At 41.6% G+C, this 57671-nt stretch carries 55 protein-coding genes and 2 riboswitches; of the genes, 15 read left to right on the top strand and 40 right to left on the bottom strand.

Features of this window, described 5'->3' with window-relative positions; genetic code table 11:
* Positions 1-180 precede the first annotated feature (180 nt).
* On the top strand, positions 181-2085 hold the full coding sequence (locus tag AC25Y5_RS15410; protein ID WP_488141067.1) for a heavy metal translocating P-type ATPase: 1905 nt from the start codon (positions 181-183) through the stop codon (positions 2083-2085).
* 49 nt (positions 2086-2134) lie between these two features.
* On the opposite strand, the gene AC25Y5_RS15405 is transcribed toward AC25Y5_RS15410, so the two are convergent.
* Both AC25Y5_RS15405 and AC25Y5_RS15400 read right to left on the bottom strand, forming a co-directional pair.
* Entirely contained in the window at positions 2135-3136 is a 1002-nt protein-coding gene (locus AC25Y5_RS15405; protein ID WP_488141066.1) for a YihY/virulence factor BrkB family protein, read from the bottom strand.
* Positions 3137-3162: 26 nt separating this feature from the next.
* Positions 3163-3543, bottom strand: a complete 381-nt coding sequence (locus AC25Y5_RS15400; protein ID WP_488141065.1) for a YtxH domain-containing protein — start codon at positions 3541-3543, stop codon at positions 3163-3165.
* A 226-nt stretch (positions 3544-3769) separates the two neighbouring features.
* Between AC25Y5_RS15400 and AC25Y5_RS15395 the strand changes: the two genes are divergently transcribed.
* Together AC25Y5_RS15395 and AC25Y5_RS15390 are read left to right on the top strand one after the other, a co-directional pair.
* On the top strand, positions 3770-5152 hold the full coding sequence (locus tag AC25Y5_RS15395) for an alanine/glycine:cation symporter family protein (RefSeq protein ID WP_488141064.1): 1383 nt from the start codon (positions 3770-3772) through the stop codon (positions 5150-5152).
* Between the two features lie 58 nt (positions 5153-5210).
* On the top strand, positions 5211-5432 hold the full coding sequence (locus AC25Y5_RS15390; RefSeq protein WP_488141063.1) for a DUF1128 domain-containing protein: 222 nt from the start codon (positions 5211-5213) through the stop codon (positions 5430-5432).
* Between the two features lie 51 nt (positions 5433-5483).
* Here AC25Y5_RS15390 and motB read toward each other — a convergent pair whose 3' ends face one another.
* Positions 5484-6242 (bottom strand): flagellar motor protein MotB, encoded by a 759-nt coding sequence (gene motB / locus AC25Y5_RS15385; protein ID WP_488141062.1) that lies wholly within the window; start codon positions 6240-6242, stop codon positions 5484-5486.
* Positions 6226-7044 (bottom strand): flagellar motor stator protein MotA, encoded by an 819-nt coding sequence (motA, locus tag AC25Y5_RS15380; RefSeq protein ID WP_488141061.1) that lies wholly within the window; start codon positions 7042-7044, stop codon positions 6226-6228. Before motA ends, motB begins: the two co-directional genes overlap by 17 nt.
* A 170-nt stretch (positions 7045-7214) precedes the next feature.
* On the opposite strand from motA, the gene AC25Y5_RS15375 reads away from it, so the two are divergent.
* The 3 genes from AC25Y5_RS15375 to AC25Y5_RS15365 all read left to right on the top strand — a co-directional run bounded on the left by AC25Y5_RS15375 (position 7215) and on the right by AC25Y5_RS15365 (position 9352).
* The gene (locus tag AC25Y5_RS15375; RefSeq protein ID WP_488141060.1) at positions 7215-8447 is read left to right on the top strand and encodes an aminopeptidase; all 1233 of its coding nucleotides are present in this window, start codon (positions 7215-7217) and stop codon (positions 8445-8447) included.
* A gap of 108 nt (positions 8448-8555) precedes the next feature.
* A complete protein-coding gene (locus tag AC25Y5_RS15370) occupies positions 8556-8696 on the top strand; it encodes a hypothetical protein (RefSeq protein ID WP_482105741.1) in 141 nt (46 codons plus the stop codon).
* A gap of 80 nt (positions 8697-8776) precedes the next feature.
* Complete coding sequence (locus AC25Y5_RS15365; protein ID WP_488141059.1) at positions 8777-9352, top strand: beta-class carbonic anhydrase; 576 nt, start codon at positions 8777-8779, stop codon at positions 9350-9352.
* A 104-nt stretch (positions 9353-9456) separates the two neighbouring features.
* On the opposite strand, the gene AC25Y5_RS15360 is transcribed toward AC25Y5_RS15365, so the two are convergent.
* Entirely contained in the window at positions 9457-10002 is a 546-nt protein-coding gene (locus AC25Y5_RS15360) for a GNAT family N-acetyltransferase (protein WP_488141058.1), read from the bottom strand.
* Positions 10003-10009: 7 nt separating this feature from the next.
* Positions 10010-11812 carry a M3 family oligoendopeptidase gene (locus AC25Y5_RS15355; protein ID WP_488141057.1) on the bottom strand — a complete coding sequence of 601 codons (1803 nt, stop codon included), beginning with the start codon at positions 11810-11812 and terminating at the stop codon, positions 10010-10012.
* A gap of 161 nt (positions 11813-11973) precedes the next feature.
* Here AC25Y5_RS15355 and AC25Y5_RS15350 point away from each other — a divergent pair, with 161 nt between their 5' ends.
* Positions 11974-12705, top strand: a complete 732-nt coding sequence (locus AC25Y5_RS15350) for a tryptophan-rich sensory protein (RefSeq protein WP_488141056.1) — start codon at positions 11974-11976, stop codon at positions 12703-12705.
* 38 nt (positions 12706-12743) lie between these two features.
* Here AC25Y5_RS15350 and thiT read toward each other — a convergent pair whose 3' ends face one another.
* Positions 12744-13301, bottom strand: coding sequence for an energy-coupled thiamine transporter ThiT (gene thiT, locus AC25Y5_RS15345; RefSeq protein WP_482105736.1), 558 nt, complete (start codon positions 13299-13301; stop codon positions 12744-12746).
* 84 nt (positions 13302-13385) lie between these two features.
* Positions 13386-13488, bottom strand: a riboswitch (TPP riboswitch).
* Between the two features lie 107 nt (positions 13489-13595).
* On the opposite strand from thiT, the gene AC25Y5_RS15340 reads away from it, so the two are divergent.
* From AC25Y5_RS15340 to map, 3 genes are all read left to right on the top strand, one after another.
* Complete coding sequence (locus AC25Y5_RS15340; protein ID WP_482105735.1) at positions 13596-13937, top strand: magnetosome magnetite crystal formation protein family; 342 nt, start codon at positions 13596-13598, stop codon at positions 13935-13937.
* Positions 13938-14001: 64 nt separating this feature from the next.
* Entirely contained in the window at positions 14002-14118 is a 117-nt protein-coding gene (locus AC25Y5_RS15335) for a hypothetical protein (protein WP_482105734.1), read from the top strand.
* A 106-nt stretch (positions 14119-14224) separates the two neighbouring features.
* On the top strand, positions 14225-14971 hold the full coding sequence (gene map / locus AC25Y5_RS15330; RefSeq protein WP_482105733.1) for a type I methionyl aminopeptidase: 747 nt from the start codon (positions 14225-14227) through the stop codon (positions 14969-14971).
* 63 nt (positions 14972-15034) lie between these two features.
* Here the strand turns inward: map and AC25Y5_RS15325 are convergent, their stop codons facing one another.
* The 5 genes from AC25Y5_RS15325 to AC25Y5_RS15305 all read right to left on the bottom strand — a co-directional run bounded on the left by AC25Y5_RS15325 (position 15035) and on the right by AC25Y5_RS15305 (position 20851).
* The gene (locus AC25Y5_RS15325) at positions 15035-16177 is read right to left on the bottom strand and encodes a DEAD/DEAH box helicase (RefSeq protein ID WP_482103011.1); all 1143 of its coding nucleotides are present in this window, start codon (positions 16175-16177) and stop codon (positions 15035-15037) included.
* Between the two features lie 77 nt (positions 16178-16254).
* Positions 16255-17706 (bottom strand): amidase family protein, encoded by a 1452-nt coding sequence (locus AC25Y5_RS15320; RefSeq protein WP_488141055.1) that lies wholly within the window; start codon positions 17704-17706, stop codon positions 16255-16257.
* 196 nt (positions 17707-17902) lie between these two features.
* Positions 17903-19117 carry a carboxylate--amine ligase gene (locus AC25Y5_RS15315; protein WP_488141054.1) on the bottom strand — a complete coding sequence of 405 codons (1215 nt, stop codon included), beginning with the start codon at positions 19115-19117 and terminating at the stop codon, positions 17903-17905.
* Positions 19118-19259: 142 nt separating this feature from the next.
* Positions 19260-20102 carry a glycerophosphodiester phosphodiesterase gene (locus AC25Y5_RS15310; RefSeq protein ID WP_488141053.1) on the bottom strand — a complete coding sequence of 281 codons (843 nt, stop codon included), beginning with the start codon at positions 20100-20102 and terminating at the stop codon, positions 19260-19262.
* A 443-nt stretch (positions 20103-20545) separates the two neighbouring features.
* Positions 20546-20851: an alpha-helical endospore appendage domain-containing protein gene (locus tag AC25Y5_RS15305; protein ID WP_488141052.1), complete on the bottom strand. Its 306-nt coding sequence runs from the start codon at positions 20849-20851 to the stop codon at positions 20546-20548.
* Positions 20852-21030: 179 nt separating this feature from the next.
* On the opposite strand from AC25Y5_RS15305, the gene AC25Y5_RS15300 reads away from it, so the two are divergent.
* The 3 genes from AC25Y5_RS15300 to AC25Y5_RS15290 all read left to right on the top strand — a co-directional run bounded on the left by AC25Y5_RS15300 (position 21031) and on the right by AC25Y5_RS15290 (position 23388).
* Positions 21031-21954 (top strand): S66 peptidase family protein, encoded by a 924-nt coding sequence (locus AC25Y5_RS15300; protein WP_488141088.1) that lies wholly within the window; start codon positions 21031-21033, stop codon positions 21952-21954.
* Positions 21955-22500: 546 nt separating this feature from the next.
* Positions 22501-22647 (top strand): YjcZ family sporulation protein, encoded by a 147-nt coding sequence (locus tag AC25Y5_RS15295; RefSeq protein WP_488141051.1) that lies wholly within the window; start codon positions 22501-22503, stop codon positions 22645-22647.
* Positions 22648-22680: 33 nt separating this feature from the next.
* Complete coding sequence (locus tag AC25Y5_RS15290; protein ID WP_488141050.1) at positions 22681-23388, top strand: class I SAM-dependent methyltransferase; 708 nt, start codon at positions 22681-22683, stop codon at positions 23386-23388.
* 70 nt (positions 23389-23458) lie between these two features.
* On the opposite strand, the gene AC25Y5_RS15285 is transcribed toward AC25Y5_RS15290, so the two are convergent.
* Positions 23459-24091, bottom strand: a complete 633-nt coding sequence (locus AC25Y5_RS15285) for a DUF2268 domain-containing putative Zn-dependent protease (protein ID WP_488141049.1) — start codon at positions 24089-24091, stop codon at positions 23459-23461.
* Positions 24092-24551: 460 nt separating this feature from the next.
* Between AC25Y5_RS15285 and AC25Y5_RS15280 the strand changes: the two genes are divergently transcribed.
* Complete coding sequence (locus AC25Y5_RS15280) at positions 24552-24806, top strand: hypothetical protein (protein WP_488141048.1); 255 nt, start codon at positions 24552-24554, stop codon at positions 24804-24806.
* 87 nt (positions 24807-24893) lie between these two features.
* On the opposite strand, the gene AC25Y5_RS15275 is transcribed toward AC25Y5_RS15280, so the two are convergent.
* The 14 genes from AC25Y5_RS15275 to AC25Y5_RS15210 all read right to left on the bottom strand — a co-directional run bounded on the left by AC25Y5_RS15275 (position 24894) and on the right by AC25Y5_RS15210 (position 41691).
* Positions 24894-25547 carry a M48 family metallopeptidase gene (locus tag AC25Y5_RS15275; RefSeq protein WP_488141047.1) on the bottom strand — a complete coding sequence of 218 codons (654 nt, stop codon included), beginning with the start codon at positions 25545-25547 and terminating at the stop codon, positions 24894-24896.
* A gap of 120 nt (positions 25548-25667) precedes the next feature.
* A complete protein-coding gene (gene rlmD, locus AC25Y5_RS15270) occupies positions 25668-27032 on the bottom strand; it encodes a 23S rRNA (uracil(1939)-C(5))-methyltransferase RlmD (RefSeq protein WP_488141046.1) in 1365 nt (454 codons plus the stop codon).
* A 167-nt stretch (positions 27033-27199) separates the two neighbouring features.
* Entirely contained in the window at positions 27200-28135 is a 936-nt protein-coding gene (locus AC25Y5_RS15265; protein ID WP_488141045.1) for a diacylglycerol kinase, read from the bottom strand.
* 112 nt (positions 28136-28247) lie between these two features.
* Positions 28248-28817 (bottom strand): thioredoxin family protein, encoded by a 570-nt coding sequence (locus AC25Y5_RS15260; protein WP_488141044.1) that lies wholly within the window; start codon positions 28815-28817, stop codon positions 28248-28250.
* 193 nt (positions 28818-29010) lie between these two features.
* The gene (gene gatB / locus AC25Y5_RS15255) at positions 29011-30441 is read right to left on the bottom strand and encodes an Asp-tRNA(Asn)/Glu-tRNA(Gln) amidotransferase subunit GatB (protein ID WP_488141043.1); all 1431 of its coding nucleotides are present in this window, start codon (positions 30439-30441) and stop codon (positions 29011-29013) included.
* Between the two features lie 2 nt (positions 30442-30443).
* The gene (gatA, locus tag AC25Y5_RS15250) at positions 30444-31907 is read right to left on the bottom strand and encodes an Asp-tRNA(Asn)/Glu-tRNA(Gln) amidotransferase subunit GatA (protein ID WP_488141042.1); all 1464 of its coding nucleotides are present in this window, start codon (positions 31905-31907) and stop codon (positions 30444-30446) included.
* A gap of 25 nt (positions 31908-31932) precedes the next feature.
* On the bottom strand, positions 31933-32220 hold the full coding sequence (gene gatC / locus AC25Y5_RS15245; protein WP_482105718.1) for an Asp-tRNA(Asn)/Glu-tRNA(Gln) amidotransferase subunit GatC: 288 nt from the start codon (positions 32218-32220) through the stop codon (positions 31933-31935).
* A 73-nt stretch (positions 32221-32293) separates the two neighbouring features.
* On the bottom strand, positions 32294-33421 hold the full coding sequence (locus AC25Y5_RS15240; protein WP_488141041.1) for a CamS family sex pheromone protein: 1128 nt from the start codon (positions 33419-33421) through the stop codon (positions 32294-32296).
* Between the two features lie 6 nt (positions 33422-33427).
* The gene (gene ligA / locus AC25Y5_RS15235; protein WP_488141040.1) at positions 33428-35440 is read right to left on the bottom strand and encodes an NAD-dependent DNA ligase LigA; all 2013 of its coding nucleotides are present in this window, start codon (positions 35438-35440) and stop codon (positions 33428-33430) included.
* Positions 35441-35462: 22 nt separating this feature from the next.
* The gene (gene pcrA, locus AC25Y5_RS15230) at positions 35463-37691 is read right to left on the bottom strand and encodes a DNA helicase PcrA (protein WP_488141039.1); all 2229 of its coding nucleotides are present in this window, start codon (positions 37689-37691) and stop codon (positions 35463-35465) included.
* A gap of 49 nt (positions 37692-37740) precedes the next feature.
* Positions 37741-38433: a heptaprenylglyceryl phosphate synthase gene (gene pcrB, locus AC25Y5_RS15225; protein WP_482105714.1), complete on the bottom strand. Its 693-nt coding sequence runs from the start codon at positions 38431-38433 to the stop codon at positions 37741-37743.
* Positions 38434-38550: 117 nt separating this feature from the next.
* The gene (locus tag AC25Y5_RS15220) at positions 38551-38880 is read right to left on the bottom strand and encodes a YerC/YecD family TrpR-related protein (protein ID WP_488141038.1); all 330 of its coding nucleotides are present in this window, start codon (positions 38878-38880) and stop codon (positions 38551-38553) included.
* Between the two features lie 27 nt (positions 38881-38907).
* Entirely contained in the window at positions 38908-39963 is a 1056-nt protein-coding gene (locus tag AC25Y5_RS15215; RefSeq protein WP_488141037.1) for a DUF3048 domain-containing protein, read from the bottom strand.
* A 9-nt stretch (positions 39964-39972) separates the two neighbouring features.
* Complete coding sequence (locus AC25Y5_RS15210; RefSeq protein WP_488141036.1) at positions 39973-41691, bottom strand: adenine deaminase C-terminal domain-containing protein; 1719 nt, start codon at positions 41689-41691, stop codon at positions 39973-39975.
* Between the two features lie 160 nt (positions 41692-41851).
* Between AC25Y5_RS15210 and AC25Y5_RS15205 the strand changes: the two genes are divergently transcribed.
* The gene (locus AC25Y5_RS15205) at positions 41852-42544 is read left to right on the top strand and encodes a class I SAM-dependent methyltransferase (protein ID WP_488141035.1); all 693 of its coding nucleotides are present in this window, start codon (positions 41852-41854) and stop codon (positions 42542-42544) included.
* A 192-nt stretch (positions 42545-42736) separates the two neighbouring features.
* Here the strand turns inward: AC25Y5_RS15205 and AC25Y5_RS15200 are convergent, their stop codons facing one another.
* The 13 genes from AC25Y5_RS15200 to AC25Y5_RS15140 form a co-directional block, all read right to left on the bottom strand.
* The gene (locus AC25Y5_RS15200) at positions 42737-44113 is read right to left on the bottom strand and encodes an MFS transporter (RefSeq protein WP_488141034.1); all 1377 of its coding nucleotides are present in this window, start codon (positions 44111-44113) and stop codon (positions 42737-42739) included.
* A 440-nt stretch (positions 44114-44553) separates the two neighbouring features.
* On the bottom strand, positions 44554-45813 hold the full coding sequence (purD, locus tag AC25Y5_RS15195; protein ID WP_488141033.1) for a phosphoribosylamine--glycine ligase: 1260 nt from the start codon (positions 45811-45813) through the stop codon (positions 44554-44556).
* 13 nt (positions 45814-45826) lie between these two features.
* Complete coding sequence (gene purH, locus AC25Y5_RS15190; RefSeq protein ID WP_488141032.1) at positions 45827-47362, bottom strand: bifunctional phosphoribosylaminoimidazolecarboxamide formyltransferase/IMP cyclohydrolase; 1536 nt, start codon at positions 47360-47362, stop codon at positions 45827-45829.
* A gap of 43 nt (positions 47363-47405) precedes the next feature.
* Positions 47406-47978 (bottom strand): phosphoribosylglycinamide formyltransferase, encoded by a 573-nt coding sequence (gene purN / locus AC25Y5_RS15185; protein WP_488141031.1) that lies wholly within the window; start codon positions 47976-47978, stop codon positions 47406-47408.
* The gene (gene purM / locus AC25Y5_RS15180; RefSeq protein WP_488141030.1) at positions 47975-49033 is read right to left on the bottom strand and encodes a phosphoribosylformylglycinamidine cyclo-ligase; all 1059 of its coding nucleotides are present in this window, start codon (positions 49031-49033) and stop codon (positions 47975-47977) included. Before purM ends, purN begins: the two co-directional genes overlap by 4 nt.
* A gap of 13 nt (positions 49034-49046) precedes the next feature.
* Positions 49047-50471 carry an amidophosphoribosyltransferase gene (gene purF / locus AC25Y5_RS15175; protein ID WP_488141029.1) on the bottom strand — a complete coding sequence of 475 codons (1425 nt, stop codon included), beginning with the start codon at positions 50469-50471 and terminating at the stop codon, positions 49047-49049.
* On the bottom strand, positions 50447-52681 hold the full coding sequence (gene purL / locus AC25Y5_RS15170) for a phosphoribosylformylglycinamidine synthase subunit PurL (RefSeq protein ID WP_488141028.1): 2235 nt from the start codon (positions 52679-52681) through the stop codon (positions 50447-50449). Before purL ends, purF begins: the two co-directional genes overlap by 25 nt.
* Positions 52665-53351, bottom strand: a complete 687-nt coding sequence (purQ, locus tag AC25Y5_RS15165) for a phosphoribosylformylglycinamidine synthase subunit PurQ (RefSeq protein ID WP_488141027.1) — start codon at positions 53349-53351, stop codon at positions 52665-52667. Before purQ ends, purL begins: the two co-directional genes overlap by 17 nt.
* Entirely contained in the window at positions 53348-53602 is a 255-nt protein-coding gene (purS, locus tag AC25Y5_RS15160; protein WP_488141026.1) for a phosphoribosylformylglycinamidine synthase subunit PurS, read from the bottom strand. The genes purQ and purS overlap by 4 nt, the downstream gene beginning before the upstream one ends.
* 142 nt (positions 53603-53744) lie before the next feature.
* Positions 53745-54863, bottom strand: coding sequence for a 5-(carboxyamino)imidazole ribonucleotide synthase (purK, locus tag AC25Y5_RS15155; RefSeq protein ID WP_488141025.1), 1119 nt, complete (start codon positions 54861-54863; stop codon positions 53745-53747).
* The gene (gene purE, locus AC25Y5_RS15150; protein ID WP_488141024.1) at positions 54860-55348 is read right to left on the bottom strand and encodes a 5-(carboxyamino)imidazole ribonucleotide mutase; all 489 of its coding nucleotides are present in this window, start codon (positions 55346-55348) and stop codon (positions 54860-54862) included. Before purE ends, purK begins: the two co-directional genes overlap by 4 nt.
* A 364-nt stretch (positions 55349-55712) precedes the next feature.
* A riboswitch (purine riboswitch) is annotated at positions 55713-55812 on the bottom strand.
* 87 nt (positions 55813-55899) lie between these two features.
* Positions 55900-56091 (bottom strand): NETI motif-containing protein, encoded by a 192-nt coding sequence (locus AC25Y5_RS15145; RefSeq protein WP_482105701.1) that lies wholly within the window; start codon positions 56089-56091, stop codon positions 55900-55902.
* Positions 56088-56624, bottom strand: coding sequence for a DUF2179 domain-containing protein (locus tag AC25Y5_RS15140; RefSeq protein WP_482105700.1), 537 nt, complete (start codon positions 56622-56624; stop codon positions 56088-56090). The genes AC25Y5_RS15145 and AC25Y5_RS15140 overlap by 4 nt, the downstream gene beginning before the upstream one ends.
* Between the last annotated feature and the right edge of the window lie 1047 nt (positions 56625-57671).

Raw genomic sequence — 57671 nt, 5'->3', positions numbered from 1 at the left:
GTTGAATCAAAATAGTTTCCCTTACCTCAACATGGTGCTATAATCTTATTAATAATAATTACAATATGATAATGAATGTAATATGATACATAAAGTCGTTCCTAATTCGTAGGGAACGACTTTCATAATTTAATCAGCTATTTGAAATTGAATATCATTCTCAATTAGGAGGTAATTTAGATGGTTGTTCTCGATAATAGACAACTTAACAAATCTAAAGATTGGCTTGTTCATCTTGAATTGGTCGCCGCTATTCTTTCAGGCGTAGTCATAATTGCCGCTTGGTCTAGTGGCAAGTATGGTGTAGAAACGATTACCGTCCCTCTATATATCATTGCTTTTTTGATAGGAGGGTTTGCAAAAGCCAAAGAGGGAATCGAAGAAACAATAAAAAACAGAGAATTGAATGTGGAAATGCTAATGATTTTCGCAGCAATTGGTTCCGCAGTAATTGGCTACTGGGCAGAAGGTGCAATCCTAATTTTCATCTTTGCACTCAGTGGAGCACTTGAAACCTACACTATGAATAAAAGCCACAAGGAAATTTCATCACTAATGGAACTCCAACCTGAAGAGGCATGGCTTATTCAAAAAGGTGGATCTAACATCAAAGTACCTATCGCCTCACTTAAGGTCGGCTCAATTCTTCTTGTAAAACCAGGGGAACGGATTCCCGTCGACGGAATCATCACGCATGGTAGCTCTTCCATCGATATGTCCGCCATTAACGGGGAATCCATTCCTGTTAATAAAAAAGAGGACGACGAACTATTTGCCGGTACTGTCAATTTGAACGGTACCATACAGATGAAAATGATAAAGTCGAGTTCTGAAACTCTTTTCCAAAAAATCATTACACTTGTTCAAAATGCACAAAGCGAGAAATCACCTTCCCAACAATTTATCGAACAGTTCGAAGGTACTTACGTAAAGATTGTATTAATTATGGTTCTAATTATGATGTTCCTACCGCACTATATACTTGGCTGGGATTGGACGACCACGATATACCGAGCGATTGTCTTACTAGTCGTCGCCTCTCCATGTGCGCTTGTTGCCTCAATTATGCCAGCTACGCTTGCAGCTATCTCTAACGGGGCTAGGCTAGGCTTGTTGTTCAAGGGTGGTGTCCATCTCGAACATCTAGGGTCGCTAAAAATGATTGCTTTCGACAAAACAGGTACATTAACGAACGGTAAACCGATTGTTACAGATTTTTTTGTACGAGACGATGCAACTAGAATAGAAACACTCAAGCTCCTTGCAAGCATAGAGTCCCAATCTAATCATCCACTAGCAGTCGCGATTACAAATTTCGCTATTGCTGAAGGAATCACCATAGATAGCAATCTACAAATAGAAGACATACCAGGTCATGGTATTCGTGCATTCATTGGAACACGGGAAATACTAATAGGAAACCCCCGTTTTGTCGGGAAAGATTTGGCGGAAGCATTTCATCAAGGGATTGCGGCAACGCTCGCAGATGAAGGCAAAACAGTTATTTTCATGAAAGACGATAAAGGCATTGTCGCGGCCGCTGCAATGAGAGACACTTTACGATCTGAGGCCATTGAAGCTATCCAACAGTTAAAGCAAGCAGGTATTGTGACAATCATGCTGACTGGGGATAACGAAAAAACAGCTGCGTTTATCGCGAAAGAAGCTGGGCTCGATTCGTATGTCGCAGAATGCTTACCTGAAATGAAAGTTACACATTTAAAACGACTACTCGCCGAACATAAAAATGTTGGAATGGTCGGCGATGGTATTAATGATGCACCAGCACTTGCTACTGCGACTTCAGGCATTGCAATGGGCGGAGGAACCGATGTCGCGCTAGAAACAGCTGATATTGTCCTAATGCAAAATGACTTGAGACGTATTTCCTTTGCTATTAAACTTTCTCGTAAAATGCAACGGATTGTAAAACAGAATATCTTCTTCTCTATTTCCGTCATAGTGGTACTCATCATTTCAAACTTCCTGCAAGCTGTTGACCTGCCACTCGGCGTCATCGGCCATGAAGGCAGTACAATTCTTGTCATATTAAATGGGTTAAGGATGTTAAATCGAATTGAATGAGCTGACTAGCCACTAAAACCCTTTAGATGAATACCAAAAAAGCAATGCGTCACCTCATGACTGCATTGCTTTTTACTTTTGCACGTTTTGCATTAACTCTCTCTGTCATGACGGCATTAAGCTGTCCGCCAAGCATTAGAATAATTGCTGAGATGTAAAGCCACATCATTAAAACAATAATCGCTCCAATACTTCCATATGTACTCGAGTAATTTGCGAAGTTACTAACGTAGTACGAGAATGCAAGTGATGTCAGAATCCAACCGACCGTCGCAAAGAGTGACCCCGGAAGCACGCTTTTAAAGCGAACCTTCAAGTCAGGAACTAGCCAATAAACTAGGGAAAATACAAAGAATATAAGAATTGGCGGGAGTATCCAACGTAAACTTCCCCACAAGATTAGGAAACCTTTCTCCAGACCTAAGTAAGAGAATACTAGCATACCAATCTGCTGACCAAACACCGGCAAAATCAGTGCAACAATGAGTACTGCGATTAGCATGACTGTAAATACGACTGACATTCCACGTGCCACTATGAATGATCGTGATTCTTCAGTAAAATAAGACCGATTTAATGCTTTTGTTAGAGCGTTCATGCCCTTGGAAGCCGACCAAACTGTCGCGAGTATACCAATTGACAATAATCCACCGTTTCTATTTTCCAATACATCGCTGAGTGTATCTTCAATCAACATGGAAACACTCGCAGGCGCATAATCTCTGATCAATAAGAATATTTCAGCCTGATCGAGATTTAAAAAAGGAAGCAATGTCATAATAAAAATCAGTAGTGGAAATAAAGACAAAAGGAAAAAGAAGGCGAGTTGCGAGCCTAAACCCGTAACATCGACTTTCTTTATCCGGACAAGTAGTTCCTTTAAAAAACCGTTTGTTGTCGTAACGTCAAATTCCTCAAGGTCTCCTTCTTTTACATCCTCAAAGAATTTCATAACCGCGGAGTCCGCCAAAAAGCCATCCGATTTCTTTTTTCTATTCCCGGACTCCTCTAGTGAAATTGGTGCAGGAGTTGAACGTTTGTTCCCCTTCACACTTTCGTCACTCCCTTCTATACCAGTTACTTTTTTATTTCATTGTTATTTTGCGGCGGAACTTGACTGACAAGTGATTTAATTTCCTCTTTTGACTCAACAAACGCATCTTTTGTGTCCATGACGAGATCTTTCACTTGCGGAGTTAGTGTTTTTAACTCTTCGACCTGTTCTTTTATATAAGTAGCATCACCTGATAGTTGTTCGAAAACAGATTGATACTTTTCTTGTTTTTCTTTTAATTTCCATTTTAGCACATCGGTATTTTTAGAATAAAACTTCATTTGCGTCATTAGGTTATTTGATTTTCTAACAACTTGATTTCGCGTACTCCTGTCGAACATACTGATAATCGCACCCGTAAGTGCACCAAATACAATAAATTTCCTAAACTTACTATTTCCCATTACAAACCCTCCAATTCAGACTCTTTCACATAATCAATTATACCCCCAGAGGAGTAATAACAAACTTTAAATACGATTTATAAAAATAAAGCTTGACGAAAGAGAAGAATTTTCGGAATATTGACTATAGAGACAGCAAATTAATACTTTGAGAGGGCGTGAGGCTACTTCGGAATAAACTGCTTGGGGTAAAAAAAGTTAAATTAGGAATACTGGGGGTAATGGGATGGATGGATTAACAGCTTTTTTGGATAAGGCAAGCGGATTTATTTGGGGACCGCCTTTACTTATCCTTCTCGTCGGAACAGGTATCTTTTTAACTATAAGACTAGGACTAATTCAATTACGTATGTTACCATATGCTTTAAAACTCGTTTTTACGAGAAATCAGGATAAAAAGTCGGAAGGTGATATCACTCACTTCCAGGCACTTATGACCGCAATGGCTGCCACAGTTGGTGTCGGTAATATCGTCGGGGTTGCAACAGCAGTTTACTTCGGGGGTCCAGGTGCAATATTCTGGATGTGGATGGCTGGATTCTTCGGGATGGCTACAAAGTATGGTGAAGCAATTCTAGCGGTTAAATATCGTGTCAAGGATGCGAATGGTCAAATGGCGGGCGGACCGATGTACTATTTAGAACACGGTCTGAAAATGAAATGGCTAGGTGTTTTGTTCGCTATTTTCGGCGCGATTGCAGCATTCGGTATTGGGAATGGAGTGCAGTCTAAGGCCGTCGCCGATGTCGTGAACTCAACATTTAGTATTCCCCACTGGATTACAGGAGTTGTACTTGTTGTCCTCGGTGGAATGGTTATCATTGGCGGAATTAAAACAATCGGGAAAGTTACATCTTTCTTTGTTCCCATAATGGCTGGATTCTATTTAATTGCAGGTTTGATTGTTATGATTCTAAACTTCAACCTAATTCCAGGAGCTTTTGCAACCATATTCTCATATGCGTTCACAGGAGAAGCTGCTGTTGGGGGTGCAATCGGAGCAGCTATTCGTTTCGGGGTCGCACGTGGTCTTTTCTCCAACGAAGCTGGTCTCGGATCAGCTCCGATTGCTGCTGCAGCAGCTAGAACAGACTTGCCGGGACGCCAAGCACTCGTTTCTATGACGCAAGTATTATTTGATACACTTGTCATCTGTTCAGTTACGGGCGTTACCATCGTCATGTCAGGTATGTGGAAGGACAAGAGTATTGAAGCAGGTGCTCTTACAGCAGCGGCATTCGGCGAATTCCTTGGTGGAGCAGGTCCGATTGTCGTTGCAATTGGATTGATATTCTTTGCAACATCAACAATTTTCGGCTGGGCATACTACGGAGAGAAATGTTTCCAATACTTATTCCCGAATCCGAAGGTTCTAATTTACTACCGTCTCGTATTTATCGCAATCATCTTCGTAGGTGCAACAGCGACTCTTGATGCTGTTTGGTTATTCGCCGACGTAATGAATGGACTAATGGCAATACCGAACTTAATTGGGCTTCTCGGGTTGTCCGGAGTCATTGTCTTTGAAACAAAACGTTTCAATGCAAAACTCAAAGAAGAAAGAGCAGAAGAAGCGGCAGCAAAGCGAGGTAAATCTTCTGCCATTTGACAGTCTGGGAGAATAATGAAATGATGAGTCCAAAGTATATTGAAAGGTGGACGAAACTATGGATTTATCAAACCCAACTCCAGAAAACGTTTCTTTTATGATTGACAAGATTACAGAAAAACTTCGTATGGTCAATGTTGACGCTATGAAAGCTGAAAACTTCAGCACTTCTAAATATGAAGACTTGCACTATATGTACGAAATGGTTATGAAACGTGCTACTATCACACCAAATGAAATGCAAGCAATTGCAGCAGAACTTGGCACATTAAGAGGTTAATTAAAAAAAGATTCGCCTGATCTATAGATCAGGCGAATCTTTTTTTAATTTTCATTCAAACGCAGTTCCATCTTTTAAGACCAGCGGCTGTATTAATACTTCAACCCGTCGATTTTTACTTCTTCCCAGCGCTGTTTCATTTGATTCGATTGGTTGGAACTCCCCGTAGCCTTTAGCACTGAATAGCAAAGGGTTAATTTCACCGTTATTCACAATACTCTTCAAGAAATTCACCGCACGCATGACGCTTAGTTCCCAATTTGATTCATACTGTGTATTTTGAATCGGTATATTATCAGTATGACCTGTCACAATGATCTGACGCGGTGGATCAAAAACGAGCAAGTTCGCAATATCATCTGCAATTCCAATATACTCTTTTTCTATATCAGCATTTCCCGGTGTGAAAAGGATGCTATCCCTAATCGTTACAAGCAAACCTTCATCAGCCAGTTTTGTTTCAAATTGGTTCTCCAATTCATTCACTGCAATATATTCATCCACTCTATCCTGAATTTCTCCTAGGGATTTCTGGTCTTCTATAAATGATGAGTTCTCTTCATTCTTGCTATTGGAGTCCTTGGGTATTGGAACTGGTGAGGGAGCCGAATTGTCCATCACACCCTGTCCACCGTCAAATACTTGACTGAACACCGCGGACATTTGATTGAGCTTTTCTTCATCAACCGTACTCGATGCAAATAACACAATAAAAAGTGCGAGAAGAAGAGTCATAAGGTCGGAGTATGGCAATAGCCAGGACTCATCTATGTGGGGTTCATCCTTTTTCCTCTTACGTCTCTTCGACAAAGTTACCCTCCTCCTTGTTGTCGTCGTTGTTTTTAACAGCTAATTTCCGGCGCTCTTCTGCAGACAAATAAGAAGATAGTTTCTGCTCGATAACACGTGGAGCTTCTCCTTCAAGAACTGAAAGTACTCCTTCAATCATCATTTTCTTCTGCCTTACCTCTTCATGCGATTTACGTCTCAATTTATTTGCAAATGGATGCCAAAGCACGTATCCCGTAAATATACCCAGCAACGTCGCTATGAAAGCTGCCGAAATCGCCTGTCCAAGCGCGTCAATATCGTTCAAATTACTAAGGGCAGCAATAAGACCCACCACCGCTCCCAGCACACCAAGCGTAGGTGCGTACGTTCCTGCCTGGGAGAATATTTGTGCACCCGCAGAATGTCTATCTTCCATTGCTTCTACCTCTTCGCTCAAGACATCACGGATATAATCTGCGTTTTGTCCATCAATTGCAAGACTTAATCCATTTTTTAAAAACGGATCATTAATGTCGTCAGTTTTTGCTTCAAGTGATAATAACCCTTCACGCCGTGCAATATCTGCCCAGCCTGAAAACATACGGATTATGTCAGAGTCAGAGGCCAGTTTCTGTTCCTTAAAAAGTATACCGAACAATTTTGGAACACGCTTTAACTCGTTCATAGGAAATGCAATAATAACTGCTGCCAATGTCCCTACAATGATTATCAATATAGCTGCCATATTAAATAGATTTTCAATCGGAACACCTTTCATCGACATTCCTACAAGTAGTGCTACAAACCCTAGTACAAGCCCAAGTACTGTTGACAAATCCATAGTTGACCCTCCAAATATTCCATTCTTCTTCTTATTTCGGCATCTTTAGTCTTTTCTTTAGAAGTGTGCAAGTAATAAATATATGAGATTTATCTTCCTGTAACCTTTTCGTTGCAGGTTCTATCTGCAAATTGATACTATAAAGAAGATAAGGAAAGGAGTCATTACACATGACCACATTTAACAAACAACTATCACGATACGCGGACCTTGCAGTTCAAGTCGGAGTCAATATTCAGCCTAATCAGTACCTTTATATCAGTGCTTCTACAGAAACAGCGGAATTTGTTCGACTTGTAACTGAAGCCGCTTACGAAGCAGGTGCACGTCAAGTATTTGTAGATTGGTCAGACGACATAATCACGCGTCTGCGTTATGAAAAAGCACCTGCTGATTCTTTTGCAGAATTCCCCGAGTGGAAAGTTTTAGAACGTGAACAGCTCGCTGAAAAAGGTGCTGCATTTATGAGCATCATTTCGCAAAGCCCTGACTTATTGAAAGGGATTGAGTCGTCGCGCATAGGCGATTCCCAAAAAGCCACTGGACAAGCACTCGACAAATATCGTCAATATGTACAATCCGATAAAATCAGCTGGACTGTAATTGCAGCTCCTTCAAAAGCATGGGCCTCAAAAGTATTCCCCGAACTTTCTGAAGAAGAGCAGGTTCCAGCACTATGGACAGCCATTTTTAAAGCAGTACGTACAGACAAGGAAGATCCGATACAAGAGTGGATCACCCACGATACTAACTTACATGCCAAAGTTGACTATCTGAATGGTAAGCGTTTCCGAAAACTCCATTACAAATCTTCCGGCACGGACTTGTTAGTTGAATTACCTGAAGGGCACTTGTGGTGCGGAGCGGGTAGTGTCAATGAAAAAGGTCATACTTTCATGGCGAATATGCCAACAGAAGAAGTATTTACTGTTCCTTTAAAAACAGGTGTTAATGGTTATGTATCTAGCACAAAGCCATTAAGCTACGGTGGAAACATTATCGATAACTTTAAAATCACATTTAAAGACGGACGTGTAACAGCTGTTTCAGCTGAGCAAGGTGAAGACGTATTGCAACGCTTGATCGATACCGATGAAGGCGCGAAACATCTAGGTGAGGTGGCACTCGTTCCTCATGCATCACCGATTTCGCAATCAGGTCTACTCTTCCATAATACACTGTTCGACGAAAATGCATCTAACCACTTTGCCCTTGGCAGTGCATATGCATTTTGTATCGAGGGAGGCAAAACGATGTCACGTGAAGATCTCGAAAAAAATGGTTTAAACCAAAGCATTACTCATGTCGACTTCATGATTGGTTCCAACGAGATGGATATTGATGGAATTTTTAATGACGGAACAAGTGAAGCTGTGTTCCGTAAAGGCAACTGGGCTTTCTAAAAAACGTCACAATTACTAAAAACATTTAATGAACCTCTTAATTTAAATGGGTTTTTACTGTATACTAAGGACAGTATCAAATTATCAATTTAGAGAGGGGTCATATATATGGGCTTAATGTTCACTACAGTTATCGGTTTTGCAATTGTCATGGCTATAGCATGCTTGTTTACAATGCACTATCTTTCTACGTCTATGATATCCGCTGATTCTACAACAATTGATCCAAAACCAGAAACGAAGTTCTAAGAGTTGCCAGTCGGCAACTCTTTTCTTTTTACATACTTTCATTTATACTAAGTAAAAACTAATAGAAATGGGAGAATACAATGACAATTCTATCGGAAATAATTGAGTTCAATGAAACGTTTGTTAATGAAAAGCAATACGAACAATACGCAACAACAAAATTTCCCGACAAACGAATTGTAATATTAACATGCATGGATACAAGATTAACTGAATTATTGCCTAAAGCAATGAATATGAAAAACGGCGATGCCAAAATTATTAAAAGCGCCGGAGCAGTTGTCACACACCCTTTCGGCGGTATTATGAGGAGCCTCCTTGTAGCAGTTTATAATCTGCACGCGGATGAGGTTTACATTGTTGGCCATCATGATTGCGGAATGAGTGCAGTCGATACAACTAATATCATAGAGAAAATGGTCGATCGTGGTATTGATAAAAACATATTTAAAACCCTTAGATATTCGGGCGTTAATATGGAAGAGTGGCTACACGGTTTTGGAGATGTGACCGATAGCGTTAAGATGAGTGTCGATGCGGTTCGGAACCATCCCCTTATGGATAAAAAAGTTGCCATACATGGACTAGTTGTACATCCTGACACTGGGAAACTTGACATCATTATAGATGGTTATAAATTCAACGCGGAACAATAATATTTTCGACCTATTTCCCGGGAAATAGACAAAAGCCGATTCCTATTTCAAAGGAATCGGCTTTTAATTTTAGAAGTAAGTTTCCGCAAAGCGGTCTTACCCTTTCAAAAATCATCTTCAATTATCGCGTAGATGTAATGATCTTCCCAGACACCATTGATGTAAAGAAGTTTACGCAGCAAACCTTCCTGATAGTATCCGGACCTCTCTAGCACTTTTATCGATCCGCTATTGCGCGGCGATACATATGCTTCGACCCGATGCAATGCAACTTTTTCGATAGCAAAAGCAGTGACTAGTCGAACAGCCTCTGTGCCTATCCCTCTGCCTGTTGAATATTCATCAATTGAATATCCAACAAAACCACTGGAGAAAGGAAGTCTTTTAATACCATAAAGCGAGATATGTCCAATCAGTTGACTCGTTGTCGAATTAAAGATGCCGAAGTTGTATTCTCTGCGGTCCCTCATCTGATAAATCGCCTCTCTGATTTTATCCCTTTGAACAGCAACAGTAAAATAACTGCTTTCGTGCCGCGGTTCAAAAATGGACCAGTATTCTCTATTAGCGCTAAGTAACTCTGTAAATATAAAAGCATCATCTTCAGTCAATATCCGTAAGTAACAGGTTTGCCCTTCAAGCAAAATCAATTCATATTCACCCTTTTACCGAAGTAAGTTCCAAGAACTCCTCAACATCTTTAATACACAATGTTACACCTTTTTCCCAAAACGCTTGTTTTGAAATATCTTCTCCAAGATGTTTCATCGCCAGATCTTCAACACTCATAATTGCAGTATCCTGTAAAAGCGCTATATATTTCTGTTCAAATCCTTTTCCAACTTCCAGAGCTTTTGCATAAATGCTCAAGGAGAACAAATAACCAAACGTATACGGAAAATTGTAGAACTGTACTCCTGTAATATAGAAATGGAGTTTCGAGGCCCAGAAATGTGGGTGTACCGTGTCAAGGGCATCTCCATAAGCTTCTTTCTGCGCTTCTGCCATTAACTCATTCAACCTTGCAGCAGGAACATTTCCATTTTTCCGTTCTTCATAGAACCTTGTTTCAAAGAGGAATCTAGAATGGATATTCATAAAGAATGCAACGCTTCGCTGAATTTTATCTTCTAACAAAGCGATCTTTTCATCTTTAGTTTCAGCCGCTTTAACTGCAGCATCCGCAACAATCATTTCCGCAAATGTTGAAGCCGTTTCGGCCACTCCCATTGCATACTGTCGATTCATCCAATGGACAGGACGCAACGCATAAGAATGGAATGCATGACCAAGTTCATGTGCAAGCGTCGCAATATTCGACATTGTTCCACTATAAGTCATAAAGATACGTGATTGCTCTGACATCGGCATACCTGTACAGAATCCACCCGGTCGTTTATTTGGTCGGTCTTCCGCCTCTATCCAACTCTCTTCAAACGCAATTCGTGAGAATGATTCAAGTTCCGGACCGAATTCGCCAAAGTGTTTTAATATGAATTCTGCTCCTTCCTGATAGGTCATCTTCTTTGTAGATGTTGTAACCGGTGCATCCATGTCATACCAGTTCATCTTATCAGTACCTAGCATTCTCGCTTTGGCGTTCAAGTATTCCACGAAAGGTGCTTTATTTTCGCCAATTGCTCCCCACATTGCATCCAGCGTCTCTTCACTCATTCGATTGCGGAGCAGGGGTTCTTTCAATACGGAATCCCAGCCGCGTTTCTTGTATACTTCCAGTCTAAATCCTGCGATATGATTTAAGGCAGATGCAAAAAAGTCTTCTTTTCCTTGCCATGCTTCTTCCAATGCTTCAAATGAATGTTTTCGTATGGATGCATCTGCATGTGAACTTAGATTATTCGCCTGCCCTACAGAAAGTTCTTTTTCTTCTCCGTCAAGTTCAATTTTTATCTTAATATCACCGACCAACATATCATACAATTGGCCCCACCCATGATAACCATCTACACTCAAAGAAGTGATAATACTTTCTTCTTCTTCGGACAATTTCAATTCCACTTCTTTGCGCCATTCATTCAGTACGAATGCAAATTCTTTTAATTCATCTGATACCATAAGCCCATTCCATGTATCTTCATCAGCTTTAGCAAGTGTTTGTTGAATGATAAGCCAGACTGTTGAGAAGCGTGCCCCTAGTGAAGCCGTTTCCCCTTGCAGTTGCAATGCTTTTTTATCAGTCGTGTCAGCCGCTAGAAAACAGCCAATGACAGCGCCTGCCTGCGACATATTAAGTGCTGCGTCAACCAGTGATTCAATAAGATTTGCAACGGCTTGTGAATCGGTTGCAGACTGGGGAACTGGAAATTTTGAAGCTGTTTCTTCTAACGAACTGATTTTCTCCTTTACACCATCTAAGTGTGTCCGCAATTCGTTTGATTCACTTCCACCTTTGAAGAAAACGTCAAGATCCCAGACTTCCGAATATTTTTTAAGCGCCATATTAATTCCCCCTTCACTTCATTCTAAATCTTCTAAAAACACCATCTAATTATAACATGAATCTTCGGTATGCGAAATTATGCAATTGTGACGGAAGGTTCATACTTTCCTTCGCAGGGTCCAGCTTTCCTCTGTATACTATTCAGTAGGGGGATTTAAATATGTTTAGAATACTACTCATGGTACTTTCACTCATTGCAGTTATTGTTGTCAACGCAACTGCAAATATATTACCTATCAATGGAAAAACAACTGGTGAAATCTCAAATAGTTTACCGGTATTATTTACACCGGCTGATTATGTCTTTTCAATATGGGCAGTTATATATATGCTACTGGCTTTCTGGTTATATGGCTTCATACGGAATAAGGCAAACGTTGAACATGCATTGTTCAACCGTAGAGCAGTTTTTTTTGTAATCAGCTGCCTATTTAATATCGCTTGGATCCTACTTTGGCATTTCGGTTATTTTAAATGGACGATTGTTATCATATTAGGACTTCTGTTAGCGCTATTGTCCATTTATTTTACCTACTCCAAAAAAGATAATTCCTTTTTCGGTAGGGTTCCAATTGCAGTCTATCTCGGATGGACTTTTGTCGCAGCAATTACAAATATCAGTTATGTCCTCACTTTGCATGAGTGGAGTGGATTGGGATTAAGTACCCCATTATGGACCGTCATTTACTTGACCATTGCTACTGCAATTGCTCTTCATTACCTATACCATTATGCAGATATTTCTCTAGCTCTCGTCTTTGTTTGGGCATTTATCGGTATCGCTGTAAAAAATGGTATAAATGAGTTATTTGTTACTACCGCAGCTCTGTTTCTTGCAGCCACCATTATCGGCTTCATGGTCATCAACAGAAAATCGCTTGCAACCAAATAAGAAACCGCCATTCTTCCATAAGGAAGGACGGCGGTTTCTTATTTAGGCTCAAGTAGCCGGGGTGCTGTAGTAAATAATATGGACGCAACGATTGCCGTCAATATTATTGCAGGGATCATATAGGAAGCGTTATAAACAAGAGAATATAACCAGACAGGCTGTCCTTCAGGCGCATAGGAAGCAAAGAACACAATGCCACCGATGAAGTGAATCAGGTATCGGAGAAGCCCCCCTATGATTGTCCCAATGACGATTGCGGCAACCACTGAACCTTTCTTACCTTTCGTTTTACTACTTAACAGCCAAGCTAGTGTTACGCCTGCCAGACCCACAACGGCATAAGCCACGAAATAATCGAGCGCCGCTTGAACAGGGTTTAATACATAGCCCCCTGTTACCAACTGCAGCAGTCCACTTACAAAACCTGTAAGCATACCCCCTGCAATTCCCCAACGGAATGCCATAACAACTACCGGTAGCATTGACAACGTAACCGATCCGCCTTGAGGCATTGAAAATCCGATTTTATCTAGAACAAAAGAAATTGCTCCTAAAATAGCAACCTCAAGTAATAATTGAAGTCTTTTCCTATCCATCTCAAATTCTCCTCCTACCTAGTTGTAGCGTAGGATGTGGGCATAAAAAAAAAGACATCCCGGATAGAATGGGACATCAAATATGTCAGTTTCCATCCACATTCCTACGCAAGAATAATCTTACAGGTTCTAAGGGTCAGAACTTCATGTCCAATCTCAGCCAAAACAGGCACCCCTTGTGGTTAAAGTTATTCAAATGTCTATTTCATTGTATAGGAGGGTAATCCTATAAGCAAGATGATTAACAAACATAGTGATTTTCCTATATAGTAAAAGTTGAACGGAGGAATCTACATGACAAACAGTAAACTATTAGCTGCTCTATGCTATTTTAGTGTCTTCTTCTCCCCTTTGCTTCTTCCCATCATTGTTTATTTTGTTACAGATGATCGAGAAGTGAAATCCCATGCAAAACGTTCTTTAGTTTCACACCTTGTTCCTGTCATCCTCCTTATTGCTACAATTGTCATATTTTCTTTTTCAATGTTTTCCTTTACGGAGAGTATCAATGGAATGCCGAGCACAAACTTCGGATTTTGGCAACTTACGCCATTCTTATTCATGCTTATCTATGGACTACTGCTTATGGCCATTCTAGTATGGAATGTTTTTCAAGGTGTTAAGGTATTGAGATGAATGTTTACTAAACCTCTATTTCGGGAAAATGATAAACATATGCTTTCACTAGGAGTGATTATTTATGAAAATTGGAAAACTTTTAAAAACCGCTATGAAATGGGCGCCCATTATCTACCCGGTTGTGAAAAAAGCCATGTCAAATAAAAAAACATCAGGTACATTAAAACCAAGAAGATAATAAGATGGTCTACAAACATTTTTCTGGTTTGTAGACTTTTTTGTTCTGTTTATTATGATATAGTATGATATAGAAAAGAATGCACGGTAGAAAGGACTTGGAAATAATGATTGCAAAAACGGTAGAGGAAATTGAAGCTTTAAAAAAAATCGGCAAAATTGTAGCCGAAATCAGAGACGTGATGAAAGAAGCGACAATCCCCGGTAAAACAACAAAAGAAATTGATGACATAGGCGGACGTCTCTTCAAAGAGAAAGGCGCAATTTCAGGACCGATTGCAGAATATGACTTCCCTGGAAATACATGCATTAGCGTCAACAGTGAAGTTGCGCATGGCATGCCAGGTTCCCGCATTATAGAGGATGGAGATCTCGTTAACATCGATGTCTCCGGTTCATATAATGGATACTTCGCTGATACTGGTATTTCATTTGTCGTCGGTACGCCTGATGAAAAGAAACAGCAATTATGTGATGTAGCTAAAAGTGCATTTGAGCGTGCAATGACGAAGGTCAAAGCCGGTTCCAGTTTAAACCAAATTGGAAAAGCGGTTGAACGCGAAGCAAAAGAACACGGCTTGAAAGTCATCAAGAACTTGACTGGCCACGGCATCGGGAAAGCATTGCACGAAGAACCATCCCACGTGCTCAACTATTATGATGCTTGGGATAAGACACTTCTGAAAGAAGGGATGGTTCTAGCGGTTGAGCCCTTTATCTCTGAAAAAGCAGAGCATATCATCGAGTCTGGGGACGGATGGACCTTCATCACACCTGACAAGTCGCTCGTTGCACAAATCGAGCATACGATTATCGTTACAAAAGGTGAACCAATTATACTGACACAACTCTAATAACAAAAAAGGGCTGTTCCCCGTCAATCCAATGTAGTTGGGTTGACGGGGACAGCCTTTTTTTCATTTCTTTTTGGGAAGTCCAATTGTTTTCGAATTGCCTTCTGCAAGGTGGCCTTTATACCATACTTTTTGAACCGTTTTAATACCTTTTGTCAGCTTGCGGTAATCACGTTCTTCCGCATATGATAATAGCGTCAATACTTCTCCATCTCCGCCTGCACGTCCTGTTCTACCAGAGCGGTGCAAGTACTGTTCAACTGTGTGAGGCACATCTACATGGATAACATGCGTCAACCCATCGATGTCCAGTCCTCGTGCAGCCAAATCTGTTGCTATTAAAATCTGTAATTCACCTTTACGGAAACTTTCCAATGTTTGCTGTCTCTCAAATTTCGTCATTTCTGAATGAAGGACTGCTATTGGTGCTTCGTTATACTTGAGCTTCATTTCTTTCATGCGAAGCTGATCCACATTGTTAATAAATGCAAGAGCACGAATTCCCTTCAAATAAGAAATCCCACGCAATACATCCGTTTTGTCCCGTGCATCTGTCTTCACAAATGAATGGACGACGGTACCTGACTTCGGCATTTCTTCCGGGCCAACTTGGATGCGAATTGGATTATTCATAAACTTGCTAGCAACAATTTCAATTTCATCTGTTATTGTTGCAGATACGGCAACAACTTGTCTTTCCGGATTTGCCGCCTCAATCATACTTTTCACGATAACGCGATGATCACGCGCTAGCAGCTGATCGCCTTCGTCGAGAACGATGTGACGAATATCGTGCATTTTTAATTTTTTCACTTTAATGAGTTCAGCCAAACGACCGGGTGTTCCAACAACGATTGTCGGTTTTTTCTTCAACTGTTCAATCTGACGCTGCATATTAGCCCCGCCAATTAATTGTGTCACAGTAATACCCGTCCCTGTCACCCATTCTCTGATGACGTTGACGATTTGCATCGACAGCTCCTGAGAAGGTGTAATAATCAATGCCTGTGTCTGTTTTTTATCGCCATCGACCAATTGTAGAAGCGGTAGTACAAATGCAAGTGTCTTACCCGAACCAGTCGGTGATTCTGCCACGATATCTTTGCCTGCAATCATTTCTGGAATCATTTTTTCCTGGATGGGCATTTCATATTCAAATTTCCATTTTTCTTTAATCATATCGTCAAAATTCTCTAAGAAGGACATCATTATCCCTACTTTCACTCTAATCTCTTCAGTTTATCATAAGACGCCCTTGGAGACTCTATTTCTGACAAAACTGTTTAAGGTTTTCGTCTTGCGTTGACTAACTGTTCGAATGCATAAGCAAAACCTATAAGCTCCGGTTCAGTAAATGCTTTACCTGAAAATGTTAAACCGAATGGCTCGCCTACTTCTGTATAATCCGCAGGGACCGTAATGGACGGAAAGCCTGCTGCCGCTCCGAAACTGCATCCATGATCTTGCGGAAAAACCAGCGCTTGAATATCGTGCTCGTCAAACACTTTTCCAAGTGCAATGTCACCCGCTAGATGACGATTACGAAGAAGCGCCTCGATATAAGCACGTTCCGTTAGTGTCCCGCTTGTCCGCTCAACCTTCTCCAACATTACTTGACCGAATTTCAATGTCTCATCTGCGTGTTCATTGTTGAAACGGATGATGTCTGCCAGTGTGCGAATCGAGTTTGTCGCTGGTGTTCCTCCCAGATAAGCGTTCAGAGATGCCTTAAACTCGTAAAGAAGTACGTTGTAGCCAAGGTCATTTTCCATTGTACCCAAGTCGATAGAATCGATAATCACAGCGCCTGCTTCTTCAAGTTTACTGAGTGCCATGTCAAATAAAGACAAACGTTCTGTCGATGCTTCCCGTTCAAAGATTGAACGGGCAACGCCAAGTCGGACACCTTCTAGCGCCCTGGTATCGAGGATAGACATCCAATCGACTTCGTCTAAACTGGATGCGCCAGCAGTTGCAGAGTCTTCCTGGTCTGAACCGATTAGCAGACTAAATGTAATAGCCACGTCTCTTACAGTCCTCGCCATTGGTCCTGGTGTATCTTGCGTATTGGATAGTGGTATCACCCCAGTTCGGCTAATCGCACCAACAGTTGGTTTGAGACCGACAAGCGAGTTCTGGGCTGATGGGTTGAGGATTGACCCTGTTGTCTCCGTGCCGATTGCCACAGTCCCCATATTCGCCGCAATAGCTGCACCTGCACCCGAACTCGATCCCCCGACATCGAATAAACCATAGGGATTATTCACTTGTCCCCCACGCGAGCTCCAACCATTCGTCATCCGGTCAGACATAAAGTTCGCCCATTCTGTCATATTCGTCTTTCCTAAAATAACCGCTCCCGCCGCACGTAATTTCTTCACTAAAAATGCATCATCAGCGGCATAGAAATCTTTGAATGCAAGAGATCCACAACTAGTATGCATTCTATCCTTTGTTCCCATATTGTCTTTCAAAAGAACCGGAATGCCGTGGAGAAGTGATCGCGGTCCTATTTCAAGCCTTTCTACATCAAGTGCCTTTGCAATCTGAACAGCTTCCAAGTTCAATTCCAGTATTGCATTTATATTTCTATTCCTATTTGAAATTGTATCAATATACATGTATGTAAGTTCTTCCGATGACAGATCTCCACTGCTCATCTTTTCCTGCATAGCAGTAATTGTTGCTTCATCTAACCAATCTTTTTGAAGTTTTTTCAATTTATCGTCTAACATCGTATGTCTACCCGCCCATCTATAGCTTTTATTCTAAGTTTACCTCAATTCCCTAATGATAAAACAATGTCACATAAAAATGCCGACTATTGGAGTTGTTCTAGCGAGCAATTTATTAATCGATACGTATGATATATGCTTTCACAGATGCGATGACATAACAAAAATCCCCTACACGTTGGCATAGGGGATTTTTTCACCATGTACTATTTTTATACTTTTGATAGTAATTAACCTGTCTAAGAAATAGGTAAATTTTACGCTTGAAGTGACGATCCTTTTTATAAAACAAGGGATTGCCATATTTACCCGCTCGAAGTAATTTTTTTACGTCTTTAAGTACTTTTGGGTTTTTCACAAACTTCTTAAGTACAATTTTAGGTACAACGGTGAACAGAAAGTTTTCATTGAGTAGTGTTAGTTTTTTCTGTTGCCCATGAATGACATCATCGACTAGATACTTTGCCATATTATGTCCACAAGCAGTGATATAGTAACTTGATCGTCCTTGTCTTATATTCACTTCAAACACTTTGAACTTGCCATCCCGCTCATCATACTTCAAATCGAAGTTCGCATAGCCTACGTAGTTCAGTGCTTCGAGGAATCCTTTTAACTTCATCATCATTTCTTCGTTGTATCGTGTAATGAGTGCTGTATAATTCCCGATTGCCGTTACAGTATGCTCTTGCAGTACGACTTGTGCAAAAGTAATCAGTTCGGCTTTACTACGACTATTCATGTAAAAAACAGAATCCCACATATACGTGTCGTCGCCTGGAATATAGTCCTGGATAATTAAATCTTCCTTGTAGCCACTTGCTTTGATTTTCTCAATAACGACTTGAATTTCATCGTAAGAATCGACCTTGTACACTTTTTCCATACCTGTAAAAGGATGCTTGTAATACTCAACACCGTTGCTAGGCTTAATAATAATCGGAAACATGACTTTTTCCGTGAATGCCTTGTCGTCTTGGCAAGAATAATAATAAGTTGCCGGTGCATCAATGCCATGTTCAGCACACAACTTATAGAAATTTGATTTGACAAGTACATCGTTCATAAGCGGTTCCGGTATGTAATTAAACACGAAATCACTTTTCAGCTCTTCCGCATTTTCAATAATCATTCGTACGTAAAGATCATTCGTTCCAATAAGGAGCATTTTCTTTCCAGGTTCGGCGTATTTGACTGCAACTTCTTTCAAAAAACTAACAAACACTTTTTTTTCTGGAAGTTTCGGATTGAGTTCTATCTTTTTAATAATTGAACTTAAACTGGTGAATGATAAAGGTTCTTTTCCCACTAAAATGGGTTTAATGCCGTACTCCTCATGGAATGAAATAGCCATGTTGTAAGCATTCATGTCTGTTCCTATAATGATTGGTATGAAAGTATGATTTGTCATTTTGTCCTCCAACTATCTTTTCTACTCATAAGTGTAGGGCTCCTGTTTTTCATTGTCAAGAAAGCCAGATAGGTGTGACAAATAGATAATCCAGTACTCCCTCTTGTAGGGGTATGTACTGGATTTAAATTTCCATCTTGTATTAGTCTTGCACTAAGCGAATTGGCCCTTCGACCGGCCAGATTGAAAAGTCTGTTATTATACCGTCCACATTGTATTGATAGGCTTTGTCCACCCATCTCTGGTTTTTCGTAGACCAAACTAATACTTTTCCACCCTGATTATGTATTTCATTAATCACACGCTTATTGATATATGAGACATTGAAGTTAATATATGTTGCAAAAGAAGTCATATCATTTATCTCTTGGAAAGACACATTTTGAATAGATGGCTTCATAAGGAGTGCCACTTCTAATTCAGGAAGCAATGTCGTCATTTTCCTCATCGATTCCATATCGAACGATTGTACAATAATGCTGTTCAAATCCTTATATTCATTTAGCAAGGCTACTACTTTCTCTTCCATTCCTGGATACATTAACGGTTTTTTTAACTCTATTAACAAGCCGGCTTGCCCATAAAACTCGTCTAACAATTCATCAAGAGTCATAATTTGTTCACCTGCAAAAGATGCGTGAAATTTCCCTCCTGCATCCAATTCTTTTAATTCGGCAAGTGTAAAATCTTTCACATAGCCCTTCCCATTTGTAGTCCTGTCCACTTTGTCATCATGTATTATTATTAGCTCACCATCCTTCGATAGGTGAACGTCACATTCTAAGAAGTCTGCTCCAAGCTCTATTGCTTTTTGAAAGGCAGCTTGCGTATTCTCCGGCGCAAAATTAGCCGCACCCCTGTGTGCAATACTAATCATTCCTTTCATCTCTGCATGATAGAAAGGCCTAGCCTCGTAACCTACTAGAAGCAACATACATATACATCCAAAGACAAATAGTAATTTCCTTTTCTTTACCTCTCCCATAGTCATAACCCCACAGCAAATGGTGAATACTGATTATTCAGACCATTCTTTTCATTTATTATATCATATGCGAAAGGTCCTGCAAATGTTATTTTCAGCACGGGATAAAAGATACATATCGAGTCATTTAGATGTATTAATTAGGTTCAAAATATTAGTGAAAAGAAGCACATCTTGCTTACTTCTCGCATAGGTTATAATACAAATACATAACGCAATACATCTAGTGCTACCAGACTATAGATACGGAAGATACCGTTCCTATTAAACTTTCCTTCGGTTTATGTATATACATAGTTTAATCTTTTTTATGTAGCTATGTGGTTTAAAAAAGCATGCCAACCCTTTCAGTATTTGGCATGTGTAAATGTTTTTCTATCATACAGTCCATCTATATAATGTGCGTTATATTGATGGATGCACTATTCAACTGCGTTTTATGTTTAGTAAGGTGCTGCACCGTTCATGATATATCTGCCTTGTTTAATCTTTTCATCGATTTGTTTTTCGATACAACATACGTGTTCCAATACATTTGCTACAGAATCATCTAGACTTGTTAATTCTGGAACACTTGCTTCGGCATTAACTGCTGCCTCGATTTTTGCTACTTCAGCAAATAATATCTCTGCAAGAGCGAATTCAGTGAATACACCCGAAAGAATAACTAGACCTCCTAGAATATCTTCACCTGTGTTAGCCAAATTCATTGCGGCTTGAACATTTGTAAATGCGTTGTTTTTATTCATTTTGTCTCACCTCCTTTTTCATTTTCTATACTTGTACAGGTACATTACTAGCTTATGTCCAGCAGTTCATCTCGCCTGGACAAATAGACAAGATTTTTCGCATTCCATCACACTTTCATTTTAATCAATTACGTCTCGTCGTAATTGCGTCCAGATTTTCTCGAAGGGAGCCGAAAAAGATCGCTATACGACCACCTCAATTACAAAAAGGAGATACTGTAGGCATTGTTACGTTAGGAAGTCCATTGGCAGCTAGTAGAATAGACGCCGGAATTGCTACCTTAAAGAGAATGGGGTATAAAGTGCTTGTTGGGGAACATGTCTATTCAGCGTCCGGATTCCTAGCAGCAACGCCTCAAGAAATGGCATCAGATTTGATGCAAATGTTTTTGAATCAGGATGTGAAGTGGATTTTACCTTCGAGAGGCGGTGTAGGGGTAGCAAGTATTCTCCCTTTCCTTAACTTTTCTGTAATTTCTCAAAACCCAAAAATTGTTTCAGGCTACAGTGACATTACGATATTACTAAATGCATTATATGAATATGCGGACTTAATAACGTTTCAAAGCCTTCTTCTACTTGACTTTAACTCGAATACCCCTTCCTATAATTTCAACCAATTCTTCCAAGCAACTTCAACATTAACCGCCCCTTGGGAAATAAAAAACCCACCAGGTATGACGCTGATCGGAAACGTTCAAGGAAATGTAACGGGCCCAGTTGTTGGAGGTAATTTAACTTCTTTCATCGGAACTTTAGGGACCTCTTTTGAAATCAACACAGCAGGTAAAATTATCGTACTAGAAGAGACACACGAGCCCATTAACACGGTTTACAGATATCTAAACCACCTGTTCTTAGCGAAGAAGTTTGACGAATGCATTGGAATTATTATGGGGGAATGCACAAATTGTGAGATTGCGTATGGAAAATCATATACAGATCTTGTCAATGATTTTCTAGTTCCCTTAGGTAAGCCTCTCATGAGCAACCTGGCAACTGCACACGGCACGTATAAAGCAACAATTCCTATCGGTGCTACTTTGAATATGGACACAGTCAACCGGACATTAACCGTCATGGAACCCCCTGTGAGCCCTTAAGGTCTGATTGTTTATTGGACTCCACAAAAAAGCCACTTAACACAAAATAAAAAATAGAGAGCAAAATTCGTGTGAAAATATGTTAAAAGGTTAAAATCTTGTTTCGATCTCAGATGATTGGCATTGTATGGATATAAATGGATACTCCACTAATACCGCTTTCGCTGGATGGTCTTGTTAGATGGCGCATTTCATAATCAGAGATTAGAGCTGCAATCTATTATTCATCTTTCTTAAATAAAATTATTATCTACATTGTAATTTCAGCATAGACATGCAAAATCACCACTCCCTCAATAATGGATACACTAGCGCAGGCGCGGCAAAGGGGTCGCCGAAGCCCTGAGACTGGATGCGAAGCGCTTATCCAGGCTCAGGGCCAGAGGCATCCTCAAAGCGCCAAGCGATCTACAACCCACATTCCGAATTACAATCCTCTCGATTATGAACACCCTAGCGAAGGTTGCGGATAAATTTCTTTGCATTAGCCCTTTGATTCTCTAATCTCACTCATACTCTATTAATAGAAATAGGAGGAGGGATAAAATGTCTTCAAGTATAGATAAGAACGTTGGATACAGCGGGAATGGATCGGGCTTTGCGTTAATTGTTGTTTTATTTATCCTACTAATCATTGTTGGAGCTGCTTTCGTAGGAAACGGCTTTGATGATGACCATCATGGCTATTGCTAAACCGAAAACAAAGGTAGACTAGGGGAGTATCGATTGTTAAATAACTATCTAGACTTAGTAGCTTACTTTGGAGTTGGTGGTGCGCATCCTGGTGGGTTTTCTTTATCGCAGTCCATACTGATGAACGAAAACATTCAACCTTTTGAATCTGTGTTGGATATCGGTTGCGGTACCGGTCAAACAGCCGAATTCTTAGCCCAAACATTCAATTGTAAAGTTACAGCAGTAGATAATCATCCGGTTATGTTAAAAAAGGCTAGAGAACGCTTCGAGAATAATAGTTCATCTGTTTTAGTAATTGAAGGAGACGCTCAAAAACTCGAGCTTCACGACAATTCCTTTGATTTACTAATTGCAGAATCTGTTATCACATTCACTAATATTCCCAGGACATTAAGCGAACTCTCCAGATTATTAAAGAGTGGCGGTCGTATGATTTTGATTGAAATGACTGCTGAACAATCCATATCGGAAGAATTACAGAAAAAAGCCTGCAGCCTATACGGTGTTAATGAAATTTTAAATGAATCAGAATGGATAGCGAAAATACAACAAGCTGGGTTTACACAAATAGAAATATTTGACACCCCAGCTGACCTAATCCAAACTGATATTAAAGATATAAATCCGTCTGGAAACATACCTATCGACTTCTATGATTTATGGGATGAGCATAACTGTTTCATTTCTCAATACCATGAATTCATCGGCTTTCGTGTGTTTCGGTGTTATTTACCATAAACTCAAAACAATCTTATTCCTAGATAACTATCTAGGAATAAGATTGTTTTATTACAGGATTCTTTTGAGATTAGTACAACTTACTCTTTGGAAAGATAGAACCTGCAATTAGTTCATCGGAGGACTTTCGGTATAACTCAAAATCGTTAAATGGTCCATTCTTTTCTTTGTAGGTATCAATAATTTGATAACCTATATGATAACCAATCCATTTGGGAAGTCTACTTTTGCCATTGCCGTATAAAAAGGTTTGATGGTTCCCTAACCCCATCAAGTTCAGTTGTGGAATAAAGTGTTCATTCCACACTTTGATAGATCTTTCAAGTGAATACAGATTTGTCCATGGAGCCAACCATTTTTCACCGTATAATTCTTTGACAGCAAACTCCCCTAAACCTTCTATAACTAGCGAATCCTTTAAAGGTATTTTGGTAGATTCTAACCCTAAATAGTTTAATCGACAAACGTGGTTGTATTCATGTGCAAATAAAGCCATTATTTCTTCTCTTACGAGTCCTTCAGATAAAAATAAAAACAACCCTCCTTTATATGCTACGCCATTTTTAGATGGTGCTTGCTCTTCCTCTTTAAGTTTCATTTTACTTATCGGAAAAATATAGATGGATATCTCTGGACCTTGCCATAAACTTTTTAAAAACTGATATTCCTCATCAACAATTTGCCAGACGCTTTGTTTCTCCATTTTCCTCACTTGTTTTTCTATGTCAGTCCATTCAATTGGATCAAATAAGCCATGGTTTAGAAGTTCATATTGCAATTCTTCGGGGCTAATTTCAGGAAATGACTTTACAAGTGGCACACAAAGTATTTCACAGTGCCAAAAACATGGACTCTTGCTCGATTGTTCTACACATGCTTTAAAAAACTCATAGAGCCATGTATGCGTTTGGATAACCGACGATTTCCTCATCCTTTTATAATTTATTTTTCCAGTGGAAATAAAAAATCCCATTGAGCCGCTGCGGCGCTAGGGGTAGCCTTCGCTCCGTTTATAAACTAGATTCAATACTTCAACTTAACTAATCACAACAATACATATTAGTACGGGACTAGACGTTTATCTATTACAGAATAGTATTTTCACCATATCCTATCAGTACATGCTTGTAAGTAAGTAAATATGTTTGAAAGGAGGATAAAAAATGTCTCAAACTGACTTTTATAATGTTTGCTCCAGATATCATGGTAAAACTGTGCGAATTACTTGTCGTGATGGCCGCGTTCATACGGGCGAGATTACTAGATTAAATAGAAATATGGTATGGATTCGACCGATTGGTGGTCTTGGTGGATATGGATATGGTTTTGGTGGATTTGGTAGAAGGAGAGATTTCGGATTTGGTATTGCACTTGGTGCGATCACGGGGATTGTCCTAGCATCAGCATTCTTTTGGTAAACCAGTTCTTTTCATGAAAAAAAACTAGTTCTGAAACAATTCCCATTTGTTTCAGAACTAGGTATCTTTTTTTCTATAAAAGTGTTTTTAAAGTGACATTGAATGTCCATGCCTATCCAAATACGCTTCCTTCTCTTTATAATCTGGCATAATGCTTCCAACACGTCTCCAAAACGAACGATCATGATTCATATGGAGTATATGACATAGTTCATGGATTATCACATAATCAATAACTTCAACTGGAGCCATAGCTAAACGATAATTAAAGGTTAGTTTTTTATCCGAACTACAACTACCCCACTTCGCTTTAGACTCTATTATTTCAATGACTTTAGGTTTAACTTTCAATTGTTCTTGATAAATTTTTATCCGTTCTCCTACAATTGCCTTACAGCTAGTAATATAAAACTTCTTGAGCTTTCTTTTAAGCACCTCTTCATTTACCTCACCACACTCTATTAATTCTTGGAGAAAACGCTCCTTTCCAAGATATAAGAACTTCCCTTGAGCGTGATACTCTCTTTCTTTAGGAATTTTTCGAGCTACTTCAATTTCGTGTATTTTCTCAAGTATCTTTTTCGCTCGACTTTTTATTGCACTGACAATAACTTCTTCACTTGTATCTTTGGGTACTTTTACAGTTATGAAACCAAACGAATCTATATGAATGGTTAACTTCTCTCTTTTTCCATACTGAACATTAAATTCTATAATTTCATTTTCAATTTCAACTTTCATGTCTGGCATCTTCCTTATACATTTAATTACATCATCTATTTTTTAAACTTCCCGATTGCATTATATTAAGACAAAAGCCCGTGAATTCACTATCAATTCTCGGGCACGTCTACTTTTTATTTACGCAAGTTCTAGCAACGCTACGCACTCAACGTGTGAACTATGTGGAAACATATCAACAGGCTGCACTTCCTGTGTACGATAACCGCCATCTTCAAGGATCCGTAAATCCCGCGCAAGCGTACCTGGGTTACACGATACGTAAACCACGCGCTTCGGTTTAAACTCCAGAATCGTTTTCAACAACTCTTCGTCGCAACCTTTGCGCGGCGGATCGACAACGAGTACATCGAATCGTTTGCCGTCTGCATACCATTTTGGAATAACGACTTCAGCAGGACCTGCTTCGAAATAAGCATTATCAATGCCGTTCAGTTCTGCGTTGCGCTTAGCGTCTTCGATTGCTTCGGGAACGATTTCGACACCGTATACTTCTTTTGCTTTTTGTGCAAGGAACAACGAGATTGTACCGATACCACAATATGCATCGATGACGGATTCGTTTCCTGTCAACTGTGCATATTCAAGTGCTTGCCCGTAAAGGACTTCTGTCTGTTCAGGGTTCACTTGGTAGAATGAACGTGCTGATATTTCAAAGTCGATATTTCCAATTGAATCCATAATAACCGGTTTTCCGTACAGTAAAACGGTTTCTTCACCGAAAATAACGTTTGTTTTCTCCGTGTTAAAGTTTTGCATTATCGAGGTTACACCTGGAATAACTCTTTTAATAAGTTCAATCGCTGCAGTTTTCTGCGTAAATTTCTTTTTGCGCGTCACTAAAACAACCATTACTTCACCTGAAGTACGCCCTTTACGGACAATTAAGTGACGCAACAAACCAAGATGCGTCTTTTCATCATAGGCATCGATGCCGATTGCATGCAGTTCATATTTCAACATAGCCATCAGGTCATCTGCTTCGTGACTTTGGATAAGACAGATATCCGTGTCTACAATATGATGTGTACGGGATCTGTAAAATCCAGAAACGACCTTACCATCTCGCTCACTGAAAGGTATTTGTGATTTATTGCGGTAGCGCCACGGATCGTCCATCCCTTTTACGGGGTGCACCGGCACGTGCGGCAGTTTTCCGATACGGTCCAGTACATCACGTACCGTTTTACGTTTTTGTACCAGTTGGCCTTCGTAAGACAAATGCTGCATCTGGCATCCACCGCATTCTGAGAACACATGACATGGTGGTTTAACGCGGTCGGGAGATGGTTTTGTGATGTTTAACAGCCTGGCGAAACCGTAATTTTTCAGTGTTTTTCCTACTTGTATGTCAACCTCTTCGCCTGGCAGTGCGCCCGGTATGAAAAGAGGATAGCCTTCCACTTTTGCAACACCCGAGCCATCATGTGTTAAATCTTCTACATGGACGCTAAGGCGATCATTTCTATTCACATTATAAGACATTGTTTTTTCCTCCAAATTTCAGATACATTTAGTTTACCATAGGGTCGGTCCATGGTGTTACCTAGTCAGTCTATGGAGTTACATGGCCGAGTCAGAAAAAAATAAGCTGTGAGGATGTCAGAATCAGCATCCTTACAGCTTATTTTTCCAAATCACTACCTAGGTAATTACTCCTCAGAAGAGCCATTCAAACCTATAAGATCCTCTTTCCGTAATTCAGCCAAAGGTGCAAACATTTCAATATGCCTGTAAAGGTTTTCGAACGTCGCCGGCAATACACCGCCGAATTCTCCATCTAGGTTCAAGAGAACCTTGTCAGTTGATGTCACTTTAATGGTTTCAGCTTTGGTTGAAATAACTAGTGGATCACCAAGATGCTCTCCTCTAAGTGCGAGTGTAACGACCCGGATGAATTCTGCAATATTACATTTCTTCAGAATAAGCAACGTAAATTTACCGTCATTGATGCTTGAACCCGGAGCAAGCTTTTCAAAGCCACCGACAGAATTCGTCAAGCCTACAAGAAACATCATCGCTTCTTCGTCAAACACTTCTCCATCATATTCTATCTTGAGATGAGTGGAGTGAAAAGACGGTAACATTTCAATACCCTTTAAATAATAAGCAAGTTGCCCTAGTACCGTTTTCAATTTACTCGGCACATCATATGTTAATTCTGTCAATCTGCCACCGCCTGCGATATTAATAAAATGGCGATTGTTCATCATACCGACATCGACAGGTATCGTTTCCCCTCGAACAATAATATCCACTGCTTCATTAATATCGCGTGGTATACGCAGTGCACGTGCAAAGTCATTCGTTGTCCCTGTTGGAATAAGTCCAATTTTAGGGCGCTGCTCGAAAGGACTGACACCCCCGATAACTTCGTTCAGCGTGCCATCTCCACCTGAAGCAATGATAAGGTCAAAACCGGATTCCACAGCGTGTTTAGCCGCTTCTGTCGCGTCCCCTTCGCGTGTTGTCGCATGACAAGATGTTTCATATCCGGCTTTCTCAAGTTTCTCTAAAACTTCACTGAGATGTTTGCGGAATGCTTCACGTCCCGATGTCGGATTGTAAATGATTCGTGCTCGTTTCATCCGAATTTCCCTCTATTCGTACATATGTTATTTTTTCAATATTGTTCCGATAGATGACACAATATCAGCCGGGCTGGTTGCATTTACTATTCGGAAATAAGATGTTTGGTACTTATGATTGTTTCTGCAATACAGAAAGGAATGTTTTGCGGATGTCATCGTAGACCGTCAGCCAAAGTTCCGGCTTGGAAGTGTACTCTGCACTAATCCGTTCAATGAATTCCTGTTGTTTTTCTTTGAACTCCGGTGAATCCGCTGCTGGAATATCTTTTCGCAGTTCCAAAACATATTCTTGGATCGAAGCTGCCCGCGGTCCCCATTTCGCTTCAACTTCCCCGTTTTCGTCAAGCAACAAGTAAACCGGGATCGACCTTCCACCGTTCGTCAAATGTTTATCGATCAAATCCGTATCCGTATCCCGATAAGCAGTACGTACGTCTAAATCCGCCGCCTCCGCGATTCTTCGTAGGACCGGATTGTTCATCATTGCGTCCCCGCACCAATCTTCTGTAATGACTAGGATATTCGGTTTCTTTTCCTTCAACAGTCCGATGAATTCGTCATCCGCCGGTACTTCAAATTGTTCATAAATGCGGAAGCTTTCTTCCTTATGCTTTTCCATCTTATCCATATACTGTTCGAGTGAAATGGCTTCACTAAAATAATCTTTTTCAGTTTTCAAAATCATCCACACTCCTTTTCTTTAATTGTACGTCGTCCCTTCCCGCGAATCAAACTACGAGACTAAAAAAAAGACACTCTGCCGTGAGACTTGTTATTGTCCTTGACAGAGCGTTCCTTTTAAATAGTGTCTAATCGCCAAACACTCAGATCATAAGAAAGTAGCGTCTAAACGGCGCCTTGCGCTTTTCTTTTTACCTTTTCGCGATTTCTTCGAGAAGGATTTTATTGACGAGTGGCGGATTTGCTTGCCCTTTTGTCGCTTTCATAATTTGACCAACGAGGAAGCCGACTGCACGCTCTTTCCCGTTTTTATAGTCTTCGATTGATTGTTCATTTGCATCCAGTGTTTCTGTGACGATTGTACGGAGTGTGCCTTCGTCAGAAATTTGGACAAGTCCTTTTTCTTTGACGATGACTGCAGCGTCTCCACCGTTTTCAATCAATTCCTTGAATACCTTTTTCGCGATTTTGGATGAAATAGTTCCATCTGCAATCAGTTTGATCATACTTGCAAGTCCTTCAGGCGTTAATGCAGTAGCATCAAGTTCTTTCGCCTCTGCGTTCAGATAACCTGAAACCTCACCCATGAGCCAGTTGGAAGCAAGTTTCGCATCCGCTCCAGCCGCAACCGTTGCTTCGAAGAAATCAGACATATCCTTCGTCAATGTTAAAACCATTGCATCGTATGCAGGCAAATCTAGCTCAGTGATATAGCGTTCCTTCCGTGCGTCCGGAAGTTCAGGGATTTCCGCGCGGACCCGTTCAATCCATGCTTCATCTATGTGAATATCCGTCAAGTCTGGTTCAGGAATAAAACGATAATCGTTCGCCGGACCTTTCACACGCATTAGAAGTGTTTTACCTGTTGCTTCATCATAACGGCGTGTTTCCTGATCAATTTTCCCACCGGATAGTAAAACTTTTTCTTGGCGTTCCACTTCATATGCAATTCCTCTGCGAACGAAGTTAAACGAGTTCAAGTTCTTCAATTCCGTTTTCGTGCCGAATTCCTCTTGTCCAAACGGACGGATGGAAATATTCGCATCACAACGAAGGGATCCTTCTTCCATGCGGACGTCGGAAACACCTGTATATTGAATGATTGCTTTTAGCTTTTCAAGGAATGCATACGCTTCTTCTGGAGACCGGACATCCGCTTCTGTCACAATTTCAATAAGTGGAGTCCCTTGTCTGTTCAAGTCGACAAGTGAATGACCTTCATCGGTATGTGTCAATTTCCCCGCATCTTCCTCAAGGTGGACACGTTCAATTCGGATTTTTTTCTTCTTGCCCTCGACTTCAATTTCGACCCAGCCGTTTGCACCGATTGGATGTTCATCCTGAGAGATTTGGTACGCTTTCGGATTATCGGGATAGAAGTAATGCTTGCGATCGAAATTAGTGACTGGCGCAACTTCACAATTAAGTGCCATTGCCGCTTTCATACCGAAGTCAACCGCACGTTCATTCATCACCGGCAACACACCAGGATAGGCTAAGTCAATCACGTGGATGTTCATATTCGGTTCCGCACCGAAATGGGCGTGGGCAGGTGACATAATTTTTGAATCGGTTTTAAGTTCTACATGGACTTCAAGTCCGACTACTGTTTCGAAGTTCATAATTATTTCCCCTCCCATGTGACTGGAGTCTGTTTATGGAAATCAGTCGCTTGTTCATAAGCATGCGCCACTTTATACAATGTCGCTTCATCATAATGTTTCCCGATGATTTGAAGACCAAGCGGCAGTCCGTTTGAAAATCCGCATGGAACCGATATCGCCGGCACACCCGCAAGGTTAATTGGAACCGTTAATACATCGTTTGCATACAACGCCAATGGATCGTGAATTTTTTCGCCGATTTTATAAGCTGTTGTTGCGGATGAAGGCCCGATAATCACATCGTATTTTTCGAAAAGAGTTGCAAAATCTTGTGCAATTAATGTCCGTACTTTTTGTGATTTTACGTATACATCTTCGTGATGAGCTGCTCCCAGCGCATACATACCAAACAAAATACGTTTTTTCACTTCATCTCCAAAAGCTTCAGAACGGGAACGTGAATACAATTCCTCGAGATCTTTGACACCTTCAGCACGATAACCGTAGCGGATGCCATCGAAACGCGCGAGGTTTGATGATGCTTCGGATGAAGAAATCGCATAGTACACAGGCGAAGCGTACTTCGAGTGCGGCAGTGAAACTTCTTCCCATTCAGCACCAAGCGATTCAAGAACTTTCAGTGCTTCCATTACCGCATTTTTCGCTTCCGGAGATATACCTTCACCTAGATATTCAGCCGGTACACCAATTTTCAGGCCTTTGATGTCGCCAGTGAGAGCGGCTCTGAAATCAGGCACGTCTAGTGGCGATGTCGATGAGTCTCTTGGGTCTAAGCCTGAAATTACGCTAAGCAACAACGCATTGTCTTCAACATTGCGTGTAATCGGACCGATTGTATCCAACGATGACGCGAATGCAACCAAACCAGAGCGTGACACGCGACCGTATGTGGGCTTCATGCCGACGACGCCACAAAAAGCTGCTGGTTGACGAACAGATCCACCTGTATCCGAACCAAGGGCGAATGCCACTTCGCCAGCTGCTACTGCTGCCGCTGAACCGCCTGACGATCCGCCTGGAACGTAGTCGAGATTCCATGGATTATGCGTTGTTTGGAATGCAGATCTCTCTGTTGTCGATCCCATTCCAAATTCATCCATATTCAGTTTCCCGATTGTTACAAGTCCAGCTTCGTTGATTTTTTCAACAACTGTAGCATCATAGACAGGAACGAAATCTTCGAGCATCTTACTTGCAGCAGTCGTAACGATTCCTTTTGTGACGATGTTATCCTTCAATCCGATTGGTAATCCGAATAGAGGTCCGCGCCCTTCCAAAGGTTGCTTGTCCAACTCTTCCGCTTGTGCAAGAGCCTGTTCTCCGTTTGTAAGGAGGAAAGCTTTTACTTTTCCATCCATTTTCGCAATACGGGAAACTGATTCCTCCGTCAGTTCTTTGACAGACACTTCCCGATTATGTAATAGCGACTGAAGCTCTGTTGCCGTCTTTTTAAATAACGTCATTTTTCTTCCTCCTTAAATCCGTTCATCAAATGATAGTCGGCACTTTAATTTGTCCTGCTTCGTGTTCTTTCACACTCTTCAACATCTCTTCCCGGTCCAGTGCATCTGTAGGGATATCCTGACGGAGAACATTGTATAGAGGCAACGGATGAGTCATAGGAGCTATATGGTCCGTATCCACTTCTTTCAGTTTATCGGCAAACCCGATAATTTCATCAAGTCGTCCGACAAACACTTCCGCCTCAGCATCCGTCATAGCAAGCCTAGCAAGTCCTGCATGGCGTTGTACTTCACTTATCGTTAATTTCGTCATTTTTTCTCCTCCTCATCTTTGAATTGTACGATTAATCATATCATCTTCCCAGAATGTTGAATAGTTATGATGTTTAATAGCCGTAAATATGCACAAAAGGTTTTTCATCACCCGGCTCTTTTACGATTAATGCTTCCGGACCATTTGTGGACGTTATTGTCACTTCAGTATACAAATTTGGAAAGTACTGTTTTACAAGCTCTGTCATAAATTGTGTGAAACCAATTATTTCACTTGAACCGAAAAATTGGATAGGCATTTCTATTCTTAAAGACTTTAAGTCATCGTCTTTATAAAACCCTGTTCCGATTACGTTAACAAAACTAGGGAAATACGCATCAATGTCTTGTTTAAAGTTCTCAAATGTCGTATTCATATCCCTGTATGCGCCTGTCTTTGAAGACGCTGGGAACACCACATATTTCTCATTAACAACTTTCCAGCCAGTCGGAACTGCTTGACCTTTTCCAGCTACAGCTTTCGCAAAGTATGTACCTGGAACAATGGAGTTACGACTTTCTTGTTTAAACAACCCAACAACAATTGGGATATCTGAGAGCCCTTCCTGTGTTCGAAGACGTTTCACAATTTCTTCAGCCATTTTCATACCTTGCTGTTCGATTACCTTATCCGGTATAGTGGTTTCCTTTCCACTTCTCGAATAGCTAATCGAATTAAGTGCAAGGCCTACTGAAATACCGGCAAGGCGGACTTTTTTTTCATCCGTCATAACGAGGTAATTCTGCTCAATGATATGAGCCAAATAAATCGGCGCTTCTTCGGAAGCCTTATCTTCATTCATATCTTTTGGGATGGGGGGATTCAAACCAGCTTCATCAGTGGAACTTCTAGACAACCAAGATCGTGCTGTTTCCTTATCAATATGCTGACCTTCCTGAAAAAAGTGGTTATCGGGTGAAAATTGCTCGTTCGAAATACGTAAAAGCCCTTCTTCCGCTTCCTGCATGTCGTATTTTGTATAGATATTGCTAACAATTAGACCGCGGCTTGCACTTTTTTTGAAAGGTAGCAGTGTTTTGTAGAACTCATCTTTCAACTGAACATCGGGAATCACGACTATTTCCTCGACGCTCTCTTCGTTTTCCTGAATAACTTCCTCTTTTTCTGTACCAAATTGAGGTAAACACCCCGAAAGGAAAAGAATAGCTGCCATTGTGGGTAATATCAATAATCTTTTCATTTCAACTTACTCCTTCTCGCCAAGCGCTTCAATCAGCTCCGCTTCATTCCACACTGTAATTTCAAGCTCCTCGGCTTTTGCCAATTTAGAGCCGGCATCGTCCCCCGCGATAACGAGATCTGTCTTTTTACTAACACTGCCGCTCACTTTTCCACCAAGCGCTTCAATTTTCTCTTTCGCCTCGCCACGTGTCAAAATAGTCAATTTCCCAGTTAGCACGACAGTCTTTCCTGAGAAAACCCCGTCTGTCGGAACGTCTTTCCTGTTTCGCCAAATGTATGCCATATTCAATCCGTATGATTCCAGCTTTCGAAGTACTTCAAGCACTTCTTCTTTGCTGAAATAAGTAGTAATTGAATCAGCAACCTTGTCACCGATTTCATGGATTGTTATGAGTCGCTCCACATCAGCTGTCATTAATGCAGAAAGTGTACCAAATTCCGCCGCAAGGATAGTCGCCGCTTTTACACCTACATGACGTATGCCAAGCCCAAAGAGCATTTTTTCCAAAGAGTTTACTTTCGATGCTTCGATCGCTGTTAACAAATTGGAAACGGATTTTTCACCCATCCGCTCAAGCTCCAGCAACTGTTCTTTTGTCAGCGTATATAAATCTGAGACATCGTGAACCAGATTCGCGTTATACAATTGGTCGACTACCCGTTCGCCGATGCCTTCAATATTCATTGCGTTGCGGGACACAAAATGAATGATTGCTTCTTTCATTTGTGCGGGACATTGTGGATTAACACATCGGAGTGCTACTTCTCCTTCAATCCGAATCAATTCGGAGTCGCAGACTGGACAGTTTTCCGGCATATCAAAAGGTACTTCTTCACCAGTCCGTTTTTCTATAATTGGCGCAACGACCTCAGGAATGATGTCCCCTGCCTTACGGATAATAACTGTGTCTCCGATTCGAATATCTTTCTCTTTTATGAGGTCTTCATTGTGCAGAGAAGCACGACCCACTGTCGATCCTGCGACCTGAACCGGTTCCAGTATCGCTGTAGGAGTAACAACACCTGTCCTCCCGACACTAAGCTCAATATCTAGCAATAATGTGACTACTTCTTCCGCAGGGAATTTATATGCAGTCGCCCATTTAGGACTTCTTGCCGTGAAACCAAGCTGTTCCTGATCTTCAAAATTATCAACCTTTACAACAATCCCATCGATTTCATATGCTAAATTTAAGCGGTTTCCCACCCATTTCTCGATATAATCGATTACCTCATCTATAGTGTTGCAATGCTGCCGTTCTTTATTCGTTTCAAACCCTAGACTATCAAGGTAATTGAGTGAATCTGAATGGCTGTCCTGTCCATATGCACTGCCATCGCCGCCGATTCCATAGATGAATATCGCCAAGTTACGACTGGCCGCTATTTTCGGGTCGAGCTGACGAAGTGAACCTGCAGCTGCATTGCGCGGATTAGCGAACGGTTCCTCACCAGATTCGTCACGCTTTGCATTTAGGTTCACAAATGACTTCTTGGGCATATAGGCCTCGCCACGGACTTCAATAGAAACAGTTTCTTTCAATCGCAATGGAATTGTCCGGATTGTCTTTAGACTTGCCGTTATATCTTCTCCAACAGTCCCGTCTCCACGTGTCGATCCTTGGACAAACTTGCCGTCGACATATCTAAGCGAGATGGCAAGCCCATCTATCTTTAATTCACAAATATATGAAACATCCCGCCCGGCCGCACTTTTCACCCGCTTGTCAAATTCTCTTAACTCTTCATCATTGAATGCATTGGATAGACTGAGCATCGGAAACTCGTGGACGACTTTCCCGAATCCTTTTAATATCTCGCCTCCAACGCGTTGCGACGGCGAATCCGGATAAATAAGGTCGGGGTTTTCTGCTTCAATGGCTAGTAGTTCTTGCATATAACGGTCGTAATCCGCGTCAGAAGTGAGTGGTTTATCGAGCACATAATATGCATGGCCATACTTATGAAGAAGATCATTCAATTCTTCCACCCTTTTTTCAAGTCCCACACGATCCATCGATTTGCCCTCTCCTTCTCTATTAAGCTTTTTCAATTGGTGCAAACTTTGCCAGTAATCGCTTGAGACCGACCGGTTGTGGGAATGCGATATCCAGTTCGACTTCTTCGCCCATCCCTTTCACGCTAACAACCATACCTGTCCCCCACTTTTTGTGAACTGCTTTGTCGCCCGGGTTCCATCCCATTTTGTCTCCACCACTCGTTTTATATACAGGTTTTTTAACAGCTGATCGAGTAGGTATAGCCTTGCTTCCACCACCGATGGAGAATCCGGAGTTTGCAGAGAGCATTTCCGTGATGTCTTCTGAAATCTCTGCTATGAACCTTGACGGGCTATTATAACTTGCACGTCCATAAAGTGTTCGATAAGAAGCAGAGGATAAATATAGTTTTTGTTCCGCACGTGTAATACCTACATAAGCGAGACGTCTCTCTTCTTCCATCTCCTCGTCATCACCCATCGAACGAGAGTGAGGGAAGACGTTTTCTTCCATCCCAATTATGAATACAACAGGGAACTCCAATCCTTTTGCTGCATGCATTGTCATTAAGACGATTTTTTCCGAGGATTTGTTCTCTTCTTTATCTAGTGAATCAATATCAGCGATGAGTGCAAGATCTGTCAGGAAAGCGAGTAATGATTTATCGCCAGTATCTTCTTCTGCACGTTTCTCAAAAGATTCTGTGACGGATAGGAACTCTTCGATGTTTTCCAGACGACTTTCTGACTCAATTGTTTTTTCACGGTGAAGCATTTCACGGTAGCCTGATTTATCGAGCACTTGCTCAACAAGTTCAGTTACTGATAAATATTCCTTCATTTGAGTGAAGCCTGCAATAAGTTCACGGAACTTGGCAACTTCATTTGCAGCTCTTGACGTGATTCCCATAAAGTCGACTTCCTGTAATGCGTCAAAAACGGAGCGGTCGTGTTCAATTGCGAAGCGCGCCATTTTATCGAATGAAGTAGCACCTATACTACGCTTCGGCTCATTAATAATTCGGGCTAACGCAAGGTCATCATCATTGTTGGAAATAAGTTTTAAGTAAGCAAGTAAGTCCTTAATCTCTTTTCGTTCATAGAACTTCGTGCCGCCGACGATTGTGTAATCGAGATTCGATTTTACAAGGTATTCCTCAATAACACGCGATTGTGCATTCGTACGATATAGGACTGCAAATTGATCGAGCTTAAGTTTCTCCTGCTCTTGCAATTCAATAACTTTACCTACGACAAACTGCGATTCATCTTTTTCATCGCTCGCTTTGTACACATAGATTGATTCACCTTCGTCATTATCCGTGCGTAGCTTTTTATCGTAACGGCTCTTGTTATTTGTTATGACGTCGTTGGCCGCTTGCAAGATTCGTTTCGTCGAGCGATAGTTTTGCTCAAGCATGATCATTTCGGCATTATTATAGTCTTTTTCAAAGGACAGGATATTGCCGATATCCGCACCGCGCCATCTGTAGATGGACTGATCAGAGTCTCCGACAACACATAAGTTTTTGAATTTTGCCGCTAGCATATTAACAAGTCTGTACTGTGCGTTATTGGTGTCCTGATACTCATCGACATGAATATACTGGAATTTGTTTTGATAAAATTCTAGGACATCCGGTACACGTTCGAATAATACGAGTGTCATCATTATTAAATCATCAAAATCGAGCGATTGGTTTTGACGCAGCCTTTTTGCATAGCCATCGTATACATCCGCAATTGTCTTTTCATAAGGGTTGTGGGAATTGATTTGCGAACGGTACATTTCTGCATCAATGCATTCGTTTTTTGCGGAACTAATCGCATTTAGCATTGTTCTTGGCTCGTATTGTTTCGCATCAAGGTTCAACGATTTCAAAACACTTTTAATAACCGATAATTGATCGGCTGAATCTAGAATCGAGAAGGATTTAGAAATACCAATCCTGTCGCTATTCCTACGCAGTATCCGTACACACATCGAGTGGAAAGTAGAAACCCACATTCGTTCACCCGTACCTGCACCTAGCAAGCCGTCGATACGGTCGCGCATTTCACGAGCCGCTTTGTTCGTAAATGTAATCGCGAGTATATTGGATGGATATATATTTTTTTCTACGACTAAATAGGCTATACGATGTGTCAGGACACGTGTTTTACCAGAACCTGCACCCGCCATAATGAGAAGAGCACCTTCCGTCTTCTTCACTGCTCTTGCTTGTTCGGGATTCATGCCTATTAGTAAATCTTCAGCTATTTTGTTCATTTACATCGCCCTCTCGGAACATTTGTTCTTTATTATACACCGTATTGTCTTAGCGGGAAACCGATTTCACTGCATCGACTGTTGACAATGCTGCATTTAAATCTTCATAAATGATGTTGCCAACGATAACTGTATCCGCAATTTCTGCCATCTCTATGGCTTTTGCGGCGTTGTTAATCCCACCGCCATATACAAGACGTGTGTTTTCTAGTACACGTGATGCTGCTTCCACAATTTTAGGATCACCGTACTTGCCACTGTATTCCAGATAAAATACCGGTAGTTTGAAAAGATGTTCTGCCATGCGAGCATAAGCGATTACATCTTCTTCGTCAGGCACATCCGTCACGCCGGTCAATTTCGCCGCTTTGCAGTCGGGATTCATAATACAATACCCTTCCGTTTGAATTTCATTCCAGTTCATCATATGACCATATTCACGGAGAGCGGAATGATGAATTCCATTAATCCACTCCACTTTTGTTGAGTTAAGCACTGTCGGTATCAAAAAATAATCGAATCCAGGCGTAACGGAGTCAACTGTCGATATCTCAAGTGCAACTGGAACGGAATACCTTCTAATTCGAACGAGTAAGTCAAGTATATTATCGAGTGTAACCCCATCTGTTCCGCCAACGATAATACCATCTGTTCCTGACTCGGCAAGCAGTTCTAATTGTTCGTCGGTCACTGTTTTTTCGGGATCTAATTTGAAGGCATGACGCCATATAGTGAAATCCATGTCTTACCACCCAATCTTTTAATGTTCGTTGTTTAAGTATACCAAAAAAACCGGTCAGATTCTTTCTCTGTCCGGTTAAACTTGAAAGTATAAAGTGTTCAAAGTCTAGATTAAAGCTTATTTCGTTTCTTTTGTAGTTTCAGCTTCTTCATTCACCTGGGGATATAATCGTCCAAGCACTTTTTCGTAACCTCCTGAACCGTAGTCAACACAGCGTCGAATCCTTGAAATCGTCGCTGTACTGGCACCTGTCTCACTTTGAATCGTATCGTACGTCTTTTTCATCATAAGCATTTGTGCCACTTCGAGCCGCTGCGCGAGTGACTGTAATTCACTTATAGTGCTTATGTCATCGAAAAACGCATAACATTCATCGAGGTCTTTTAATTCGAGCATCGCTTTAAAAAGCTGATCCGTTTGATGACCACGGATTTTATCAATTTGCATATGTCTCCCTCTCTCTGAATGAATTCTTTAAGGGGTATAAGTGACACTCGTTGCCATTCCAGGTTGGGTAGAAACAATATGAATCCATGTCTTTCCTGGAACAAGTTGAGCCGGAACACCATTTTCCATTGGCGTTAGGATCCCATCGATATTTTCCCACTCAATTTCTTTTGCAATACCTGCATGGAACAACATTCCTTTGCCGCCCGACTCGATGTCAACCGACTGTCTTCCGACGTTATCGATTGTACGAAATGCGGTTTCAAACACAATAACATTTGCAAGCGCAACCGGTTTTTCCTCGGATTTATCAACAGTCAATATTCCATTTACCATCCTATTGTATGTCCCTAGTTCTCCATCGTAGGCGTAGGTGCTCGTAAAGTCCGGATCGGTACCCGTTCGAACGACGAGCATAGATGCTATATCTCCTATTTTAGCACTTTCAATTGACTCATGGAAAGAAAATACTGGGATTAATGACATTTCCATTGGTGAATTTGTTTTTTCCATAGCAGCGAGCACATTATCTCCTGATATATAGGAGTTATGTGGCGCTATCCTCTCTCTCAACCGATGGAAAAGCGTTCCGTCATATTGCATACCATTAACGTTATCAACAAAATGGCTTTGCAACAACTGCTTAGCATCTGGACTATAACCATGGGCAACATAAAAAGCATCAAGCCCTTTCGCGATATGAATGAAGTAATCTCTCGCACTGCGGATGGGGCCTATTTCTTCAGGTAACTCACTTTGGAATAACGCCAAAAGTCTTGTAATGTTCCCCTCCGCCGCAAGTTCATAAACGATATCCGCATCACTAATGCCAGACTGCGGCCTTGCTAAAGGATGATTATTAATTGTCGCGAGAACCGGGCGACGGGTATTCTCCTCTTCCGTGAATACTCCGGTGAACGGTGACTTATACAATAGATCCGGCTCTTCTTCAACGATAACTGGATTTTCATCCTCTTTTAGGACGGGTATTATATCTTCCGCCTTCTCTTTTGTTGAACAAGCCGACAGCAGCAACATTGCAATTACTATGGATACTAGCAATCCCCTCATTTTCTTCTCCATTCTTGTCCCCTATCTTCCGGTTGCCGGAATGATTATTTCTTTTTTCATAACATCATACAGTCCCATCTGTGTGATGCGGATATAGGGCAGATGTGTAGATTGGAGGAACAGGAATGTATAGACAGCATCACCTTTCGTGTATCCTCGATCTGCAAGTGCCTTTTTCAATTCTAGTTCCTGTCCAATCAATATAGGGAGCGGTTCTGCCGATAATCCCCCGCCTATCGGTAGTGGGATTGTCGCGATTGCCACTCCGTTTTCGGACAGCACCATGCCGCCCCCAATCCGCTTAATTTCTTTAAAGGCGTTGTGCATTTCTCTTTTATCTTTTCCAATTAAAATAATATCTCCTGTATTCGAATAAGAGGTTGCAAAACCTTGAATATTTGTAGCAAACCCTTTAATAATTGTATTCATATGCCATTTCCCATTTCGATCAATAAGCATGAGGAAACTTTCATCATGATCACTCGCCAATGTTTCAACCGTTGTGTCGATTGTCACATTATATGGCTTCGTTATTACATCATTAACCATTTCAATTCCAATCGAGTCTTCAAATATGAAATCATTTTCGTTAAGATCAAAGTCAGGAACGAACGGTTCTACAAATGACCAATCGATAGCCGGGAATGGTTCTGCAGATTTGTTTTCACGTTTCAACCACTTTCCTTTCGATAATACATCCGTTGGCACTGGACTAAATTCATCTTCAAGGATATTTAGCGTCGCATAACGGCCAGTCGCAATGACTCCGTGTAAATCAGTCATATCATAGTAGCGCGCTACATTATAAGAAGCCATCTGATAAGCATCGATTGGTGGAACACCTGCTTCGAGCGCGACACGAATACATTTGTCCATAACCCCATCAATGTGAAATGAAGGTGTCGACCCATCCGTTGTCATCATCAGATGATCAAACACATTGAGTTCTTTGTCAACAATGTCTTTTAATAAATGCGGAAGATCAGGTCGAATGGACGAATGCCGAAGCGTCACTCCGTAACCGTGTAACAATCGGGCTTCCACTTCTTCAATAGTCATCGATTCATGATCCCCATCCGTTCCAAGCAAACGCATACGTGCAAGTGTGCGCTCAGAGGCACCGGGTAAATGACCTTCTATTTTCTTACCACCAACTTTTGCAGCATGCACGGATGCGACCATATTTGGCTCCCCAGCTATCAGCCGCGGCCAACCTGTCAGTTCTCCCCCTAGCAATACTTCAGGGCGTTCAATCCATTCTTTAATTGCTTCCAAATTAAATAATTCCATTTCATTTTGTAGAAAGGTCTGCGAGTCAAATCGAGCCCACCAGTAAAATGAAAATGGCAATTCATTCATCTTATCAAGAAGCGCAAATGATGTTTCGTTTTTTAGTGACATAAATAATATTAGATTATCAGAAATGAATGTTGTCGTTCCAAGCTGCGCCGCATATTCTGCGAATGTCCCAGGGTTATACAATTGAAACGGGTGAACATGTGGTTCAATATAGCCGGGAACAATTTTCTTTCCCGATGCATCGACGATTTCTGCTCCCTCTAGCATTACTGGCATTTCCTTCCCAGCATACACAATGCGATCGCCAGCAATCCAAATGTTTCCCTTCATCCATCTCTTATAGATTGAATGCAAATACTCTGCATTGGTGATAATGATGTCCGGTGCTTTCTTGCCGTCAATCATATGTAGTTGTTCTTTTATTTCACTGGATTCCCACATAATACTCTCTCCCTTTTACTTAACTATTCATACTATTTATCGTAGCATAGCATTGCTGAAATAAATAGGAGCTAGAAGACTCTGACGGGCTTCACTCAAAAAAGGATTTAACCCTTTTTTGACGAAATAGATATTACTACAGATGATTGGATTTGATTTGATGACGGACAAAATGGAATTCAATGAAGAAATGGCAACAGAGTATGACAAAGGGGTGCGGCGAACATTACCGACGTATGACTCCATGTTTAGACTCGTCCAAACGTATTTACGAGCAAATACAACTGCGCAGCCAAACATTCTTGTGGTTGGAGCTGGCGGTGGCACCGAACTCGCTACGTTTGGACCTGCTAACCCGACATGGACATTCACCGCTGTCGATCCCTCCGCACCTATGCTCGAACTTGCTAGGGTGAAAGCAAATCAGTTAAATATGGCAGACCGCGTGGAATTCATTGAAGGCACAATCGATAAAGTTGGAAGAAGCCATCTTCATGATGCGGCGACATGCATGCTTGTCCTACATTTCATAACAGATGCTGATGATAAACTGCGGCAATTGAAAAGTATCCGACAACGTCTAAAACTAGGAGCACCTTTCGTCATCGCTACGATGTTCGGTAATTCCAATGACCCAGCATTCGATGCGTTATTCTCACTATGGAAAGCATACTGGCTAGACACAACAAATATGACTAAAGCCGAAGTAGATGAAATGGAAAAAACCGTTCGTCAGCTGTCCTTTATTCCCGAAGAGGAGATTGTACGTTTACTTGAGGAAGCTGGTTTTGGTAAAATCGCTAAGTTTTTCACGACGAATATGTTCGGCGGGTGGATTTGCAAAGCTGAATAAACAGGACAATCCCTTTGCTTTTATCAATAAACAAAGAGGTTTTTCACCTTTAAGTTCTAATGTTCTTTCTAGTATAGATTACTAATTGACTCCTATAACCGTGTTCTTTCAATCAGATAAATTCAAGTGTTCTCTAACTTGAAATAGACACAGTCTCTTCCGATATCCGGAAAAGCCTGTGTCTATAATTCTTTAAGAGCCCATCGAATCCTTGGGTGTTGTAAAAAACACTGATAGCATGGACAATATGCAAAATACTGCACAAATTACTAATCCAATCATCGCTGCAAAATCTGCACTGTTGCTGATTGATAATGCGCCGAAGATACTTGCACAGACTGCGATTCCGGTCGATCCGCCAAGCGTACTCGACATTTTGTAAATACCTATTGCAACCCCCGCCTTCTCAGCCGGCGAATTTGAAACAGCCGTATCTGTTGAAGGCGTTGCATAGAGGCCAAGTCCTGTTCCAAATAAAATGAAACCAACGATGACTGCAATGGTATAAGCTAGATCTCCCAAAAAAGTGAGCGTCATGAACGCAATACCGATACTTGTAATCAACGGACCAATCATCATTGGCTTCCTTGCACCGACTTTTTTTATCAATTTTTCCCCTATTCTGATTGTTATCATAATAAAAATAAGATAACCGATTGACAGCAGCCCCGACTGAAATGAAGTGAACCCTCTCGCTAATTGAAGATATGTGTTGATGATGATTAAAGAACCAGCTACCATGTTCAATAAAAAATTCGATAACGTCGCACCCGAATAAGCCCGGTTTTTGAAGATGGAGAAATCAATAAAACTATCGTCCCCTTTTTTGAAACCGTTCATAAAGAACATAATCACTGACAATACAAAGAGCATAATCAACGACATAGTAATCCAACTCGTCCACCCGAACGAGCTCCCCCGAGTAATAACGAGGTTCAAACTGATCATTGCGACAATAAAAGGCACAAGACCTACATAATCAAATTTCTTGTTCGACGCTACTGTCTTTGTCTCAGGTGTGCCTTTCAACAACAATAGTGAAATGATAGCCACCGCAATGGAAAAGACAAATATCCATCTCCATCCCATCGATGTCGCAATTGCTCCTCCGGCCAACGAACAAATGCCTGTGCCTCCCCAAGATCCAATCGCCCAGAAACTTAACGCACGTTGACGAGCCTCCCCGTCATAATAAGCTTTTACAATTGCAAGAGTCGCAGGCATGATACACGCCGCCGAAAATCCTTGAATGACCCGTGCGCCAATGAAGAGGGGCGTGCTGTGTGCCATTATTAGTAACGCCGAGCCCGAAATACTGAGAACCAACCCAATGACCGTCAGTTTCATTGCTCCGAAACGATCGACAAAACCGCCTGCAACGACAACAAAAACACCTGAGAATAGTGCTGTAATGCTAATTCCTATCCCAATCGTACTGACATCCACGCCCAAATCTTTTTGAATGTCCGGGACCGTATTCAATAACGCCTGGGCAAACAGCCAATATGTAATAATCCCTAATACAAGACCTAGAATTAATTTATCGTTACCTTTGTATGTGTTTTCCATAAGTGCACTCCATACTGTTTGACTTATTTTCCATCTATATAGCAAAAGTAAAACATACGCTTTATAAACTGAGCTTAGGCGCCGTCCAAGAGCTAACAAGAAAAGTTGAAAGCGCCCGGGTAGGTGCGACTAGCATAAGAAAAGCTGACGACGTGCACTTTTTGATTGGGAAAGCTACATGTCAATTCTTCCTAGGGAAAGAATACAGTTTAAGCATTCCTAGTTAGGTTGGCTTGCGGCCTCGAGCATCTAGCGCTAGAAACTTAGGTCACCGAAGCTATGAGACTAGGAGTCTAGCAGGTAAGCCTGCGATGTAAGTCATCTTCTAGCACCTAAGTAGATTAGAATGGACTCTTTATTAACTTAAAAAATCCGAACCCCAGACCAATTTGTGTATGTCCGGGATTCAGATTAGTGTCCTGTCATCTTATATGTTCAACTTATTCAAACGTACGCCACCCAATATCTGTTCTATAAAAGAATCCGTTCCATTCTAATTTAGACAAGCCTTTGTAGACGTTCTCCTGCGCTTCTTTTAATGTATCTGCTTTTGCTGTTATCAAGAGTACGCGACCGCCATTGCCAGCGAATCCAGTGCCATTTGATTTTGTACCTGCATGGAAGACTTCTAATCCTTGTGCTGACAAAATATCAAGGTCAGGCAAAGCCGCACCCTTCACGACATCTCCCGGATATCTATCCGCCGCAATGACAACGCCTAACATCGCTTTGTCATCCCACTTCAAGTCAAACGGTTTGCCGGCCATCAGTGCAGTCATGAATTCTCCAAAGTCCGATTCCATCCGTGGAAGGACGACTTGTGTTTCAGGATCGCCGAAGCGGGCATTGAATTCAATCACTTTCGGTCCATCTTCGGTGAGAATAAGTCCCGCATACAAAATACCTGTAAACGGGGTTCCTTCTGCAGCCATCGCTTCAACAGTCGGAACGACAACCTTGTCATAGGCTTCCTTCACAATTGCATCCGAAATTTGTGGAACCGGTGAGTATGCACCCATACCGCCCGTGTTCGGTCCTCTATCACCGTCATACGCCCGCTTATGATCTTGCGCGACTACCATCGGGTATATCTGACCGTCATGGACGAACGACATGTAAGAGAACTCCTCGCCGTCCAGAAACTCTTCGATAACGACACGTGATGATGATTCGCCGAACTTCTGGTTGCCAATCATATCATCGACCGCTTCAAGCGCCTCTTCGAGTGTCATCGCAACGATAACACCCTTTCCAGCTGCAAGACCGTCTGCTTTAACGACAATTGGTGCACCATTTTCTCGGATAAATGTTTTTGCTTCTTCTGCATCAGTAAATGTTCCGTACGCAGCAGTTGGAATAGCATACTTTGTCATAATCTCTTTCGCAAATGACTTACTTCCTTCAATTAGCGCCGCCGCTTTTGTTGGACCGAACGCTGTTAATCCGTGTTCAGCAAAGTGATCAACAATACCTTCCGCTAGCGGTTGTTCAGGACCAACAAATGTCAGGTTTACATCATTTTCTTTGGCAAACGAAGCAAGTGCCTCAAAATCCAACGCGTCGATTTGCACACATTCAGCGTCCTTTTTCATACCATCATTGCCTGGTGCTACAAATACTTTTGAAACTGAAGGGGAGACATTGAACTGCCTGGCGATCGCATGCTCGCGGCCACCGCTCCCGATAACGAGTATATTCAATGTACTTCGCTCCTTAGTGTTTGAAATGACGTACGCCCGTGAACACCATCGTGATGCCGTAGTCGTTCGCTTTTTTAATCGAATCTTCATCTTTCACTGAGCCGCCGGGTTGGATAATTGCCGTAATACCCGCTTTCGCAGCAGCTTCGACAGTATCGTCCATCGGGAAGAATGCATCAGATGCAAGTGCTGCACCTTTCGCGCGTTCGCCAGCTTGTGTTAGCGCGATATTCGCAGCTCCAACACGGTTCATCTGCCCAGCTCCAACACCTAACGTCATACGATCATCTGTTACTACGATTGCATTGGACTTCACATGTTTAACAACAGCCCAACCAAGTTTCATCGCTTCCCACTCAGCTTCCGTCGGCTCACGGTCTGTCGCAACACGAATGTCAGCATCCGCAAACCCGTATGTATCCGGCTCTTGCATAAGTAGTCCGCCTTCAACAGATACTGTATTCCATTTATCTTTTTTGTTTTGATCAAACGAAATTGTCATCAAGCGAATGTTTTTCTTCTTGGTCAAGATTTCAACTGCTTCACTTGTGAAAGCAGGCGCAATGATAATTTCAAGGAAAATTCCTGCTAATTTTTCAGCGGTTGCTACATCTACTTCACGGTTCAATGCGATTATACCACCGAAGATAGACATTGGATCTGCTTCATATGCTTTATTGAACGCGTCGAAAATCGTTTCGCCAGTTCCAACGCCACATGGATTCATATGTTTTACTGCTACTGCAGCTGCTTTATCAAATTCTTTGATGATTTGAATAGCCGCGTTCGCATCTTGGATATTGTTATAAGATAGCTCTTTGCCGTGCAATTGTTCCGCATAGGCAATCGAGAAATCCGAACCGAGTGGTCGGCTATAGAAAGCTGCTTTTTGGTGTGGATTTTCTCCGTAACGAAGCGGTTGTTTTAGTTCATATGTATACGTAACCTGCTCCGGGAATTCTTCGCCTGTAAGGTCAGTCAAGAAACCGGCAATAAGTGCATCATATGCTGCTGTATGACGGAATACTTTAGCTGCTAAACGTCTGCGCGTTTCAAGCGTCGTTTTACCGTCTGCTTTGATTTCAGAGAGTACTTGATCGTAATCTGCTGCATCGACGATAACTGTAACGTAGGCATGGTTTTTCGCAGAAGCACGAAGCATTGCCGGTCCACCGATATCGATATTTTCGATTGCATCCTCATTGGTTACATCTGGTTTTGAAATTGTTTCTTTAAACGGATACAGATTCACACAAACGACGTCAATCGGCTGGATGCCGTGCTCTTCCATTTGCGCGATATGAGAAGGGTCGTCCTGTTTTGCAAGAAGTCCTCCATGTATCAACGGGTTAAGCGTCTTCACGCGGCCTTCCATAATTTCCGGGAATCCCGTTACTGCATCTACTGCTGTAACTGCGACACCATTGTCCGCAAGATGTTTCATCGTACCGCCTGTAGATAACAGTTCATAGCCAAGACTTTCCAACGCTTTCGCAAATTCCAAAATACCACTTTTGTCCGACACGCTGAGCAATGCACGTTTTTTCACGAATAAAACCCTCCAATTAGTTTGAATATGACCTGTAAAAAAGTTAACGGCTAAAAAGTTCGTTTAATGTATCTTTATATAAATCGTGTTCAACAGCGTGAATCGCTTCAGTCGTTTTGACAGCATCGCCATCGACAACATCGACAGCACACTGTGCGAGAATTCGTCCCGTATCCATTCCCTCATCGACAAGGTGAACTGTGACACCTGTTACTTTCACACCATGTGCAATGGCCTGCCCAATTGCATCTTTCCCTGGAAACGAGGGGAGCAGTGACGGATGAATATTAACGATGCGAGATGGATAAGCCGTCAATAGTACTGGACCCACAAGACGCATATACCCTGCAAGGATAAGCCACTCTGCCCCCGATTCTTGAAGCGCATGTAAAATTGCTTCTTCGTAAGCATCTTTCGTTTCGAAATCTTTCGGTCGAAATGCCGCGACTGGAATACTACCTTTTTCAGCACGTTCAACGACAAACGCTTCCGGCTTGTTGGTAACCATCAGTACAATTTCAGCGTTCAACTCGCCTTTTCGGCATGCTTCTTCAATAACTGCAAAATTACTACCGCTTCCAGATGCGAAAACGGCAATCTTTATTTTTGAATTCATTTGGCAAGACTTCCGTCATGTGTTCCTAAAAACGTGACGCCTTCGCCTTCAATAACACGTCCGATAATGAACGCTTCTTCCCCGTGCTCGGCTGCAATTTTCAGGGCAGCATTCGCTTGTTCTTCAGGAAGTGCAATCACAAATCCGATACCCATATTGAATACGCTGTATAGATCTTTATCTTGTAGTTCGCCTTTTTCTTTTAGCATGTTAAAAACGGGAAGTACTGGCCATGAACCTAAGTCGATTTCTGCTCCGAATCCTTCAACTAGCATACGCGGTAGGTTTTCATAGAAGCCACCGCCTGTAATATGACCCATTGAGTGAACATCGAGTTCGTTATGCATTTGAAGAACGGGCTTTGCGTAAATTTTTGTTGGTTCAAGAAGTGCGTTGCCAACTGTACCAAGCTCTTCATATCCAGCAATAAGACCATCAATTTCATAGCCTTGATCTTCAATTACGATTTTACGGACAAGTGAATAGCCGTTCGAATGAATACCACTTGATGCAATTCCGACAAGAACGTCGCCAGCTACAACTTTTTCGCCAGTAACCACTTTACTCTTTTCACAAGCACCAACAGCAAAACCAGCTAGATCATACTCGTCGATTTCATATAGACCTGGCATTTCCGCCGTTTCTCCGCCTATCAAAGCCGCTCCTGATTGAACACAGCCATCTGCGATTCCTTTAACAATTGCTTCAACTTTTTCGGGTACAGCTTTTCCAAGCGCAATATAGTCAAGGAAGTACAGAGGTTCCGCACCTTGCGCCACAATATCATTTACACACATAGCGACACAGTCAATACCAATCGTGTCATGTTTATCAGCCATGAACGCGAGTTTCAACTTTGTTCCAACACCATCAGTACCAGAAATAAGAACTGGCTCTTTATATTCGAGTGCAGAAAGATCGAACATGCCACCAAAACCGCCGAAAGTTCCCGTTACACCCTTACGAGCAGTACGAGCAACATGCGATTTCATCCGTTCAACTGACTCGTAGCCAGCCTCGATATTTACCCCTGCATTTTCATAAGCTTTTGACATGTGAAATTCACTCCTATCTAACATTTTCTTTTTCGTGTGGCAATACAGTATCTGAATAGATTTCAGTCGGATACTCTCCAGTGAAACAAGCAAGGCATTGTCCGCAGTTTTTTGTATTATCCGGACGACCAATTGCTTCAAGCATTCCTTCAGCGGATAGAAACGTCAGTGAATCTGCACCAATGAGATCACGAATTTCATCAATTGTTCTATTCGTCGCAATCAATTCTGAATCTGTACTTATATCAACGCCGTAAAAACACGGGCTGACAAGCGGTGGTGATGCAATCACAACGTGAACTTCCGTCGCACCCGCTTCTTTCAACAAATTGACAATCCTTTTCGACGTTGTACCGCGAACAATTGAATCATCCACCATAACAACCCTTTTACCGTTCACAACTTGACGAACTGGAGAAAGTTTCATCTTCACGCCCTTTTCACGTAACTCCTGTGATGGCTGGATGAACGTCCGTCCTACATACCGGTTTTTAATAAGTCCCAGTTCATAGGGAATTCCACTTTCTTCAGAAAATCCAATAGCCGCTGAAATACTTGAATCAGGGACACCTGTGACGACGTCCGCTTCGATATGTACTTCGCGTGCAAGTCGCTTACCACAACGTTTTCGTGCCGAGTGAATATTTATACCGTCTATATCCGAATCAGGACGTGCAAAATAAACATATTCCATCGAGCACATGGCAGAATCTGCAGCTGGTGCAAAACGTTCAGACTGAAGACCACTATCATTAATCATGATTAGTTCTCCCGGCTCTACGGAGCGAATCCATTCCGCACCAATAATATCGAACGCACATGTTTCTGATGCAACAACCCATGCATCCCCCACTTTCCCAAGAGATAGTGGACGGAGCCCATTTGGATCCTGTGCAATCATTAACCCGTCATCTGTTAAAATGACAAATGCAAATGCACCTTTTAACATAGACAGCGCCTTTTTCACACGGTCGCGCTGGGTTAAAGCTCCAGCGCTTTTCTTGATTAAATGAGCCAGTACTTCTGTATCTGAATTTGTTTGAAAAATGCTGCCTTGGCGCTCAAGATGTTCACGCAGTTCGACTGCATTTACAATATTACCGTTATGTGCGATAGAAAGACTTCCCGTCGTTGAACGGAAAACTAGTGGCTGGACGTTCTCAGCTCCGCGGCCATCTTCCGATGAATAACGGACTTGTGCAATTGCAGAATTCCCTTTTAAATCATTTATTTTATCGCCAGCAAATACTTCATTGACAAGACCTTCGCCTTTTAAGACTCGAAGCTTTTTGCCTTCCTTTGTTACAATTCCGGCTCCTTCTTGCCCTCGGTGTTGCATTGCGTGCAGACCATAATAACTCATCTGCGCGGCTTCTTCATGTCCCCATATACCAAACACGCCGCACTCTTCATTTAAGCCTCTGAGTTCAGCAAGCATTGAATAGCCCCTCTCCAAGCGGATCGTAATTCATCAACCATACCATCGATTAACGTACTTCCATCGCTACCATTGATAATGATGCGGTTGTTATCCGTTACTGCACCAATTTTAATCGCATCTTTTACAGCTTCTTCAAAAGCTACTGCATTTTCTTCTTTAACGGAAACTAAGAAGCGTGATTGTGTTTCACTGAATAAAGCCGTTACTGCTGATCCTGAAACTGTAACGCCAGCTCCAAGGCCTTCTGCTCCAAAAGCTTTCTCACAAAGCGCTACCGCGAAACCGCCTTCTGACAAATCCGTTGCAGATTGTACAAGCCCTGCTTGGATAGCTGTAAGAAGTTCTTTCTGGCGTGCCGCTTCAACATCAAGTTCAATTGACGGTACTTGTCCGAAAATCTTACCTTCTGTCATTTGTTGCAATTCACTGCCACCAAAATCAAGTGCTGCTTCGCCGATAACATAGATAACATCGCCTGCGCGTTTAAATTCAGTAGTTGTTACATGTGTTAAATCGTGAATAATACCAACCATACCAATCGTAGGTGTTGGATAGATTGGAACGCCGTTCACTTCATTTGATAAGGAAACGTTCCCACTAATTACAGGTGCATTCAGCTTGCGACATGCTTCTGAGATTCCTTCTGCAGATTTCTCAAGTTGCCAAAACACTTCTGGCTTGTCTGCACTACCAAAGTTTAAGCAATCTGTTATTGCAATCGGCTCTGCACCTGAACAAATTATGTTACGTGCTGCTTCCGCGACTGCGATTTTACCACCCGTTTCCGGATCTAGGTACACAAACCGAGAGTTACAATCAGAAGTCATTGCGAGTCCTTTATTCGTTCCACTTACACGAATGACACCTGCGGAAGAGCCTGGTGCAACGATTGTATTTGAACGTGCTTGCGTATCAAATTGGTTATAAACCCATTCTTTCGATGCAATCGTCGGACGTTGTAGCAAATCCATTAACGTTTCATGCACATTATTCACTACAGGCTCTGTCATTTCCATGGCTTGAAATTCTCTAAAGTAAGCTGGTTCCTCAGATTTCTTATGGTAAACAGGTGCATCTTCTGCTAAAGTATCCGCTAAAATTTCCGCAACCACTTCACCTTTATGGAAAAGACGTAGCATTTTATCGTCTGTTACTTCACCTATCGAAACTGCTTCAATCTCATATTTCGCACATAGGTCGGTCACTTCTTGTTCACGGCCTTTTTTCACAACAACAAGCATCCGCTCCTGTGATTCCGAGAGCATCATTTCGTATGCTGTCATTCCCTCTTCACGCTGCGGTACTAAATCTAAGTTCAGTTCCACGCCATATCCAGCTTTAGATGCCATTTCAGCAGCAGAAGATGTTAGCCCGGCAGCACCCATATCTTGAATACCAATAAGTGCATCCGATTTCACAAGCTCCAAGCATGCTTCCATTAGAAGTTTCTCTAGGAAAGGATTTCCCGCCTGCATAACCGGTAGTTCTGCTTCTTCTTCTTCAACAGCTACTTCCACTGAAGACATCGTTGCACCATGTATGCCATCGCGCCCCGTTGTTGCACCTACATACATAACTGTATTGCCAACGCCTGCAGCGACACCTTTTTGAATATCTTCATGGTTCAATAGGCCAACAGCCATTGCATTAACTAAAGGACGTTTTGAATAACAATTGTCAAACTGCACTTCACCAGCAATTGTAGGTATTCCAATTGCATTACCGTAACTTGCCATACCTGCTACAGCTTCTTCAAATAAATAACGATCACGTGCATTCGATAATTCCCCAATACGAAGGGAGTTGACGAGCGCTACTGGGCGTGCCCCCATTGAGAATACATCACGTAGAACCCCGCCGGCACCTGTTGCCGCACCGATAAATGGTTCGATGGCAGATGGAGAGTTATGTGATTCCATTTTGAACACAACTGCCTGGTTATCACCGATATCAACAATTCCAGCACCCTCGCCTGGCCCTTGAAGAACACGCGCACCTTCAGTCGGGAATTTACGAAGTACCGGTTTTGAGCTTTTATATGAACAATGTTCAGACCATAGTGCCGAGAACAGGCCTGTTTCCGTATAGTTTGGAAGGCGTCCTAACATCTCTTCTGCACGTTCAAATTCTGCGTCAGACATTCCCATTTGTAAATATAATTTTCCATCTTTAATTTGTTGTGCGTTCGGTTCATGCTTGGCTGACATTATTTTCACTCCACCTTTTCAAGATTGAATTAAATAGAAGCAATCCGTCTGTTCCTCCGATGATTTCCTCTACTGCACGTTCAGGAAGTGGCATCATGCCGAGTACATTGCCCGTTTCGTTCAATACGCCTGCGATATCTGCTGTGCTGCCATCTGCATTCCCGTCCGCATATGTAAATACGATTCGGTTATTACTTTTCAAATCTTCTACTGTCTTTTCGTCAACATAGTAGTTGCCATATTCATGAGCAAATGGAATTGTAATTTCTTGCCCTTTTTCATAGCCTGCTGTAAATATAGAATCTACATTTCCGACAGTCAATTTCGTTTTACCTGATCTGAACTTCAATCCTTTATTGCGCAAGAAAGCTCCTGGTAAAAGGCCTGCCTCGGCAAGAATCTGGAATCCGTTACCCACACCAAGCACAGGTTTCCCTGTTGCAGCAAATGCCTTCAAACTAGCAATTGCAGGTGAACTTTGTGCTAATGCACCCGGTCGCAGATAATCTCCATATGATGCTCCGCTCGGAATGAGTACTGCGTCAAATCCATCTAGAATCGCTTCTGTATGCCAGACATACTCTACTTTATAGCCTAAAACATTATTTACCGCGTGGTGCATGTCGATGTCACAGCCCGATCCTGGGAAAACAAGAATAGCGAACTTCATTTGACCGCGACCTCCCCAATTTCGTACCGGTAATCTTCAATGACCTCGTTGACTAAAAGCTTTTCGCACATTTCTTTGACACGTGCATTGATATCTGTAGCTGACCCGTCTACTTCTAGCTCGATTAATCTGCCAATACGTACGCTTTCGACTTCTTTAAAGCCCAATGTTTGAAGTGCATCTTTCGTTGTGATTCCCTGTGGATCAACAACACTTTCACGAAGTGTTACGTATACGTTTACTTTAGTCATGTTTTTTCCTCCCAAATAAAATTAGTTTAGTTTGTTCCTGGAAATGGACTTCTTTCAAAATCTATGGCTCCAGCAAGTTGCATCTGTTTTGACTAGACCACTCTCGTAACCGGATGGATATATCATCAATATCATCCTAGAATTATGACCAGATGCTTGTAGCTTCAATCTCTTCCAGCGTTTTTTCAATGCTGTTGGTCATGATAGTAACATGCCCCATTTTACGCTTTTCCTTTGCCTCTGCCTTACCGTATAAATGGATGGACCAATCAGGATGCTCTTTAACCACTTTTGTTAGTGGCGCGACATGTTCACCAAGTACATTGACCATAATTGAAGGTGCCCACAAAATTGGTTTGCGTAGAGGCCACCCACAAACAGCTCTGATGTGCTGATGAAACTGTGAAATATTACATGCCTCAATTGAATAATGGCCCGAGTTATGTGGACGTGGTGCCAATTCATTTATAACAATTTCGCCGTTTTCTAAAACGAACATTTCGACGGCTAGTGTTCCGACTAAATTGAGATGATCTGCAATTCTTGTTGCTGCTTCTTCAGCTCGTACCAAAACGCTTTCGAGAACTCTAGCAGGCACGATTGATTCATGCAATATATGGTGTTTATGAATATTTTCAGCAATTGGAAGACAATAGGACTGTCCTTCTGCATTGCGCTGAATGATAGCGGATATTTCTTTTGTGAACGGGACAAATGCTTCCGCAATACATGCCGAATGCGTAAAGAGTGACTCAGCCAAGTGAAGTTCTTGTTCTTTATCAATTTTCACTTGGCCTTTACCGTCATAACCGCCGAATGCTGTTTTGACGATACATGGGAAACCAATTTCACCAATTTTCATCGTTAGTTCTTCGAATGTCTGTGCTGTAACATATTTCGCAACAGGTACACCTGATGCAGTGATTTCAGATTTTTCGATTATTCGGTTCTGCGTAATCCGGACAAGTTCAGCTCCCTGAGGTACATGTGCAATTTCAGAAAGTCGTTTGAGTCCTTCGTAATCAATGTTTTCGAATTCATATGTGATGACATTACTCACTTCACCAAGTTCTTGAAGCGCTGCTTCATCATTGTAAGGAGCAACAATACGGATATCAGCGATCTGTCCACAGGGTGAATCCATGACCGGATCCAATACAGCAATCTTGAACCCCGCTTCTTTTGCTGCAAGTCCCATCATTCTGCCAAGCTGACCACCGCCAATAATCCCTATCGTTTGTCCAGGTAATATTGTTTTCAAAGTAAGTCACCACTGCTTTCTAACGCCGCTTCACGCATGTTGTCTCGGCGTTCTTCAATACGTTTCATTAAAGCTGAATCATGCACTCCGAGCATCTGCGCCGCAAGCAAACCTGCATTTACAGCACCCGCTTTTCCAATCGCCATAGTAGCAACTGGTACACCGCCTGGCATCTGAACAATCGATAGAAGAGAATCCATCCCATTTAACGCTTTTGATTGAACAGGTATACCGATAACAGGAAGTAATGTTTTTGCTGCAACCATCCCCGGCAAATGTGCCGCGCCGCCTGCTCCTGCGATAATAACTTCCAGACCCTTATCTTGCGCTTGTTCAGCATATTCAAACATGAAATCAGGAGTACGATGCGCGGAGACAACTTTCTTCTCATACGGGACTTCAAGTTCGTCCAAAATATCACACGTATGCTTCATCGTTTCCCAATCACTTTTACTTCCCATAATAACACCGATTTTCGGTTCCAAATTTAATCCGCTCCTTTATTGGAAAAGCGCAATGCGCCGTCTTTGATGTAGCAGGCGCAAGATAAGCGCGCGAAGTGAAGTTCTTTGATACATATCAGGATCGGCATATGATACGACCATATAGTCCAATCCACTATTTTTTTAGATAACTGTTAAATTCCAAATACAAAAGTGTTGGAGCTCAATCACAAATGATCCATGTTTGATGTTGCCAACAATACGAGTTTCCCCAATTTCTCAAGCAATTAAAAAACCTCGAATAGACTGCTTTTCAAATGCATGAAAAGCCGGCCATTCGAGGACGTTGAAATATGCGTTAAGATGAATGCACCCATTGGTACCCACACACCTTTCGCTAACATTCTTGAAAGTCGCTTTCCCGCATAGTCCGGACATTACGGTGTCCTGGTAGAAACACTGTGGCCAATTCCACAGCATATATGGGGATTCGTATTTACTACTTGTATTTTAGCAAGTTCTAGCGCATTCGTCAACGATAAAAGACGAACAATAATATATTATACTTTTAAATCGTTCGTCTTTAAGCTACTTTATTCTTCTGTTCGTATCCCTTTGAATTTGATAACCTGCCTGATAGGTATAAATTCGCCATTTACCTCTTCAAACAGCGGCTCTTCCTTTCGAGCAGCAACTGTATACCCGTCATCAGTCATTCTCTTCAAGCACTCTTCAATCGTCTCATCCGTTTTAACTTCATACCACATCGTCTTATTTTTACTCACTTAAATAACTTTCCTTTCCTTACGCTCTTAACCCAGAACCCGCCATGTATGGTTTTCGCTTCATAGGCAATAATAAAAGCTTTTGGGTCTATTTCTTTTATTGTAACGTATAGCTTCAATTCATATTTACGCGGAGTTAGAATCTGCATGGATGTTCGATCACCATCTAGGCCATTTGCTGACCAATCTGTAACTCCGTATCCTTTTTCTCTTAATATACTCGGTAATTTCAAATTTTCCTTCGAAGTGATTACGTTCACCGTAATATAACCCAGCGCCATTTTCTCTTCAATTTTCGTACCTATAATTACACCACAACCATAACCGATTGCATATGCAATTAAATTCTGAATTTCATCTAAATTATCCAGTACTAAACCAAGACCGATAACATAAACGACAACTTCCACCATACTCACTACCGCAGCGATATACCTATACCCTTTTAAAGTCATAATCATGCGTACCGTGAAAAATGTTACGTACACGATATTGATGGCAAAGATAATGAGCACCATTTGCAAAATAACCATCCCTTTCTTTTGCGTAACTTCATCCTATCGTTGATAGACTCCGATTTCAAGACATTAAGAATAGGTCCATATTTCTTCCAGTGATTGAATTACAAGTGCCGATGATATTCCGATAGAGTATATATAGAGGTGTAGGATATCGGGTCTAATTTCTGAAGGAAATATATATAAACCGAGCGAAAATACTTAACTAATGTCCCAATATATTTAGCGAATTAGAAATACTGCTATTACCTCTTTTGTGCTTTGTGGTAGCCCAAGTTACGCATTCGCTAGTTAGTCTATTTAAGCGAGCGCATTTCGTTATCGAGGATTAGATATGCAACCTGCAGTTCCATTAACCAAGAGAATTCGTTTAACATCAGTATCAATACATGGAACGAATCAGAAATCCTGATGATACCATTCCAGCGCTTTGTGGATGCCTCTCACGATAAGCCGGAAAGAAGATCACTTTCAGTCTTACCGCTTCGGTTACCACGGAGACGCGCCTGCGCTAGATAGTCTATATAGAAGGAAGGCGAATTTCGGTATCAGGGATTATACCTGCAATCTATAATGTATCTCTCTTGAATAATATTACTATCAAATTATAATCACGTTATAATCTCATTCATACATCTCAAAATCCCAACTCTCTCGATAATGAACACACCAGCGCAAGCGCGACAAAGGGGTGGCCGAAGCCGTAAGACTGGATGCGAAGCGCTAATCCCGGATTAGGACCAAGAGACATCCCAAAAGCACTAAACGGTCTACAAGACGTTAGCTTATTGGAATTACTTATTTAAATAACGGTTGAAATTGTACAGAACGGAAAAATTATCTAGAGTTAGATATGGAAAAAGACGACATTTCATTCGAAATTGAACGAAATGTCGTCTTTTAAAATTAGATTCATTCACGGCATTTAAAAACGTACGTTTTACAGTAGCTAACAATAAGGCAAGAAGCTAAAAATAACCAAAGAAAAAAGCCATTACCTATTGGCAACGACCTTGGGCCTGGCGACGTCCTACTCTCACAGGGGGAAACCCCCAACTACCA

The organism is Sporosarcina sp. Y1011 (genome assembly GCF_057669885.1).
Note: the sequence above shows the minus strand (reverse complement) of the source record. Positions and strands in the feature narration are given on the sequence as shown.

Coding starts and splice junctions, on each gene's coding strand:
- AC25Y5_RS15200 (WP_488141034.1), bottom strand. CDS start 44,113: ATGGAAAACACATACAAAGGTAACGATAAATTAATTCTAGGTCTTGTA.
- AC25Y5_RS15215 (WP_488141037.1), bottom strand. CDS start 39,963: ATGGAGAAGAAAATGAGGGGATTGCTAGTATCCATAGTAATTGCAATG.
- AC25Y5_RS15275 (WP_488141047.1), bottom strand. CDS start 25,547: ATGAAAGTTGAAATTGAAAATGAAATTATAGAATTTAATGTTCAGTAT.
- AC25Y5_RS15140 (WP_482105700.1), bottom strand. CDS start 56,624: ATGGTTATTTTGCAAATGGTGCTCATTATCTTTGCCATCAATATCGTG.
- AC25Y5_RS15410 (WP_488141067.1), top strand. CDS start 181: ATGGTTGTTCTCGATAATAGACAACTTAACAAATCTAAAGATTGGCTT.
- AC25Y5_RS15220 (WP_488141038.1), bottom strand. CDS start 38,880: ATGCAAATTGATAAAATCCGTGGTCATCAAACGGATCAGCTTTTTAAA.
- ligA (WP_488141040.1), bottom strand. CDS start 35,440: ATGGATCGTGTGGGACTTGAAAAAAGGGTGGAAGAATTGAATGATCTT.
- purF (WP_488141029.1), bottom strand. CDS start 50,471: ATGCTTGCTGAACTCAGAGGCTTAAATGAAGAGTGCGGCGTGTTTGGT.
- AC25Y5_RS15370 (WP_482105741.1), top strand. CDS start 8,556: ATGGGCTTAATGTTCACTACAGTTATCGGTTTTGCAATTGTCATGGCT.
- AC25Y5_RS15325 (WP_482103011.1), bottom strand. CDS start 16,177: ATGTCCTTCTTAGAGAATTTTGACGATATGATTAAAGAAAAATGGAAA.
- AC25Y5_RS15210 (WP_488141036.1), bottom strand. CDS start 41,691: ATGTGGGAATCCAGTGAAATAAAAGAACAACTACATATGATTGACGGC.
- pcrB (WP_482105714.1), bottom strand. CDS start 38,433: ATGGATTTCACTATATGGCGTCATGCCTTCAAATTAGATCCCGAAAAA.
- AC25Y5_RS15335 (WP_482105734.1), top strand. CDS start 14,002: ATGAAAATTGGAAAACTTTTAAAAACCGCTATGAAATGGGCGCCCATT.
- purL (WP_488141028.1), bottom strand. CDS start 52,681: ATGTCAGCCAAGCATGAACCGAACGCACAACAAATTAAAGATGGAAAA.
- thiT (WP_482105736.1), bottom strand. CDS start 13,301: ATGGATAGGAAAAGACTTCAATTATTACTTGAGGTTGCTATTTTAGGA.
- AC25Y5_RS15355 (WP_488141057.1), bottom strand. CDS start 11,812: ATGGCGCTTAAAAAATATTCGGAAGTCTGGGATCTTGACGTTTTCTTC.
- AC25Y5_RS15295 (WP_488141051.1), top strand. CDS start 22,501: ATGTCTTCAAGTATAGATAAGAACGTTGGATACAGCGGGAATGGATCG.
- AC25Y5_RS15305 (WP_488141052.1), bottom strand. CDS start 20,851: ATGAATAAAAACAACGCATTTACAAATGTTCAAGCCGCAATGAATTTG.
- AC25Y5_RS15205 (WP_488141035.1), top strand. CDS start 41,852: ATGACGGACAAAATGGAATTCAATGAAGAAATGGCAACAGAGTATGAC.
- rlmD (WP_488141046.1), bottom strand. CDS start 27,032: ATGTCTTATAATGTGAATAGAAATGATCGCCTTAGCGTCCATGTAGAA.
- AC25Y5_RS15315 (WP_488141054.1), bottom strand. CDS start 19,117: ATGACAAATCATACTTTCATACCAATCATTATAGGAACAGACATGAAT.
- AC25Y5_RS15400 (WP_488141065.1), bottom strand. CDS start 3,543: ATGGGAAATAGTAAGTTTAGGAAATTTATTGTATTTGGTGCACTTACG.
- purQ (WP_488141027.1), bottom strand. CDS start 53,351: ATGAAGTTCGCTATTCTTGTTTTCCCAGGATCGGGCTGTGACATCGAC.
- purS (WP_488141026.1), bottom strand. CDS start 53,602: ATGACTAAAGTAAACGTATACGTAACACTTCGTGAAAGTGTTGTTGAT.
- pcrA (WP_488141039.1), bottom strand. CDS start 37,691: ATGAACAAAATAGCTGAAGATTTACTAATAGGCATGAATCCCGAACAA.
- AC25Y5_RS15340 (WP_482105735.1), top strand. CDS start 13,596: ATGACAAACAGTAAACTATTAGCTGCTCTATGCTATTTTAGTGTCTTC.
- AC25Y5_RS15310 (WP_488141053.1), bottom strand. CDS start 20,102: ATGGGAGAGGTAAAGAAAAGGAAATTACTATTTGTCTTTGGATGTATA.
- motA (WP_488141061.1), bottom strand. CDS start 7,044: ATGGATTTGTCAACAGTACTTGGGCTTGTACTAGGGTTTGTAGCACTA.
- AC25Y5_RS15365 (WP_488141059.1), top strand. CDS start 8,777: ATGACAATTCTATCGGAAATAATTGAGTTCAATGAAACGTTTGTTAAT.
- gatA (WP_488141042.1), bottom strand. CDS start 31,907: ATGACGTTATTTAAAAAGACGGCAACAGAGCTTCAGTCGCTATTACAT.
- purN (WP_488141031.1), bottom strand. CDS start 47,978: ATGAATTCAAAAATAAAGATTGCCGTTTTCGCATCTGGAAGCGGTAGT.
- AC25Y5_RS15240 (WP_488141041.1), bottom strand. CDS start 33,421: ATGAAAAGATTATTGATATTACCCACAATGGCAGCTATTCTTTTCCTT.
- AC25Y5_RS15390 (WP_488141063.1), top strand. CDS start 5,211: ATGGATTTATCAAACCCAACTCCAGAAAACGTTTCTTTTATGATTGAC.
- AC25Y5_RS15320 (WP_488141055.1), bottom strand. CDS start 17,706: ATGTTAGACGATAAATTGAAAAAACTTCAAAAAGATTGGTTAGATGAA.
- map (WP_482105733.1), top strand. CDS start 14,225: ATGATTGCAAAAACGGTAGAGGAAATTGAAGCTTTAAAAAAAATCGGC.
- AC25Y5_RS15280 (WP_488141048.1), top strand. CDS start 24,552: ATGTCTCAAACTGACTTTTATAATGTTTGCTCCAGATATCATGGTAAA.
- AC25Y5_RS15285 (WP_488141049.1), bottom strand. CDS start 24,091: ATGGAGAAACAAAGCGTCTGGCAAATTGTTGATGAGGAATATCAGTTT.
- AC25Y5_RS15265 (WP_488141045.1), bottom strand. CDS start 28,135: ATGAAACGAGCACGAATCATTTACAATCCGACATCGGGACGTGAAGCA.
- gatB (WP_488141043.1), bottom strand. CDS start 30,441: ATGAACTTCGAAACAGTAGTCGGACTTGAAGTCCATGTAGAACTTAAA.
- AC25Y5_RS15350 (WP_488141056.1), top strand. CDS start 11,974: ATGTTTAGAATACTACTCATGGTACTTTCACTCATTGCAGTTATTGTT.
- gatC (WP_482105718.1), bottom strand. CDS start 32,220: ATGACGAAATTAACGATAAGTGAAGTACAACGCCATGCAGGACTTGCT.
- AC25Y5_RS15395 (WP_488141064.1), top strand. CDS start 3,770: ATGGATGGATTAACAGCTTTTTTGGATAAGGCAAGCGGATTTATTTGG.
- purM (WP_488141030.1), bottom strand. CDS start 49,033: ATGTCAAAAGCTTATGAAAATGCAGGGGTAAATATCGAGGCTGGCTAC.
- AC25Y5_RS15375 (WP_488141060.1), top strand. CDS start 7,215: ATGACCACATTTAACAAACAACTATCACGATACGCGGACCTTGCAGTT.